This is a genomic window from Rhodococcus sp. ACPA4 (assembly GCF_002300185.1).
Lineage (GTDB): Bacteria > Actinomycetota > Actinomycetes > Mycobacteriales > Mycobacteriaceae > Rhodococcus_F > Rhodococcus_F globerula.
This window is the reverse complement of sequence record NZ_NSDY01000001.1, coordinates 3689689-3745730: the sequence shown is the minus strand read 5'-3', so window position 1 is coordinate 3745730 and position 56042 is coordinate 3689689. Positions and strand designations below refer to the sequence as shown.

The window sequence follows — 56042 nt, the reverse complement described above, 5'->3', positions numbered from 1 at the left end:
TCTGTCGGCCGGGGTGCCGATGGTTCTGCTCGGCGACATGGCGCCGGCCCGGGTGGCTGAAGCCATTGCAACACACCATGTCACCCACGCATTTCTGGTACCGGCGGTAATTCAGACACTGGTCGATCTGCCCACTCTCGAGGGTTTCGATCTGTCCAGCTTGGAGGTGGTTGCGTATGGGGCGTCGCCCATCACGCCGGCGCTCCTCGCTCACGCTATGAATGTTCTGAACTGCAAATTCGTTCAGCGCTACGGGATGACCGAAACAACGGGGTCTGTGTCCGTGCTTCGTGCCTACGACCATCACGTCAGTGGGCCGCGCTCCGGGTTACTGCGGTCGGCGGGAAAGCCGATGATCGGCGTGGAGATCTCCATTCGCGACGTCATGACGGGCGAGGAGTTGCCGCCCAACGAATCCGGAGAAATTGTCGCGCGCAGCAGAAACAACACGCGCGGATACTGGCGACGTGAACGCGAAAGCGCCGAATTGTTCACGCACGACGGCTTTCTTCGAACGGGCGACGCCGGGCACCTGGACGACGAGGGCTACCTGTTTGTCACCGACCGTCTCAAGGACATGATCATCACCGGCGGCGAGAACGTCTATCCGATCGAGGTGGAATCGATTCTGGCCGAGCATCCTTCGGTTGCCGAAGTAGCAGTTGTCGGGGTTCCCGACAAGCGCTGGGGTGAATCCGTCACCGCGGTGATCAAACTGGTCGACGGTGCAGACGTGCCAAGCGTCGACGAGCTGATCGCCTTCAGCGCAGCGAGGTTGGCGTCGTACAAGAAGCCCAGACAGATCCATTTCGTGGACTCCCTACCTCGCAATGCGAGCGGGAAACTGCTCAAGTCGAGCCTGCGAACCACGCTGAGTGCGAGCGGAGAAGCATTGTGATCGTGACCGAAGACGTCGGCGTCGCACAACGCGAGGCCTGGGCGAAGAACATTCTTCCGCCGGTGGAACAGGTACGGGACGGTTTGTGGTCGATTCCGGTTCCTATGCCGGACAACCCTTTGCGTTACGTGCTCGTCTACGCGCTCGCGCTCGACCACGGACTTGCACTCATCGACGTCGGTTGGGATCACGAACAGTCGTGGCAGGCTCTCGTGGACGGCATAGCGTCGATCGGTTACCACGTTTCCGAAGTGCGGTATGCGGCAATCACACACCTGCATCCCGATCACTTCGGTCTGGCGCCGCGTCTTCGGCAAGTCAGCGGCGCAACACTGGCAATGCATGTGGCTGATGCGACGCTACTCGGATACCACGGTCCCGAACAGGCACGCGAGGACATCACCGGCTGGAATGTGCAACTGTCCGAACTCGGAGCGCCGACTGCAGTACTCGACGCGTCTCGGGTCGATCTGGTGCGGTTCGGCGAGCATGAATCAATCGACGTTGTTCTGGGCGACGGAGATCCACTCGATCTGCCGGGATGGAATCTCCGCGCGCAATGGACGCCGGGGCACACACCCGGACACCTCTGCTTCGTGGAAGAGGACAGGGGCTTGTTGTTCAGCGGTGATCACATGCTGCCGCGGATCAGTCCGAACATCTCCACGGTTCCCGGTGAACTCGAGAATCCGCTGCATCGCTACCTGCTCTCACTCGAGGCAACAACAGCCTTGGGTGAATGCGAGGTGCTGCCCGCACACGAGTATCGATTCCGCGGGATCGCCGATCGCGCACGTCAGTTGATGGGACATCACGAGGCGAGGCTGTCGGAAATCGTTGCGGCCGTTGCGGCCGATCCCGAATCGACGGCCTGGGAACTGTCGCGCACGATCTCCTGGTCTCGCCCGTTCGATCAGATGTCGCCGCGACTACTTCGCCTGGCAGTCCGCGAAACCCACGCTCATCTGGTGGTGTTGGCCAAGCGCGAGATGGTGACCGCGTCCGGCCGTTCGCCCGTGCGATGGAGTCTTCGATCGCTGTGACCATTCAAAAATTCTCATCACGGAAGTAGGAACCGAACATGAGCGTTGTGCTCACCGACTTCGCCGACGGCATCGCCGTCATCACACTCAATCGACCCGAGGCCAAGAATGCGGTCAACCTCGAACTTGCACAAGCCTTGGCTGCGGCGATCGACGAGTTCGAGGCGAGGTCAGATCTCACTATCGGCATTCTGACCGGATCTGGTGGAACCTTCTGCGCCGGTATGGATCTCAAGGGATTCGCGCGCGGAGAACGGCCGTCACTCCCCGGTCGTGGATTTGCCGGATTGACCGAGGCCCCGCCGTCGAAGCCGCTGATCGCAGCAGTCGAGGGTTGGGCGCTGGCAGGCGGCTGTGAACTGGCCTTGGCGGCCGACCTGATCGTGGCGTCTACCGATGCGAAATTCGGCTTGCCCGAAGTGAAGCGGGGGCTTGCCGCTGCCGCCGGCGGTCTTCTGCGTCTACCCAAGATCCTGCCGTATCAGCTGGCCATGGAGATCGCAATCACCGGTGACCCGCTCAGCGCCACGTTGGCGCATCATCACGGGCTGGTCAATCGGCTCGCCGAACCTGGACAAGCACTGGCGGTCGCACGTGAACTTGCGGCGCGGGTGGCGGCAAACGGTCCATTGGCAGTTCGAGCAACCAAGCAGGTCCTCGCGATGTCCGCGAAGTACACCGACCCGGATGCTTTTGTCGCGCAGCGCGAATTCATCGATCCGGTCTTTGCTTCCCGTGATGCCAAGGAAGGCGCCACGGCATTTGCCGAGAAGCGTTCTCCCGTGTGGAGTGGCTCGTGAGTGCCGAAACCATCGAGCGTGCGGCCGTCAGTGTCGAGCGCATCGGCGCTGTTGCCACGATCGTGCTCGACCGACCACACCGTCGCAACGCCCTGGACCTCGAGGCCTGGATCGCTCTGCGCGAGGCACTGCACGAACTTCAGGAGGACTCGCAGATTCGCTCCGTGATCCTGACCGGCGCGGGCGGCACCTTCTGTGCGGGCTCCGATCTCGACAAGCGAGGCTCGTCGCACCCGCTCGATCGCATGCGAGTCATCAACGCAACCGCGATCGCACTGGGTGAGTTTTCCAAGCCCCTGGTGGCGAAGGTCGAAGGCTTTGCGGTCGGAGCCGGATGGAACATGGCATTGCTCTGCGACTTCGTGGTGGCGGCACAGGGTACGAAGTTCAGTCAGATCTTTGCCAAACGGGGGTTGTCCGTCGACTTCGGCGGGTCGTGGATCCTGCCGAGGCTGGTCGGCGTCCAGCAAGCCAAACGTTTGGTGATGCTCGCCGAGACGATCGACGCACGGGAAGCCTACGAACTCGGATTGGTGACCTATCTGGTCGAACCGGCCGAACTCGACGAACGCACGGCCGAACTTGCGCAGCGGTTGGCTGACGGTCCGCCTGCCGCATTGAGTCAGTCTGCTGCCATGCTCGAGCAGCACACCTCGCTGACCTTACGAGAGGCGTTGGACAACGAGGCGAGGGCACAGGCCGTCAATTTCGCGACGGACGCTACCGACGCAGTTCGAGCCTTCGTGGAAAAGCGCGAACCGGTCTTCACCGGAGAGTGGGCGGTACCAGGGGCACCTAGAGTGGAATGAGGGATGCATCGCTGGTCGTATGATGGGTGAGTGGATCTGCACTTTGTTACCTACTTCGTCGCTGTTGTCGACCACGGTGGGATAACGAAGGCCGCTCAGTCTCTCTACATTTCGCAACCTTCGCTTTCTCAGGCGATTCGTACGCTTGAACGCCGATTGGGTGCCACTTTGTTCGACCGGACGGGAAGACGTCTGGTCCTCACCGATGCGGGCCGCACATTCGATCTCGCGGCCAGGCGAATCCTTGCCGACGTCGAGCGCGCGAAGGCCAAGGTGACCGCCGTCCGTGAACTCGAGTTCGGTCGTGTCGACGTCGTGTCGTACTCGGCATTCTCGATCGATCCGATGGTCGAGTTGGTTCGGCGATTCCGGGCCAACTTTCCGAAGATTGTCGTGCGGGTTCTCGATACCTTCGGGCCGGCCGGAGTGGATGCTGCCCTGAGGCGTGGATCCGCCGAGGTCGGAGTCACCGATCTGAGTATCGGATACGAAGGTCTGGTCACCGCACCGATAACGACCCAGGAGATGGTGCTCGCCACACATGTGTCGTTGTCCGACAGGCTTGTGAAACCGTTGGTCGATCCGGTTCGGCGCGACGTCCTCCATGCTCTGCCACTGGTGGTAGATCTCGGAGATCAATCGAACCAATTCCGTTCTCTGCTCAGTGCCGGTGCAGAGAACGTCGTGGTGGATTGTGTGCACCCCGTGACCACCTGGGAACTCGTGCGTCGGGGCATCGGAGCCACGGTTGTGCCGAGAAAGGTTGCGCAGCAACAGATGAAGGATGTGCTCGCGTTCTCGTTCGATCCGCCGCTGGCCCGAGACGTCGGTCTTGTCTATCGCGCCGGTGAGCAGTCACCCGCGGCTGCCGCTTTCATCGCAACAGTAGCCGAAATGGCCACCGCTGCTGCAGGATCCACGGCGAGGGAGTGAACTGTGGAATTTCGGCAGATGGAGTACTTTCTCGCGGTTGTCGAGAACAAGGGAATCAGCGGTGCGGCTGCCGCGCTGGGCGTCGCTCAGCCGACAGTGTCTCAGGCACTGCGCGGGCTGGAACGCGAACTGGGAGTAAGGCTCTTCCATCGGATCGGGCGGGGGATGGTGCTCAGTGCGGCCGGACGCAGTCTGGTCGGGCCGAGCCGTCAGGTGCTCCGCGATGTTGCTGCCGCCGAGGGGCAGTTGACTGCTGCTGACGGCGCCGTCGTCGGTCGACTCGACATCATGGCGTTTCCCGCTCTCACGTCCGGGACCATCGTCGATCTGATCGCCGAGTTCTGCATTCGGTATCCCCGGGCGCGAGTGAGGTTTTCGGAGTTGGAGCGTGAAGACAATCTCGATTCTCTGATCCGTGACGGCCATTGCGAATTCGCGGTTGCCCATTTGCCCCTCGAAGCAGCGAAGGGATTCGAGATCATCGAGCTGGGGGAACAGGACTATCGACTGGTCTATCCTGTCGGAACCGAACTTCCGGAGGGGCCGGTGCGCCTTGCCGAGATGCCCGACATTCCCATGGTTTTTGTTCCTCGCGGAGCAGCGATGGGCGACGCTATCGAAGACTCGATTCGCAAGGCTGGGACGAGAACCGAGCTCGCCGTCGTCACTGAGCAGCGGGAATCGAGGCTGCCCATGGTCATTGCCGGGCTCGGCGGGTCGTTGGTCGAGCGTGCCGTGGCGAAGTCGATGCCGGGACAGGTTGTGGAGCGGGCCTGTGAGCCGAGATTCCTGCGGACGTACGGGCTTGTCTTCGACCCGTCCATCCTCTCTCCGGTGGGGCAGGCATTCGTGGACTTGGTCCACGAATGCCTGCCGGGCTAGAGACGGCAGATACGTTCGCGCGCAGCCTCGAACTCGGCGGCGAGACGCTCGACCACTGCGTGTGTCGGAAGGACAGCGTCGATCGGTCCGATTCCCTGACCGGCGCCCCAAATGTCGCGCCACGCCTTGGCATCGGTGTCGGTCGTCGCGAAACTCATTGCGGAAGGATCGGATTCGGCTAGGTTGTCCGGGTCCAATCCCGCGGCCTCGATGCTGCCGCGCAGGTAGTTTCCGTGTACTCCGGTGAACAGGTTGGAGTAGACGATGTCGGAAGCCCCGGAACCCACGATCATCTCCTTGTACGCGGGATCGGCGTTAGCCTCTTCGGTTGCGATGAATGCCGAGCCGACGTAGGCCAAGTCGGCTCCCGCAGCGAGTGCAGCGAGAATCGAATCTCCGTGAGCGATGGCGCCAGACAACAGAACTGGACCGGCGAACCACTCCCGGATCTCGCGAATCAGAGCGAACGGTGATTGCGTACCGGCATGACCACCGGCACCGGCAGCTACCGCAATCAGTCCGTCGGCACCCTTTTCGACGGCCTTGCGCGCAAAGCGGTTGTCGATGACGTCGTGAAGAACGATTCCGCCGTACGCATGGACGGCATCGTTGATGTCGGTGCGAGCGCCGAGCGAGGTGATGACGATGGGAACCTCGAACTCGGCGATGGTTGCCAGGTCCTCTTCCAGTCGGTTGTTGGACCGGTGGACGATGAGGTTGACGGCGAACGGCGCCGACGGGGTTTCCGGGTGCTCACGGTCGTGTTCCTCACGCGCCACCGTGATCAGTTTGAGCCAATCCCGAAGCGCTGATTGTGGGCGAGCATTCAGTGCCGGGAACGACCCGATGATCCCAGCGGTGCACTGTGCGATGACGAGGTCAGGAGTCGAGATGATGAACATCGGTGAGGCGAGAACCGGTACCCGCAACCGAGAGGTCAGATCGGCGAAGGTTGTCATCTAGGAACCACCTGTCTTGTCGACGGATTCGAGAAGCCTCGAGCGAAGGTCGGTCTTGAGGACCTTGCCCGCGGCGGAGGTGGGGAGTAGTTCGACCTCGACAACTTCGCGAATCTTCTTGTACGGCAGCACCTGTTCGGCGACAAACGACTTGATCTGCTCGGCGTCGAATTCAGCTCCGGGAATCATCACGACAAAAGCCACCGGCTCTTGACCGTTGCTTCCCACCTCGCGGCCGACGACCGCAGCCGTCGAGATCGCCGGGTGTGAGACCAGAATCTCCTCGAGTTCACGGGGGTAGACGTTGTACCCCTTGTAGATCAGCATGTCCTTGGCCCGGTCGCAGATGAAGAGGTATCCGTCCGAATCCTCGTACGCGATGTCTCCGGTATCCAGCCACCCGTCGACAAATTGCTGTGCGGTGGTTTCCGGGTGGCCGAGATAGCCGTCGGTGACCTGAGGTCCGCGTACCCATAGTTCGCCGCGTTCGTTCTCGCCGAGAACTGTGTGCCTGTCGATCTGGTCGCGAATCTGGATCTCGGTGTCGAAGATCGGGAACCCGACGCTGCCCTGACGGTATTCCGAACCGTTGATCAGCGGAGCTGCCGTGACAACACACGTCGCCTCGGTCAGCCCGTAACCCTCGACGACAAGAGCTTTGGGAAATGCGCGGCGGAGAGCTGCTAGCGTGACGCTGTCGATCGGGGCGGCGCCCGAGGACACGACGCAGACGCTGTCGGTGTTGCGCACGTTCGCGTCGGGGTGGACCGACAGTGCGTGCCACATGGCTGGTGAGCCGGTGAGATAGGTGGCCCCGTGCTTCTCGATCAATTCGAGCATCCGACCGGGTTCGAACCGGCCGGCAAAAACTTGAGTGAGGCCGGAAATCAACAGGAATGACGTGTTGAGCAACGAATGTGCGTGGAAGAGAGGCGAGACCACGATGGTCGCCCCCGTTCCCGGCGTCGGCCCGAGCACGTCGAGGCCGTCGATGGGCCTCGGCGTGACGAGTCCGTCGGCACCTACGTCCAACTCGTGCCCGGTTCGCCAGCCACACATCTGGGTGACGTTGCCGACTACGTTGCGGTGCAGAACGCGAACGCCTTTGGAGACTCCGGTGGTGCCGCCGGTGAACGCAATGTGCGCGACGTCGTCACTTCGGACGGAGGCAGGGGTGAATTCGGTGGGTAGACCCGCGATGAAGGAGCCGAACGCGACGACGGGCTCCGGTGCGTCAACGGCGACGTCGGGGTCCTGAACCATGACGATCGTGCGGACGGAGGTTCCCGACGCTGCCGCGAGGAGTGTGTGCAGCTGTGCGCTTTGAGTGACAGCAGCGACGGCCGACGTCTCCTCGATCTGCTTGCGCAATCCCGGTTCCGGCTGCAATGGGTTGACCAACGTGACCGTTGCCCCGGCCTGCAGGCAGCCGTAGTAGGCCTGCAGGAACTCGACGGAGTTTCCGAGGTGTAGCAACACGACATCACCGACACCGACCCCGGACTGTCGCAGCGCGCCGGCGAATTGTGCACTGCGCTCGCCGAGTTCGCGGAACGTGCACGCACGCTCACCGTCCACGACGGCGAGGCGGTCACCGTAGAGAGCCGCCATGCTGGGCGCCCAGTACGCCATGGTGGTGTCTGGATACTGCATGTTGTGGCGCAGTTGTGGATTGGCGGTCATGCCCCCGCCCGTCACCTGGGCGCCATTCGGATAGCGCCGTCGAGTCTGATGGTTTCGCCGTTGAGGTAGCCGTTTTCGAGGATGGATACCGCCAGCTGGCCGAACTCGTCGGGGCGACCTAGCCGCGACGGATTGGGAACCGAGGCTTCGAGGCCTGCCCGCACGTCTTCGCGCAGACGTGCCAGCAATGGTGTGTCCATGATGCCTGGCGCGATGGTGTTGACGCGGATACCTCGGCTGGCGAGATCGCGGGCAGCGGTGACGGTCATACCGACGATCCCGGCTTTGGATGCCGTGTAGTTGATCTGGCCGATCTGACCTTCGAAGGCTGCGACCGACGCCGTCATGACGATGGCGCCGCGCTCACCGTCCACGACATCGAGTTCTGCCATCCGCTCGGCGCCGAGACGGAGTGCGTTGAACGAACCGACAAGATTGAGTTTGACGACGAACTCGAAATCCTCGACCGATCCGGCTTTTCCGTCCTTGTCGAGAATGCGCATGCGACGTCCGGCGCCGGCGCAGTGGACAACAGCGCGTAGGCCACCACGCTCGTGTGCCGCGTCGAGTGCTTCCGCGAATTGTTCGCTGTCGGTGATGTCGGCCTCGACGAACTGTGCCGCAGCTCCGAGATCGGCTGCTATTTGCTTACCTTCGGACGAAGGCAGGTCGATCAACGTGACCTGCGCTCCGGCGTCGAGCAGCCGTCGAGCGGTTGCCAGGCCCAAACCTGAAGCGCCGCCGGTGATGGCGGTGGAAAGTCCCTCGAGTTTCATGAATCAGTTCTTCTTTCCTGCTGGATGACGAGTAGACCGGACAATGACGTCGGGTCAGATCAATTCGAGAATTGTCGCGTTGGCCATGCCGCCGGCTTCGCACATCGACTGCAGTCCGTAACGGATTCCGTTATCGCGCATGTGATGCGCGAGCCGAGTCATCAGAATGGCACCCGATCCACCGAGTGGGTGGCCGACTGCGATCGCGCCGCCGAGCGGATTCAACCGATCGATGGCGGCGCCGGTTTCCGCCTGCCAAGCTAGCGGAACGGGCGCGAATGCCTCGTTGATCTCGAAGGCGCCGATGTCGTCGATGGACAACCCTGACCGCTCCAATGCCTTTGCCGTGGCGGCAATCGGACCGGTGAGCATGATGACAGGATCATCGGCCGCGACAACTGCTGTGTGAATACGGACGAGGGGCTTCCAGCCACGTGCTCGGGCGTACTCACTGGTCGTGACGAGTGTGGCGCCCGCTCCGTCGGAAATCTGAGAAGAGTTGCCGGCGTGGATCACTCCGTCAGCGTCGAATGCTGCCGGCAGTTTCGCGAGCGACTCCAGGCTTCCTCCTCGCCGAATTCCTTCGTCCTGAGATAAGTCGGCGATCGGAGCAATCTGTCCGGTAAATGCACCCGCATCGGTGGCGCGCGCCGCGAGTTCGTGTGAGCGGAGGGAGTATTCGTCAAGAGCCGTCCGTGTGAGTGTCCATTTGCGGGCCATCATTTCGGCGCCGGTTCCCTGACTGAATCCGTCGACGCCGAATCGTTCGAGTACCGAAGCGGGGAAATGTTCACCGTTCTTGCTGGCGGTTCCCATCGGCACTCGTGACATCGATTCGACGCCGCCCGCTACGACCACGTCGTTCTGGCCGGAGATGACGGTGGCCGCGGCGAAGGAGACTGCCTGTTGGCTCGATCCGCAGGCGCGGGTCAGCGTGACACCTGGAACGCTGTCGGGCCAACCGGCGGCGAGTGCCGCTGTGCGGGCGATGCTTCCGGCCTGTTCGCCGACCTGACTGACGCATCCCCAGATCACGTCGTCGACCGTTGCCGCGTCGAGTCCGGTCCGTTCGGCGAGTGCACGCAGCACGTGTGCAGACAGATCCGCCGGATGGATCTCCGAGAGGGCGCGGCCGCGTCGGCCGATCGGTGTACGTACTGCGTCGACGATGACGGCATCTCGCATGTGTCTCTCCTGCTGTTCGTGCCCGGTGTTGCGACTGTGCGGTCGGGGCGTGCTTCGAGTCGATCACGCGCAAGGGCGACCCGGCAATGTCTTTCGGTGAATGGCTTTGTTAGCGAATGGCTATGAGTGGAGTTCTCAGCCGCGGATGAGCTTTCGGTCGCGGTCGGGATTGGCGAAGACGAGGACCAGAACCGCTGCAATGACGCCGATGATGCCGATTGCCTGGAAGGACTGGGCATAACCGTCGGCAGCCGTTGCGGCGTTATCCACGATGACTCCCGTTGCGTAAGGCGCAATCAGGCCACCGATCGACATGATGGCGAGGAAGAATCCCATGGTTCCGGCAGTCTGCTGCGGCGGGCACAGTTCGGAGATCGCGGCGTTGATGAGTGGGAAAGTGATTGCCGAGAATCCGTAGCCGATCGACACCATGGCGACCGCGACGGCGGGAGCGGAGATCTGGGGGAGGAACAGGAGAATCGATCCGCAGATCAGAACGCCGACACAGGGAACGATGATGCGAACTGTGCGAGATGTGAAACCGCGGCCGATCAGCTTGTCGGTGACGGAACCGGAGGTGATCATGAGGATCAGGCCCACGATCGACGGCAGTGCAAACATCGAACCGGCTTGCATCGCACTGTAACCGAGGCCGACCTCGAAGTACGACGGCAGCCAGGTGAGGACGACGGTGGTCAGCGCGTAGATGGCGGCGATGAGGAAGCAGCAGCTGACAAACGTGCGGGAGAGCAGGATCTTGCGCCACGGAACGTTCGGTTCGGTGACTGCTTTTGCAGTCGTCTCGACTGCTCCTTCGGTATCTGCTTGCTTGGTCGCCTTGACTGCCTTGCTCGTGTACGGTCCTTCGGACCAACCGGCCAGCCAGCAACCCATCCACACCAGACCGAGAACGGAGAGCGAGAGAACTGCTGCGCGCCAACCGTAATGAACGGCGATGAACGTCAGCACGGGAGCGAGGGCGATCTTTGCGACGGAAGCGGATCCGGCGAGCATCGCGCCGGGAAGGCCGCGCTTGGCCGGTGGGTGCCACGAATATGCGGCGGTGTGCATCAGAGCTGAACTGGGTCCTTCGGCAAGTCCGAGCAGCATCCTCGAGACGATCAGCATTGCGAGACTTGCGCCGAGAACGAGGGGGAGCATGACCACGGACCAGATCGCCGCCAAGATCAGCAGCGCCCAACGAAGGGTCAGGTACTTGTTCAGGGGTCCGGCCATGAAGCCACCGATGCAGAACATCAGGAAGAACAGTGAGCCGACCATGCCGATTTGCGACGACTTCAGTCCGAGCTCACGTGCAAGCGGCTGAGCGATGATTCCGAGGACTGCTTTGTCGGCGTAGTTGACGACGTAGAGGAAGACGACCAGTCCGGTCATCGTCCATGCACGCTTGCGGGTGCCGAAGACCGGGACGACAGACGATTCTGGTTGGACGTCGTTACGATGCTGCGCGATGTTGGTCACGGGCGTCCCTTCGAGGTTGGTAGGCGGTGGCGATCGTGATCGAAGCACGGCCTCGAAGCGATCGATTGTGTGCGTTGCCGGCTGTCCTATTCAACGTGTTCTGGATCACTTTCGGCAATGTCGCGTCGGTGATCGGAACGATAGCGGTTACCTATGTATCGCAGGTCAGGGGGTATTGGAATGCCCTATCGGACACATAGGTGATGGGTGTTGGATCGCACGCAGCAAATTGAGGCAAGGTGAGAAAAAGGATCACCCTCGTTTCCCTTGACCGACTGGAGTTCATACATGCAGCGCACCGTGTTCAACGAGGATCACGAGGCATTCCGGGCAACCGTCCGCGATTTCATCGCGAAGGAAGTGACGCCAGTCCACGAGAAATGGGAAGAAGACGGTCACCCGCCCCGTGATTTCTATCGCCGGTTGGGTGAGCTGGGCGTACTCGGAATTCAGGTTCCGGAGGAATATGGCGGAGGCGGTGAGTCCTCGCTCAAGTTCAATGTCGTCGTAGCTGAGGAAGTTGCCGCGGCCGGGGCGTCGTTCGGCTCGCAGTCGGTCCATACGAACCTGATCCTGCCGTACCTGCTCGAGTACGCAAACGAGGAACAGAAGAATCGGTGGCTGCCCGGGTTTGCATCCGGCGATCTGATGTTCGCGATTGCGATGACCGAACCGGGAACGGGTTCGGATCTGGCGAACATCGCGACGTCGGCCAAGCTGTCCGAGGACGGTACGCACTATGTGCTCAACGGAGCCAAGACGTTCATCACCGGCGGGGTGCTTGCCGATCGCATTCTGGTGGTGTGCCGGACCGCGCCCAGTACCGCGGAGAACCGTCGTAGTGGATTGTCGATTCTGGTGGTCGATACGTCGTCACCGGGTTTCTCGGTGGGGCGCAAGATCAACAAGATCGGGCTCAAGACCTCGGACACCGCGGAGCTGTCGTTTGTCGACGTCCAGGTGCCCGTCGAGGATCGGCTCGGCGAGGAAGGTGACGGCTTCAGCTATCTGACCCACAACCTGGCGCAGGAACGACTGACCATTGCTTTCGGTGCGGCCGCGACGGCCACTGCAGCACTTCGATTTGCCATCGATTACGTCAAGGATCGCAAGGTCTTCGGCAAGCCGGTTGCGGCGTTCCAGAACACCAAATTCGTTCTGGCGGAGTGCGCTACCGAAGTTGATGCAATCCAGTTGGTGTCCGACAACGCACTGGAGTGTCATGACCGTGGCACGCTGACCATCGCCGATGCAGCAAAGGCAAAGCTGTTCTGTACCGAGGCGGCCGGTCGAGTAATCGACAAATGCCTCCAGTTGCACGGTGGGTACGGGTACATCACCGAGTACCCCATCGCTCGCCTCTACGCTGATACACGCGTCACGCGAATCTACGGTGGTACAAGTGAAGTCATGAAAACCATCATTGCAAAAGATCTTGGCCTCTGACAGTTCCCTTGCGCGCATACAACTTCGGCCTCGGAAAGCATCCCGAGGCCGAAGTTGTATGCGGGTGATCAGAGTGAGGCAGTGCCGACTATGCCGTTCTTTGCCAGTTCGGCCGCACGATCTGCAGTCGTGCCGAGGATCTCGGCCAGTACGGTCACGGAATCTTCGCCGACCACCGGGGCGGGTCCGGTCGTGAAGTGAGTTCCGTTGAATGATGCGGGATGACCGGCGGCGAGGTAGGAACCGATACGAGGTTGTTCGAGCGTCGTGAACATCGGGTTCTGCTCGAGTTCGCCGGATTCGACGACCTCCGCGAAACTGCGGTAGCGCTCGGACAGGATCGATGTCTTGTCCAGTGCTGCAGCAACTTCGGCGCCGGTGTGTTCGCGGAACCATCGCGAGAACAGGGCGGTGAGCACCTCGCGGTGGGTGTACCTGTCAGCTTCGGTGGTGAAATCTGCGCCCAGTGCGGCTTCGACGGCTTCGACGGCTTCGGTTGTTCCGGTCACTGCCGTGAGGTCACGGAAATGGCGGGTGGTCAGCGCGACGATCATGAAACGTTCGTTGTCGCTGGTGAGAAAATCGATTCCGTACGTTCCGTACACGGCGTTGCCGCCGGACGTGCGGCTGTGTCCGTTGATCTGGACCTCGGTGAAGTATCCGAGTGTGCCCGCCGTTGCGAGCGCAACGTCTTCGAGGGGGAGGGTGATCTGTGAACCCTCGCCGGTGGTGTCGCGTTTGCGTGCTGCGGATGTAATTGCCAGTGCCGCATGCAACCCGCAGGCCATGTCCCAGGCCGGAAGTACGTGATTGACGACGCCCGCATGGTCCGAAGGTCCGGTCATCATCGGAAACCCCAACCCGGCGTTGACGGTGTAGTCGACTCCGGGGGAGCCGTCGCGGCGGCCCAGGATTTCCAGGGTTATCACGTCTTCTCGCAGAGCAGCGAGGGTGGCGTGGCTCATCCACGCGCGTCCGCCCGCGTTGGTGACCAGGATGCCGTTGCCGGGGCCGGGTGCGGTGACGAGTTGTTGCACCAATGCCTGCCCCTCGTCGGAGCGCATGTTCACGGCGAGTGACTTCTTGCCCTTGTTCAGGCCAGTCCAGTAGATGCTCTCGCCCTGATCGGTTACCGGCCAACGGTTGTAGTCCGAAGCGCCACCGATGGGATCGATTCGGATGACCTCGGCCCCGAGTTGGGAGAGTGTCAGTCCGCAGAGGGGAGCAGCGACGAAGCTGGAAATCTCGATGATACGGAGTCCCGCCAACGGGCCTGTGGAGGTGTTCTGGGTCGTCACGATGGTCCTTAGCTTGTCGGTCATGCCATCAGAGCTGTGAATCGCCAGTCCAGCACCGGAGTGTCGGTGGCAGAGCTGTTGTGGGAGTAAACAAGTGATCGAAGCTCGACGGCTGTGCCGTGTTCGAGTGGAGTGGCGCTCTCGACGCGGAGTTCGCTCGTGAGCGTATCGCCTTCGTGGACGGGTCCGGTGTGATCACACGAATGCCATCCGAGAACGGTGACCAGGTTCGGGAGTGCCCGGGTCGCCTGCGCGAGCGCGATGCCGATGGTGTGGCCACCGTAGACAAGACGGCCATGGGCGCCGACGCGCTCGTCGTGATGCGTCGCCGCGATATTGAGGCTCAACCGGGCGAGCTCGGGTGCGCTGGAGACGACGTCGCCGCTGCTGCGGTGGATCGAACCGACCAGTGCCTGATCGAAGTGCTTGCCGGGAACCTTGTTTCGGTAAGCGTCGAGGTTCCAGTCTTTCGGCGTCACGTACGGGGCGAGCGCGTCAGGGCCGATGGACGACAGATCGTCGTCGTGCCGCGTGCGCCCGTCGTCGGGATTGCCGCTCAGTGGCAGCATTGCACAACGGTAGAAGTCGAGAACGGTGTTGCCGTTCTGATCCGTGGACGTCATCCGCAGTGCCGCAAGGCCGGTGGGGGCGCGGCCGGGCTTGGACGAGTTTTCGCGCAGTCCTACCACCTCGGTACGCGTGTACAGGGTATCGCCGAGAACGGGGAACCTGTGGAATCGCAGTCCGCGGTAGAACAGGTTGGCCTTCACGTGGTGGGTAACCACTGTGGACTGGCCGATCGCGATGTCGGTGACCAAGCCTGGATTGGCAACGGGTGCAGCGCTTCCCGTGACTGCAGTCGAGAGATGGGCGTCGAGGGAAAGTCGCATCCGGTCGCCGAGGATGGCCTGATGGGTGGCGGCAAGGCCACTCGTCAGCGTTACCGCGGGAGCTTCGTCGAAAACCTGCCCGTGGGTGAGCTCGTCGAAATACGGTCCACCTACATAATGCTCGGCGGCGTAATGGTCGCTCCCATTCTGTACGCTCATGCCCTGACTCCTTCTGCTCGGGCGAGTGTGCGACGTGCTGCGACGGCGACGGCTTCGTCGAGCATCTGGCCGTCGAGTTGCGCTGCGCCGGCGCCGGAGGCTTCGGCTTCTTCGAGTGCGCCCAAGACGCGTCGGGCGTCGGTGACATCGGAGTCCGATGGTGTGAATGCCGCAGTAGCGGAATCGATCTGCGCCGGGTGGATAACCCACTTTCCGTCGAATCCGAGCGCGCTGGTCCAGGCCGCGGAGTGGCGGAAGGCGTCGTCGTCGGCAATTCCGAGAAACGGCCCGTCGATGGCAGCGATGCCCGCAGTGCGGCAGGCGATCAGAATTCTGTCCTGCACGGCCAGCCAGTGCTCCGGGAGAGCGGTGCGTGAGCGTCCCAGTGCTGCACCGAGATCGGCGTATCCGATGACGATTGCCTGCAGGCGCGTCGTCGATCGGGTGACGGCGTCGACGTTCGAGACGCCCAACGGTGTCTCGATGAGCGCTTGCAGGGTTATGGAGTGTCCGCCTGCTACGAGAAGTCGCTGCGCTTCGAGGAGTTCCTCGGCAGATTCCACCTTCGGGACTATCACACTGGTCAACGATTCGCCGAGTGCGCCGCACGCGGTCATGTCGGCGACGAACCACGGGGTGGTCGGTCCGTTGACGCGTACGGACACGGTTCGGGTTGCGCCGAACTCGCGAACGAGTTCGGTGACAAGCTCGCGGGCGGTGTGTTTGTTGGCCGTGGTGACGGCGTCTTCGAGATCGAGGATCACCTCGTCCGCGGTCGAGTTCAGTGCTTTGCGTGCTTTGCGCTCGTCGCTGCCGGGCGCAACCAGGGCGGTGCGGCGTCGGACAGTTGGGTACTCGTTGTTTGTCACGTGTGTCGATTACCTCGATCAGGGCCCAAATGTACGGCCAGTTGAAAATGTGGTGAGTTGCCGTGAATCAGTCGAAATTGCGTGGCTATTTCCAGAATTGCACTGGTTTTCCCACGATGCTGGCAGCATTTGCGGGTGACTGTCAAGGCGAAGTGTTGACAAAGGGCCAACAATGGCTAAATATGGCCGTACAAACTTTGAACAATGTCGAGGCGGATTCATGCTCAAGCTCAACGACGAAGAGACCTTCCTGGTCGACACGGTGCGATCGTTCATAGATCGCGAGGTCAAGCCCTCCGTGCAGGAGGTGGAGCACGCGAACGAATATCCCGAAAAGTGGATCGACCAGATGAAGCAGATCGGGATCTACGGCCTCGCCATTCCCGAGGAATACGGTGGATGCCCTGTATCGATGCCTTGCTATGCGCAGGTAACCCAGGAGCTGTCCAGAGGTTGGATGACGCTAGCGGGTGCAATGGGTGGCCATACGGTGGTAGCCAAGCTCATCACCCTGTTCGGCACCGAGGAACAGAAACTGAAGTATCTGCCGCTGATGGCAACCGGTGAAATTCGAGCCACCATGGCTCTTACCGAACCGGGTGGTGGCTCCGATCTGCAGGCGATGACAACCAACGCCAAGAGTGACGGTACCGATCTGGTCATCAACGGAGCCAAGACCTGGATCACCAATGCGCGGCGATCCGGTGTGATCGCACTGTTGTGCAAGACGGATCCTTCGGCAAGTCCGCGGCATGCCGGTATCTCGATCGTCCTGGTCGAACAGGGCGAGGGGCTCAACGTTTCCCGTGATCTCCCCAAGCTCGGCTACAAGGGCGTCGAGAGCTGCGAGTTGTCCTTCGACAACTACCGCATCTCCGAAGACGCGATCCTCGGCGGCGTGCCTGGTAAGGGTTTCGGTCAGATGATGAAGGGCCTCGAAACCGGCCGTATCCAGGTGGCTTGCCGGGCGCTCGGTGTTGCGACCGCTGCACTCGAGGATTCGCTTGCCTACGCGCAGCAGCGTGAAAGCTTCGGCAAACCGATCTGGAAGCATCAGTCGATCGGTAACTACCTCGCGGACATGGCGACGAAGCTGACCGCGGCTCGGCAATTGACCTGGCACGCGGCAGAGAAGTACGACAGCGGCGAGCGGTGCGACATGGAAGCCGGAATGGCCAAGCTGTATGCGTCCGAGGTTGCCATGGAAATTGCGTTGTCCGCGGTTCGCATTCACGGTGGCTACGGTTATTCGACGGAATACGACGTAGAGCGCTACTTCCGGGACGCCCCACTGATGATCGTGGGTGAGGGCACCAACGAGATTCAGCGCAATGTCATCGTCGCGCAGCTGGTTGCGCGCGGTGGTCTGTGACCACTCGGTGAGCCAGTAGAATCTGAATGCTATGAGCGGTAAGGAAAGAGAGACGGAGCCGGCGTATCAACGCCTCTCCCGTGAGCTTCGTCAGCAGATATCCGCCGGAACTTACCGCGACGGTCTTCAGTTACCCACCGAATCCGAACTGGCGACGCAGCACAGTGTGAGCCGCCAGACGGTTCGACGAGCATTCCACGACCTGGTTTCCGAAGGCATCGTGTATCGGGTCCCGGGTCGTGGCACGTTCGTGACGGAGAACACCGGCCAGTATCTGCGGCATCTGGGGTCCATCGAAGACCTGATGAACCTGTCGAAGGACACGACAATGGAAGTCGTCGCGCCACTGGTTCGGCGTGTGGACATCGAAGCGGCAAGCAGGCTCCGGTTGGATACGGATGTGGTGTATACGGTGGTGTTTCGCCGATTTCACGAAGGCATTCCCTTTGTGCAGACTACCGCGCACCTGCCCGAAGCGGTTGCCCGTCACATCGTCGACGCACCCGAAATGTTGGCAGGTGCCGTCAGCTCCTATACCGTGATCGGGTTATTGGAGCCACTGTTGGACAGTCCGATAATCGAAGCAGCGCAGTCGATTACAGTGGCACCGGCTACTGCTGACGTTGCCAGGGACGTGAATTGTGAACCCGGGCATGCGATGTTGCGCGTCGATCGCCTGTATACCAACGCTGCCGGTCTGGCCAACGAATTGTCCGTCAGCTACTTCCTGCCCGAGCAGTACACCTATCGAGTGACGCTACGGCGAGGCGCGCACTAGCGGTTCCCGCGGTCGTATCTCGTTGTCACCCAAAATCTCTCAGGAGAGACCATGCGAGTATTCAACGGAATCGACGACGTCGAGTCGGCAGTAGGCGAGCACCTCGGATACAGCGATTGGTTTCCGGTCACCCAGGAGCGAGTCGACAAGTTTGCCGACGCGACAGAAGATCACCAGTGGATTCACGTGGATCCCGAACGCGCCGCGCAGGGTCCGTACGGCGGCACCATTGCACACGGCTACCTGACCCTGTCGCTGTTGCCTGTGCTCGGTGCGCAGGTGATGCGCGTCGACGGCATTGCCATGACTGTCAACTACGGCAGCAACAAGGTTCGCTTCCCAGAGCCGGTCAAGGTCGGTTCGTCGGTTCGCGCAGGCGCTGAAATTCTGTCGTTCGAGCGCACTGCGAAGGGCGCGACGATTGTCGTGCGCTACACGATCGAGATCGAGGGCGCTACCAAGCCTGCGCTTGTTGCCGAGACGGTTCGCCTGCTTGTCGCCTGAGTCATTCTCACACTTACAGAACAAGCTTCGAGGAAATCATGAAACGAGCAGCGCTGGTTGCGCCGGTTCGGACCGGGGTGGGCCGCTTCGGCGGTGCACTGCGTGACGTACCTGCCGAGACTTTGGCAGCCACAGTGATCAAGGAGACGGTTCGTCGCAGCGGCATCGACCCTGCCCGCATCGACGATGTTGCGATGGGGCAGTCGTACGCCAATTCGGAGGCACCGTGCATCGGCCGGTGGGCAGCGCTCGAGGCCGGGCTTCCCATCTCGGTTGCCGGTTTCCAGACGGATCGCCGATGCGGAACGGGCCTGCAGGCCATCATCACCGCGGCGATGATGGTTCAAACAGGCGCTGCTGACGTTGTTGTTGCGGGCGGCGTCGAATCGATGAGTGGCATCGAGCACTACACCACCGGAGCGCGATGGGGCACCAAAGCCGGTGGGCTGCAACTGTTCGACAGGCTCGATCGTGGGCGCGAGCGGTCACAGCCGGAGTGGCGATTCGGCAAGATCAGCGGCATGATCGAAACCGCCGAGAATGTTGCGCAACGCTGCGACATCAGTCGCGAGCAGTCTGATCAGTTTGCGGTTGACAGTCATCGCAAGGCAACGGCAGCGCGAGATTCCGGCCGTTTCGACACCGAGATCGTCTCCGTGGAACTGACCGATCGTAAGGGCAACGTCACGGAGTTCCGCAGCGACGAGGGAATTCGCGACGACACGTCGATGGACACACTCGGTCGGTTGCGGACCGTCACGAAGGGTGGCGTCGTCACGGCCGGAAATGCCAGTCAGCAGAATGACGCTGCGGCTGCGATGTTGGTGGTTGCCGAAGATCGACTGGACGAGTTGGGTCTCGAACCGATCGGCTTTCTGGACAGTTGGGCTGCCGCCGGCTGTGAACCCGCGCTGATGGGACTCGGACCCGTCGCAGCAGTATCGAAGCTCTTTGCCCGGACCGGTGGCAGCTTCTCCGATTTCGAGTTGGTGGAGCTGAACGAGGCATTTGCGTGCCAGGTTCTCGGCGTCGTGAAGGAATGGGGCTTCGAGGACCTCGATCGGCTCAACGTCAACGGGTCCGGAATTTCACTCGGACATCCCGTCGGTGCGACGGGTGCCCGAATGACGACTACAGCCCTGCATGAACTCAGTCGCCGCGGTAGCGGAAAAGCGCTGCTGACCATGTGTATCGGCGGCGGGCAGGGCCTGGCCGCTGTGGTGGAATCCGCCTGAGCGTCCCCTGGGTACACTCCGTATGAGGGATAACAGCACTACGGAGGCGGTCGGGCATGGAGTCAAGCGGCGCTTTGAACATCGCCGATGTCCGGCGCGGGCAGGCGGCGCTCGAGGGCCTGGACGTGACTGTGTGGTCCAACCGGTTTGAACTGCTGTCCGATGCCAATCGCCTTCGGCTTCTCCTGTGTCTGCATCACGCGCCGGGGATCTGCGTCACGGACCTGTCCGTGGCATTGGGAATGAGCGGGACGGCTGTCTCGCATGCACTTCGGCTGCTTCGGAGCCAGGGGTGGGTGACAGCCACGCGAGACGGCCGTTCGATGCGTTACCAATTGGCTGACGACACCGTGCACCAGCTACTTCACTCGATCGGTGCCACGCACTTCGGCGACGATCCCACACATGGTCACTCGCACGACTGAACTGCCACGACTGAACTACGGAGTGGCGAAGAATTTCTCCACTGCCGGTGCGGCATTCGGGTTTCCGTTCATGATGCCGTTGCCCAGACCGATACCCGTTCCGATGGCTCCGCCGACGATGCATCCGGCGATGAAGTTGGGGAAGATCGACAAGCACCCAATCCCGATACCTGTGGCCGCACCGCCGAGCGTCGACTGCAAGCCGCCGTTGTTCCACCCGATATTGATTTCGTTCGTCATGGTGTCGAACGCAGCTTGTTTGGCATCGTTACCGGGGAAAAGCGTCGCTGCAGTCGGACTGTTCGTGCTTACCGGTTGGTTGAACGGATCGAAGCCGGTGTTCGGAGCTGCAACAGCCGTTCCGGCGCCTGCGCCGACGGCAGCAACGACAATCGCGGTCATGGTCAGAGTTCGGGACAGTTTCATGGGGAAAGCCAATCTGTCTGTGTGGAACTTTCGGGCACAAGCGGACCCGTCGACTTCCTCGCGACGGGTCGTGACAAGTGGCTACCCGGCTCCGATACCTCTGAAACCGCCCAGTCTCATTCGTTATTCGACACTCGAGCGCGGAGCGCTTCGTTCTCGGCGGCGAGCCTGGCAACGTCTGCCTGGAGTGAGTCGATCTGTTCCTGTAGTGGCCTGCGGGCAAGCGCCAGAGATTCGTCCATTCGTTCCTTGTCGTAGCGCGGAGTGATGTTTCGCGCGCAGTTCCAATCGAATGCTTCCACGTCGATGACTATCGAGCGCTGCGCCTTGGCCGACATGATGCCGCCGGGAACCTCCAGAAGTTGTTGCAGCAGCGTGGGGTCGGCATCGGCGTCGACTACGTGAGCGCGGCCGTAGATTTTCAGACGGGTTCGTGTCGGATAGTCGACGACAAAGAGCGAGACGCGGTTGTTGGTCTCGAGGTTGCCGAGTGTCACGAATTGTTGATTTCCGGGCAGGTCGGCAAAGCCGATTCGGTTCGGACCCAACACGTGGAGAAACCCGCGGGGACCACCACGATGCTGGATGTACGGCCAACCGTCGGAAGTGACCGTGGACAGAAAGAACGAATCGACAGATGTAACGAAACCCTGAGCGCGAGAGTCGAATTCCATGGGGCCGGTATCGGGATGATCGAGTTTGGATCCGTAGATCGTGAAACTGCCCGACTCGCGCTGGCGCTCGACAGCAGCGGGTGAGAACGCGATGTGTGCGTATCGACTCGACATGATTACTCTCCTTGCGCTCAGTGCCAACGATGATCGGCGATTGCGGTGCGCGGCCCGAACTTCGGTTTGACGGCCTGGCCGCTGACCTGCAGGAGCCGGACCGCCCGATACCGATGCGGTTGCAGGGGAGCGAGGTACTCGACCATACGAGCGTCGTCGATCGGTTCCCCGAGGAGGGACCAGCCGACTACTGCGGCGAGATGGTAGTCGCCCACTGACAGAGCGTCGGAATCACCGAATGCACGCTGGGCAACTTCGGCGGCGGTCCAGATTCCGACGCCGGGCACGGCTCGCAATCGCCTCGTCGCCTCCGCCCTCGAGAAGGTCGACGCTTGCTCGAGCCGATCGGCGACCCGAGCGCACTGCACGATCGTCTTGGATCTTGCCGGGTCCACGTTCGCGCGACGAAACTCCCACGACGGCATCCGTCGCCACTGATCCGCGGTGAGTGGAACTCGCATTCCGTCGGGCGCCGGTCCGGGAGCTCGTTCTCCGAACTTGGTCAGCAGACGTCGCCACGCTGCAAAGGCGTCGACGCCGTGGACACGTTGTTCGAGGATGGCGGGGACGAGAGCCTCCATGACGCGTCCGGTGCGTCCGATCCGCAGATGCGGGAAGCGTCGATGAGCTTCGGCCAGCTTGGGATGTTCGGGAGCAAAATCGTCGGCTTCGTCGTCGAGACCGAGCAATGCTTCGGCTCCGCCCAGGAACTCCGTAGCGCAGACGCCCCACGACTGCACGCGGACGGTGTGGCGATCCGACTGTGTAATGCGGTAGGTCACAGGACCCGAAAGTTGGCGGGAAACTCGCCAGATCGCGCCGTCCGGGGTACGCCTGTGAGCGGGGTCGCCAGGTCCGCGCTGATGCGGGCTGAGCGTCAGCGCGGCATCGAGTGGTCGCTGAGAAGTCACCGTGACTTCGGCAGCCTCGAGTTTCGGCGTCATCGTCGGCCAGCGTATCTGCAACGGTCGCCCCGCGTTCAGACACATGTCGGTGGGGCAACGTAAGGTCCGAGCCATGATCATCGTGAGCACCGACGGATCCTGTCTGCGCAACCCCGGCGGAGCTATCGGCTGGGCTTGGGTAAATCACGAGGGTCCGTCGATGTCGGGCGGCGAATCATCCGGAACCAACCAGATCGCCGAGTTGAGGGCGCTCTTCGAGGCCGTTGTCGCTCACCCCGGAGACGAGCCTTTGCTCATCGAATCGGACTCCCAGTACGCCATCAAATGTGCATCCGAGTGGCTGCCGAGTTGGAAGCGCAAGGGCTGGAAAACCGCGGGCGGCGGCGCTGTCAAGAACCTGGAACTGGTGCAGAGCATCGACCGTGCCATCACCGATCGTGTCGGGCCGGTGCGTTTCCGTTGGGTCCGCGGGCACGTGGGCAACCACTACAACGAGATGGCCGACAAGCTGGCAGGCGAAGCCGCCCGTGCGATTGTCTCCGGGGACATCGAGTCGGTACCACTTGCTGCGCAGACACCGGTGCCGGTGAAAAAAGAAGTAACCGTCGTGAACTCCTCGTACAAGGAGAAGTCCACGACGGCTGTCGAACCGGAAGATCTGTTCACACTGTTCTAAAAGGCGTAGCCCCTAGATCAAGCTGCCCTCATGCACCGCTCGATCGAATGCCGGCAAGGGACCGCCGGCACGCAGGGTGGTGGCGAGTGCCGGATCAGCCAAGTGCAAGCGGCCGATCGCGATCAGATCGAACTCTCCGCTACCGATGCGCTCCTCGAGCTGGGGGATGTTGTCCACGACGGGTGCAACGCCTTCGATGCGGCTGTCGCGCAACGACTTTCCCAGGCCGACGCTGCCCACGGCCATGGTGACGGCGCCGGTCAGCTTCTTGGCCCAGCCGGCGAGCGAGAGGTCGCTGCCTTCGAAGGCGGGAACGTCGAAGCGTCGGATGCTGGCGTCCAGCACATCGACCCCGGCATCGACCAAAGCGCCCAGGATCACGCCCAGCTCTTCCGGGGTTTCCGCGATCTTCGCGGTGAAATCCTGCTGCTTGTGCTGGGAGAAGCGGTAGATAATCGGCAGATCGGGGCCGATGGCTTCGCGGATCGCCGCAACGACGGCTGCGGGGAATTTGGTACGACGCTCCAAGTCGCCGCCCCACGCGTCGTCGCGCCGGTTGGTGCCTTCCCAGAAGAAGGAATCCAGTAGGTAGCCGTGGCCGCCGTGGATGGCGATGCCGTCGAAGCCGAGCTCGACAGCGTGCTTCGCACTGCGGACGTAGGCGGCGATCACGTCTTCGATGTCCTGCTCGGTCATCGCGTCGGTTGTTGCCTGAGCGCGCTCGACGTAGGCGGCAGAGTACGAGGTGACACCGAGCGGGCCCCACTCACCGGACGGGCGCATCGGTTTGAGCGAAGGATCCATCTGCGTCATCGCGCCCCACAACGGGCCGACGTGCCAGAGCTGCGGCACGATCTTGCCGCCGGCGCCGTGAACGTCGTCGATGACCTTGCGCCAGCCGGCCTGAGCGGCGGGCGTATGCAGGTTGGGGACGTTGGCATGGTCGACCGCAGTTACGTGGTCGATCGCAACGCCTTCGGTGACGATCAGGCCGGTGCCGCCCTCAGCGCGTCGACGGTAGTAGTCGGCGACATCCTGACCGGGGACGCCCTCGATGGAGTAGGTCCGCGTCATCGGGGACATGACGATGCGGTTGGGCAATTCGAGCGAACGAATGCGCAAAGGCTGGAAAAGGGGACTGGTCATGTCAATCACAGTGCTTTCATGAATCGGAAGAATCCGGGGTCCTGATCGACGCGCAACCTCGTGAGAGTGCGGTAGCTGATCAGCCACTTACCGTTCTCTTTGCGGTATTCCTCGTGGTAGTGGCCGTATCCGTGCAGGTGCAATTCCTTCTCACCGTCGTTCCACCACAGCATGTCCTCCATCGCCCAGATTCCCGTGGCGGTGGTGGGGGAGGTCAGCACGATTTCAGGTGTGTGTGCGTGGTGCGCCGTGGTGAGAGGAATCTCGCCGTCGAGCATGTTCCGGATGGCGTTGGTGAGTTTCTCGATACCGACCACCTGATTGGAGGTGTCACCGGTCTTGGGTTGCTTGTCCGTGGGGAGGCCGCCCCAGGTTTCGCTGACGACGTCCTCGGTGTGCAGTGTCGGGTAGATATGCCACTGCTTGGTGTCCATGCAACGCAGGCGAGCCGAGAAGACCTTCTTGATTTCCTCGATTGCGAGTAGTTCCTCGACAGGACTGAGTGACGCGACTTCGGACTCGGTCAAAGACATGCAACCTCCAGCAGTAATCGGCAAGATGCCTTCAGATTCGAGTGCGTACGGCCTTGCCGTCAATCACCTGTCTCAGTGAGCGCGACAACACTCGGTATGGTCGAGCAAACGGAAGGAGCGCTCGCTATGTGCGTAGATACGGATTCGGTCCCCGGGGCCGAGGAGATCGCCGCGGTTCGGGACTTTTGGGATGAGCTGGGTGTTCCGGGTTTGATCGACGTTCACACCCACTTCATGCCCAAGAGTGTCATGGACAAAGTGTGGGGGTACTTCGACTCGGCGGGTCCGATGATCGGTCGACCATGGCCGATCACGTATCGCCTGGTGGAAGAGGAACGCGTACAGCGGCTGCGTGAATTCGGAGTCCGCGCCTTTACCTCGATGATCTACCCGCACAAGAACGCGATGGCTGAGTGGCTCAATCAGTGGGCCGTCGAGTTTGCCGCCCAAACGCCGGATTGCCTACATACGGCCACGTTCTATCCCGAAGAGACGGCCGCGTCGTACGTCGGGAAAGCGTTGGAGTCGGGCGCGCGAATCTTCAAGTCCCACATCCAGGTCGGCAATTACGACCCTAACGATCCGCTGCTCGACAACGTGTGGGGCCAACTCGAGGACGCCGAGACACCCATCGTCATTCACTGTGGCTCAGGGCCGGCGCCGGGTACGTTCACCGGGCCGGATCGAATCGCGTCGTTGCTGGCACGCTACCCGAGGTTGCCGCTGATCATCGCGCACATGGGTATGCCGGAGTACAGCGAATTCCTTGATCTTGCAGAGGCGTACGGGAATGTGCGCCTGGACACCACCATGGCGTTCACCGACTTCACGGAAGAGCAGTGTGCCTTTCCGAAGTCGGATATCTCTCGCCTGATCGACATGCAGGACCGGATACTCTTCGGGAGCGATTTCCCGAACATTCCGTACCCGTATCTCAAATCGTTGCAAGCACTTACGCGGTTCGATCTCGGAGACGAGTGGTTGCGCGCCGTAGTACACGACAACGCGGCCAAGCTCTTCTCGGTGAGCTGAGCTCACCGAGAAGACTTCAGCTCAGCGCAGTTTGATACTGCCGCCGTCGGCCATCAACGTCTGACCGGTCATGTACTGCGAGTCGTCGCTCGCGAGGAACACGACGACGGGAGCGATGTCGGTTTCGGGATCACCGATACGTCCGAGAGGAACCTTGGCAACCGACGCGGCTGCACGCTCGGGGAAGGCTTCCTGCCACTTGACGACGCCTTCGGTTGCGGCGAACGGGCAGACCACGTTGACGCGGATGCCTTCCGGCGCCCACTCGTTGGCAACGACGCGGGTCAGACCGCGCACAGCTTCCTTGGCCGCTGCGTACGACGTCTGGGTGGGCATACCGTCCAAGCCTGAACCGGAGGCGAAGTTGATGACCGAACCCTTGGTCTTCGCCAGTTCGTCGTGGCACGCCTGCATCAGGTGGACAACCGGGTAGAAGCCGGTGTTGAAGGACAGGTCGAACATGTCCTGCGTGGTTTCCAGCAGCGGGGCCTGACGAGACGCGTGAGCGTTGTTGACCAGGATGTCGAGCTTGCCGAACGCCTCGAGTGCGGCGTCGCGGATCTGCTCTGCCGAACCTGCGGCGGCAAGGTCGACGTTGAGGAACTTGCCGGCGCCGGCCAGTTCCTGCTCGAGGGCCTGGCCCTGCTCGTCGTTGATGTCGACGAACAGGACCTTCGCGCCTTCACGGGCAAAGACTCGGGTGATTGCGCGACCGATTCCGCCGGCGCCGCCGGTGACAATCGCTACCTTGCCGTTCAACCTCATGAAAACGCTCCTTCTGTGTTTGATGCTGTTTAGACGGTTGCGGTCTCGTCGACTGCGAGTGCGATCTTCTCGAGGCCGGCGATGCTGTAAGCAGCGTAGGTCTCGTAGGGGCCACGGCCCGAGAAGTACGACGAGAGCTGACCACCGAGCTCCTCGACGGTGAACGCGGATCCGGCTGCGTCGAAACGGTTCTCGACCTTCGGTGCTTCCATCAGCGCCACCATCTTGCCGTAGACGACAAAGACCTGTCCGTTGATCTCGTCCGAGGCGGGCGAAGCCAGGTAGCTGACCAGAGTTGCAACACGCTCGGGTGCAAGCGGATCGAGACCGGTGACGCCGGTGTTGTTCTCGCCGAACGCATCTGCTGTCATTGCGGTCCGCGCGCGCGGGCAGATTGCGTTGCTGCGGACGCCGTAACGGGAGAGGCCGGCTGCGCTCGAGAGCGTCAGAGCCGTGATGCCGGCCTTGGCTGCCGAGTAGTTGGGCTGTCCGGCGCTGCCGAAGAGGAAGGCTTCGGAGGAGGTGTTGATGATGCGTCCGTAGACGGGAGCATCGGCTGCCTTGCTTGCGGCGCGCCAGTGCACTGCAGCTGCATGGGAGGTTGCGGCGTGGCCCTTGAGGTGCACGCGAATGACGTCGTCCCAGTCGGATTCGGTCAGGTTGAAGATCATCTTGTCGCGCAGGATGCCCGCGTTGTTGACGAGGATGTCGAAGGAGCCGAAGTTCTTGACGCCTTCCTCGACGAAGCGCGCACCGAGAGACCAGTCGGAGACGTCGCCCGTGATGGCGATGGCCTGTCCGCCTGCAGCCTTGATCTCGTCGACCACGTCATTGGCTGCGGGGCCCATGTCGTTGACGATGACGGCTGCGCCGGCTGCTGCGAGGCCGAGTGCCTCCGCGCGGCCGAGTCCGGCGCCGGCACCGGTGACTGCGGCTACTTTGCCTTCCAAGCTCAGTGATTGCGTCATGTCGTGCTCCTTCGATCCGGGTCAGAAATTAGTATTCATTCTAATTTGTTCAATCTATTTTGGCGTAAATTCGGCAAAACTAGCAGAGTCAAAATCAGAATTAGTTCTAGTTTTGATCAGAAATGCGAGCCAGAACACTACAGTCCCGGTCAGTGGGAGCGGTGATGTAGGTCACGAGCTGGACATGCCACCTTGTGGCTACGCGCCGACCGGGCGCGCACGCACTTGCGTCACCGCCGACACTGCCCGGAGCAACCCATGTTCAACGACTCGCCTGCTCGGAAGCATCTACGCCCCAGCCAATCGTCGGAGATCCTCACAGCAGGATCCGCTCTGGCTGCATCGGGTGGAACAACGGGAGGATCTGCGCAGCTCCTGGCATCGTTGTTGGGACGTCGGATCGGCGGATGACGCACTCGAAGTACCACTAGATGCGGCCGGGCCGGACCTGCCGCACCTGAAATAACGGAAGGCACCAACAGTGTCACTGAATTTGGCAGATCTGTACGAGGGCGTAACGGACTTGATCTCGGACCGCACGGCAATCGTGTGCGACGGGCGTCGACGGACATACGCGGAACTCGACGAAGGCTCGAACCGCATCGCCCATCACCTCGCGAGTGTTGGCGTCGGACCGGGAGATCACGTCGCCTTGCACATGCGCAACAGCATCGAATACGTCGAAAGCCTGTTGGGCTGCCTCAAGATTCGCGCAGTGCCGATCAATGTCAACTACCGCTACGTCGATGCCGAGCTGACGTACCTCTACAACGACTCCATGGCGGTCGCACTCATCGTCGACGAGGAGTTTGCCGACACCGTCGCGTCGATCCTTCCCACAACGCCCGGCGTCAAGCATGTTGTCGTCGTCGGCGAAGCCGAGCTTGCCGGCGTCGACAGCATCAGTTACGACGTTGCAACGCAGGCGCAGTCGGCCAAGCGAGACTTCGGGCCGCGCAGCGAAGACGACCTCTTTGTCATCTACACCGGCGGCACGACGGGTATGCCCAAGGGCGTCATGTGGCGTCACGAGGATTTCTACTTCGCAGCGCTCACAGGTGGAAACCCTTTCGGCCCTCCGCATGTCAAGGCCGAAGATCTGTACGCCGCTGTGCCGCACGTCCCCGCCATGAACATGCTCAGCACTGCACCGCTGATGCACGGCGCGGCGTCCTACTCGTTGTTCACCGGATTCTTCATGGGCGCCAACGCAATCCTGATGGCGCGTTTCGACGCGAAGAAGACGCTCCAGCTTGCCGGGAGTGAAAAGGCCGTCTCCATCACCGTTGTCGGCGACGCGATGGCACGCCCGCTCGCCGACGAATTGGCTGCGAACGCCGCCGAATACGACCTCAGCACGGTGGGCATGGTCTCGTCCGGCGGAGCGTTGTTCTCGCTCTCCCTGCGTGAGCAGTTGAAGTCGATTCTTCCGAACCTGATCATCCGCGACGGTTTCGGTTCGTCCGAGTCCGGCGTCGACGGTAACCTCGAGATCGGCGCGGACGGCTTGATGCGGATCGCCGCTCGCGACGAGACTCGTGTCGTGGACGATCGGATGCGTCCGCTCGAGCCCGGTTCACCCGAGACCGGGTACATCGCTCGTTCCGGTCACGTTCCGGTCGGATACTTCAACGATCCCGTGAAGACGGCAGCGACGTTCCCCGTCGTCGACGGCGTCCGCATGTCGGTTCTCGGCGACATCGGACGGGTCGAGGCCGACGGCTCGATCGTTCTGCTGGGGCGCGGTTCTCAGTGCATCAACACCGGTGGCGAGAAGGTGTACCCCGAAGAGGTCGAGCAGGCACTCAAGAGTCATCCGGCTGTTCTCGACGCCTTGGTTGCCGGAGTGCCGGACGACAAGTTCGGCGAGCGCGTGGCTGCGGTCATCACCACTCGTGACGGTTTCGCTGTCCCGGACCTCGCCGAGATCGGTGAGCATTGCGCGTCTCAGGTCGCGCGGTACAAGGTGCCTCGTACCGTCGTGAGCGTGTCGGAGATCCGTCGTTCTCCCAGTGGCAAGGCCGACTACCGCTGGGCCAAGGCAACTTTGACGGAAGCTAACTAGTTCGACGTCATCCAGCGCGTTTTGTGAGGGACGCGCTGGATGACGCTCGGGCAGAGCGCAGAACTAGTTCGTTACTCCTGCGGCCAAGAGGGCGCGGGCTTCGGGGCGGCCGTCGAGGAGCGCGTTCGTACGCAATTCGACCTTCCAGACGCCGTCGTTCTTGACCAGTTCCCACCGGTTCGCGGTGATGCGGAGAACCTTGAATCCGGACGGGTTCTCGGGATCCTTGATCACGAGCTGCGAGTGGCAGGTTGCGACGGCTTTGTTGCCGTCGATGCGGATGTGTGCCGGCGTCATCATGTGCGCTGCGCCGTTCATGATCCAGTTCTGATGAGCGGCACTGCGCACCATGGCGCGGAGTTCGCCACGGCCGTGCATTGCTCCCGTGTCGACGTCGTAGACACCGTCCTCGAGCCACAGGTTTGCGACCTCGTCGGCAGATCCACTGTCGACGGCCGGGCTGTACGCGGTGAGCAGTTCGGTGATGGCCAGCTTGTCTTCGAGCAATTCGACTCGGGCAATCAGTGATTCGACCAGGGCAAGTGAGTTGCTCAGTGCGGTGGCGTCGGTCATCGGCATTCCTTACGTAGACGAAGTGGATCAATCAGGTGAAATCGATGCCCTCGGCGAGGGCGATGCGGTGAAGTTCCTCGAGTTGTTCCGCGAAGTGCTCAGCGCTCGACGCGCTGATCGACGTGCTGGCGATCGTGGCACCGGCGTCGCGGACTCGGGTCAGTGAGCGGACGACGCGTTCCGGGTCGCCGAGCGGATCGAAGGCTGCGCCAGTGGACAAGATGACGTCGAAGTTTTCGGGGAGCGGCGCTGCCGCGAGCATGTCCGCGAGCTCCGAGAGGCGCAGTCCGAAGGGAACCCAGCCGTCGCCATGGGTGAGTGCGCGGCGCAGTGAACGCTTGGTGCGGCCACCGATCCAGAGAGGCACTCGCGGTTGGACGGCGTGCGGCTCGACAACAAATCCCGAGTAGTCGTAGAACTCGCCGTGGTACTCCGGGAGCGGAGTGGAGAGCGAGGTGCGCAGCGCTGCGAGGGCGTCGTCGGCGCGAGCTCCACGATCGGTGAACGGAGCGTTTATGAGATCGAATTCTTCTTTTAGCGTCCCGACTCCGAGGCCGAGGACAAGTCGCCCGTTGCTGACCCGATCCAGCGTTCCGTAGCGCTTCGCGATCTCCAGTGGGTGGTGGTATCCCAGCACGAGCACTTGAGTTGCGAGCCGAATAGTGCGTGTTCGAGCCGCAAGATATCCGAGTGTTGCGAGCGGATCCCAGTAGGTTCCGCCGCGTTCTCCGGCTATTTCTGTGGGAACTGCGATATGTTCACTGCAGGTCAGGTGGTGAAAACCGAGGCGATCAGCAGTTTCGGCGATCTGTGCGACCTCGTCGATCTCAGCCGTCGCTTCCCAGTCTGATCGGGTGCTGGGGTGCTGGATCAGTACCGGTGTGACGAGTCCGAGGTGCATCGAGCGTTTATAGCTGCGACGAGCAGTTCTGGCACAGAAATTTCCGGTGATCGGGATGAGATTGTCGGATTGGCTTTCCAGATACTGTGACCTGGGTTATAGTCACTAGAATCAATTCCAGTTTCCGGGAGGCGTCAATGACCATCGTTGAAATCAACGACACCATGACCACTGCTCAGCCGACCAGCGCTCAGGCTAAAAAGGATCTTCCGCCGTCGATGGTCGAGCGGATGACGCTGATTCTCGACGCCTTCGACGGACGCGCAGCACGGCTCACCCTGGAAGAGGTGGCGTGCCGCACGCAGTTGCCGCGCTCCACCGTCCACCGCATTCTCGATCAGCTCGTCAAGCTCGACTGGGTAGATCACGCATCGTTCGGCTACTGCCTCGGACGGCGTGCACTCGGCCTCGGTGGCGGCGACGGTGGCCACAGCCAGATTCGTGAAGCTGCTGCACCCCTGCTGCACGAACTGCACCTTCAGACCGGAATGGTTGTGCACCTCTCGGTGCTCGACGGCCGTGAAACTGTTTATCTCGACAAGGTCGGCGGCCGGTTTGCCGCTGCACTCCCGTCGCGCGTCGGTGGCCGGGTTCTTGCGCACTCCACCGCGGGCGGCAAGGCGATGCTCGCGTGGATCGATCCGGAGCGCGTCGACGCCTTGTTCGGCGCGACCCTTCCGCGCTGTACGGAGAACACCATCGCGGAGATCGGCATCTTGCATCAGGAACTCAACCGCATTCGTCAGCGTCGGGGCTTGGCCTTCGAGCGCGGTGAATCCGCTCGCGGACTGGCATGTGTGGCGGCCGCGATTCGTGGGCATGAAGGCCCCGTCGGCAGCATTGCGTTGTGCGGCGACATGCGGACGGCTCAGCTCGAGCGAGTCGCCCCGTTGGTAGTCGACGCGGCCCGTGAGGTCTCGCGCTCGCTGTACCCCGAGCTGGGTGCGCCTCGCCGTGGCCGCAAGGCTCCTCCGATCCCGACAAACACCTTCTCGGCAGACACGATGGACCGACTTCTGGCGGCGTCCACCGAGCAGTGGATCTGAGTTTTCTTGCCCTTTCTGTCTCGCTGATCGGGACGGTTCGTAGCAGCTCAGCGGCGGTGATGGCACCGTTCCGGGTATGACGACTGAACTGAGCTACGAGGACACTCTGAAAGAGCTGCAGACCGATCTCGGTGTGCTCCGGTATCACGAGGCCGGCGACGGTCCGCCGCTGGTGTTGCTGCACGGATCAGGTCCCGGAGTCACCGGGTGGCGCAACTACCGCGGCGTTCTCGCGGACTTCGCCGAGCACTTCCACTGCTACGTTCTCGAGTTCCCCGGCTTCGGCGTCAGCGACCCGGGCGACGGCCACCCGATGATGATGGCTCAGGCTTCGGTCAGCGCGTTCCTCGACGGACTCGGTCTCGGTCCGGTCCACCTGATCGGCAACTCCATGGGCGGCATCGTCGCCACCAAGGTCGCGATCGACGAACCGCACCGCGTCAGCAAGCTCGTCACCATCGGCGGCATGGGCAAGAACACCTTCTCGCCCGGCCCCGGTGAAGGCATCAAGCTCCTCATGGAATTCACCGACAACCCCACCCGCGAAGCCCTGATCCGTTGGCTGCAGTCGATGGTCTTCGACCCGGCCGTTGTCACCGAGCAGCTCATCGAAGAGCGTTGGGCGCTCGCCACCGAGCCGACGACCCTCGAGATCGCACGCCGGATGTACAGCAGCAAGGCCATGGCCGCTATGGGCGCCGCCGCTGCTGCGTCGACGGATGTTCCGTACTGGGCGCAGTTGAACAAGATCAAGGCCCCGACCCTGCTCACCTGGGGTCGCGATGACCGCGTCAGCCCCGTCGACATGGCGATTCTGCCGATGCGCGACATTCCCAACGGTGAAGTGCACATCTTCCCCAGGTGCGGTCACTGGACGATGATCGAGGCCCGCGACGCCTGGGTCTCGGCAGTTCTGGCATTCCTTACCCGCCCGTAAGGGCCTTCGGCCCCCGTGCGCCTTTCCGGCAGTTCCCACTACCAAAAAGGCGCACAGGGGCTGCTCCCACTCACCGGGAAGCATTTCTGCACTACCGATCCGCACCTGCCACGGTTTCACCAACAGATTTTCACCTCGCCAGATCTTCCAGGAGGACGCGATGCTCAGTGATACGCAGCGAGTTTTCCGCCGCAAGGTAGTTGGTGGGCAGGAAGACCAGTTGATCGACATCGCGCTTGGACTCGCCGCGAAGAAGTCTGCCTAGGCATTCGCCGGGTACCGAAACCAGAAAGCCGAGAAAACCATGGGACAGGTTCTAGACAACATCTCTCAGTTCGCCGACGAGATCCGCGCAGGCGGCGTCGAGGGCGACAAGATCATGCAGCTGTCGGACGGCAACGCGAAGCGTCTTCGCGATTCCGGCGTCATCCGCATGTTCCAGCCCAAGGAATTCGGTGGGCTCGAATCGCACCCGCGTGAGTTCGCCGAGACGGCAATGGCTATCGGCGCGATGGACGGCGCAACCGGCTGGGTCAGCGGCATCGTTGGCGTCCACCCGTGGGAGCTTGCATTCTTCGACAAGAAGGCGCAGGAAGAGGTCTGGGGCGAGAACCCGGACACCTGGATGGCTTCCCCGTACGCACCGATGGGTGTTGCTCGTCCCGTCGACGGTGGCTACATCCTCAACGGTCGCTGGTCATTCTCCTCGGGAACGGATCACTGTGACTGGGTCATGATCGGCGCGATGGTCGGCGACGCCGAGGGCAAGCCCCTCATGCCGCCGAAGCACCTGCACGTCCTGCTGCCGCGTAGCGATTACGAAATCGACCAGGACAGCTGGAACGTCGTGGGCCTGCGAGGCACCGGTTCCAAGGACCTCATCATCAAGGATGCTTTTCTCCCCGCCTACCGCACCATCGACGCGTCCAAGGTGTACGACGGCAGCGCGTGGAAGGAAGCCGGCCGCACGGAGACCCTGTACAAGTTCCCGTTCTCCTGCATCTTCCCGCTCGGCATCACCTCCTCGTTGATCGGTATCGCCGAAGGCGCATTGGCCTGCAACATTGCAGCCCAGCGTGAGCGCGTCACAGTCAGTGGTGTCCCGATCAAGGAAGATCCGTACGTACTCTTCGCCATCGGCGAGGCTGCTGCGGAGATCGCGGCTTCGCGCGCGGCGATCCTCGAGACGGTCGACCGTTTCTGGGACATGACCGAAAAGGGCCAGGAAGTTTCGTTCGAACTTCGTTCCATCGGCCGACGCACTCAGACGGCTGCCGCGTGGCGTGCAGTGCGCGCAGTGGACGAGATCTTCGCTCGCTCCGGCGGCGGCGCCCTCCAGCTCAGCACTCCGATGCAGCGATTCTGGCGTGACGCGCACGCGGGTCTCTCGCATGCCATCCACGTGCCCGGATCGATCTTCCACGCGTCGACCCTGACGCAGCTCGGTGGCGAGCCGCAGGGCATCCACCGCTCGATGATCTAGTCCCACAAATACTTTCGAAGCAAGGACGGTTAGGCATGACTGAAATTCGGGGCCTGGGGTATCTCAGGATCCAAACGCAGGACGTGGCTCGCTGGCGCGAGCTCGTGGTTGACGGACTCGGTCTCGCGGTCGGCAGCGGCCCGGAACCCGACGGCCTCTACCTCCGTCTGGACGAGCGTCGCTCGCGACTGATCGTCCTTCCGGGTGAGTCGGACAAGGCGCTGGCAGTGGGCTGGGAAGTGCGAGATCAGTTCGCGCTCCAGCGTGTTCGCGAAGCCGTCGAGAAGGCCGGGGTCGAGGTCGAGGTTCTCTCCGAGACCGATGCCAGCTACCGCGACGCCGAGCAGGTCATCGCGTTCAACGATCCCAACGGCAACCGTGTCGAGGTCTTCTTCGGGCCGGTTCTCGACCACAGCCCGTTGGTCACCCCGCACGGTGGACGCTTTGTCACCGGCGATCAGGGACTCGGCCACGTCGTGCTCCCCGTCACGGCCTTCGACGAAGCACACGCCTTCTACACCGAGGTTCTCGGCTTCCTGCCGCGCGGCTCCATTCGCCTCGGCGGTATCGACGCGCCGCCGCCGGCTCGCCGTGTCCGCTTCATGGGTGTCAACCAGCGTCACCACAGCCTGGCTCTGTGCCCGGCCCCGCCGGTCGACGAGCCTGGTCTGGTGCACCTGATGATGGAAGCCGAGACCCTCGACTCTGTCGGTCAGGCACTCGATCGTGTCGCCAAGCTCGGCTTCACGATCTCCTCGACCTTGGGCCGTCACACGAACGACAAGATGGTGTCGTTCTACGTGCGCGCTCCCGGTGGTTGGGACCTCGAATTCGGTTGCGAGGGAATGCTGGTCGACGAAGCGTTCTACACCGCTGAGGAAATCACAGCGGACAGCTACTGGGGCCACGACTGGTCAGCAAGCGAACCGCTTGCGGCCTTCACGCCCAAGAGCTAGTTTCACCCGGCAAAAGGCTCGGCCCCGACTTTCGCGTCGGGGCCGAGCCTTTTGTTGTCGGCGATCAGGAAGCTGCTGCAGCCAAACCGATTTCGAGGTCGGCGAGGATATCGTCGATTCCTTCGATTCCGACTGCCAGGCGGACGAGTCCCGGGGTAACGCCCGACGCGAGCTGCTCCTCGGGAGTGAGCTGCGAGTGCGTCGTCGACGCGGGATGGATGACCAGCGAGCGGACGTCACCGATGTTGGCGACGTGGCTGTGCAGAGTCAGGGCGTTGACGAACTTCTTACCCGCATCGACCCCACCGGCCAGCTCGAACGCCACGATTGCGCCGGTGCCCTTGGGTGCCAGCTGCTTTCCGCGCTCGTGCCACGGAGATGACGGCAGTCCGGCGTAGGCCACCGACGTAACCTCGGCGCGGCTGTCGAGGAACTCGGCCACCTTCTGCGCATTGGACACGTGGCGCTCGATACGCAGGCTCAACGTTTCGATGCCTTGCGAAATCAGGAACGCGTTGAACGGTGCGATTGCCGAACCGAGGTCGCGCAGAAGCTGAACGCGGGCCTTGAGAGCGTAAGCGGGCGCACCGAGGTCGGCAAAGGTGACGCCGTGGTAGCTGGGATCCGGGGTGGTGAAATTGGTGTGGCGACCCTGGGTCCAGTCGAAAGTTCCGCCGTCGATAATGACGCCGGCAATCGCGGTGCCATGTCCGCCAAGGTATTTGGTGGCGGAGTGTACGACGATGTCCGCGCCGTGCTTCAGCGGCTGAATGAGATACGGAGTTGCGACCGTGTTGTCCACGATCAGCGGGATGCCGTTCTCATGGGCAATCGCACTGATGCCGGGGATGTCGAACACGTCGTTCTTCGGGTTGGAGATGGTTTCGCCGTAGAACGCCTTGGTGTTCGGACGGATTGCCTCGCGCCAGTGATCGAGGTTGTCCGGGTCTTCGACGAAGTCGACGGTGATACCGAGCTTGGGCAGCGTGTAGTGGAAAAGGTTGTACGTGCCGCCGTACAGACGCGGGCTCGAGACGATGTGGTCACCGGCTTCGGCGAGGTTGAGGATCGCGAACGTCTCCGCAGCCTGACCGGACGCGACCAGTAGCGCCGCAACTCCGCCTTCGAGGGCAGCGATGCGCTGTTCGACTGCGTCCTGCGTCGGGTTCATGATGCGGGTGTAGATGTTGCCGGGTTCGGCGAGGCCGAACAGCGCGGCGGCGTGGTCGGTGCTGTCGAAGACGTAGCTGGTGGTCTGGTAGATCGGCAGTGCCCGAGCATTGGTGGCGCTGTCGGGGCCCTGCCCGGCGTGGACCTGCTTGGTTTCGAACGACCAGTTGGCGGTCGGATCAATTTCGGCTGGGGTGTTCTCGCTCATGAATTCATACTCCGTAGTGAAGGTGATTGATGCGGGTCAGGCGGTTTCGACGACTGTATGCACTGGAACAGGATTGCGGGTGAGATCAAGCACGGGGCAATGGGCGTCGACCGTCTCCTGCAACTCCAGGTAGCGCTCACGCGATTCCGGGCCGGTCAGTGTGACAACCACACGAACCTCGGAAAAACCGGGGCGGACAGCGTCGTCGAATCCGAAGAAGCCGCGCACGTCGAGGTCGCCCTCGGCGCGTGCCGAGATGTCGTCGAGTCGGATGCCGAGCTTGTCCGCCCATACTCGATACGTCACCACCTGGCAGGACAGGAGTGAAGCGAGGTAGTACTCGACCGGATTGGCGGCAGTGTTCTCGCCGCCGAGGGCCGGCGGTTCGTCGACCTCGACGCTGTATTTGCCGAGCGTGACTGTGCTGGCAACGGCATCGTGAGCTTGCGCCGACGCCTTGAAGACGACATGAGCCTTGCCGGCGTCCTTGCCGATCGCGTCAGCGTTTGCGGCAACAACGGAACTCAAGTGTGAAACGGATGCGGTGGTCATGACAGAAAGATCCCCTGATCTGGGTGAGCATACGAATACCTTCCGCGGGCGGTGACCGCGGAAGTAGGTCCGATCAGAAGATCGGACACCCAGAGGTACAGACGTGCGCAAAATCGACATGGCGACGCCGCGTCAGCAGCGTGCGTGTCGTGTATGCGCCGAATCCCGTCACGCCAGTGACTGTAACCGGCTGGCAACCTTTCCCACCAGCCCTATAGGGAATCTGTCCCGAATGCTGGTTGCTCATGCGGTCGGGACGTTGTTCCAACGTGGCACTCGGCGGTTGGCAAATGCGTCGAGTCCCTCGGCGATGTCCGGCGATTGCAGGATGTGATCGCGCGCCGTGTCGGTGACATTCCAGCCATGCGAATCATCTTCGGTGTACAGGGCATTCACCGACTTCAAAGTCAGGCTCACCGAGGTGGGGGAGGATTCGCAGATTTCCGACGCTATAGCCAGTGCTTCGTCGAGCGCCTTGCCCGATTCGGTTACCGCATTGACGACGCCCAAATTCAGCGCGCGTTCGGGATCGAGTGTGCGGCCGGTAATCAAGAGTTCACGGGCAACGTTGAGAGGTAGTGCGCGTGGTGCCCGGAACAGGGCGCCCGACGTGGCGACCAATCCGCGGCGGGTCTCGGGAAGGCCGAATTGTGCTGTGCGAGAGGCAACAATCAAGTCGCAGGCCAGGGCGATTTCGAATCCGCCGCCCAATGCGTATCCCTCGACTGCTGCGATCAACGGCGTGTTGCGCTGTCGCCGGATGATGCCGTATTCGCCACCGCGCGGCATGCGAAGGTCGGCCCGCTCACGGATGTCGGTGCCGGCGCAGAAGACGGAGGTTGTGCCGGTGATGATGCCGACCCACAGCTCGGGATCGTCGTCGAGGAGGTCGAGTGCGGATTCGATGCCCTCGGCGGTTTCGCGGTTGATGGCGTTGCGACGTTCTTCGCGTTCGATCCGAACGATAAGTACCTTGCCCTGGCGTTCAGTGGTTACAGTCGACATAATTGGACTGTAGTCCATCTATATTCTTACGTACGCTGATTGCAAGGCCAAGGGCTGAGGAGGCGAGTCCGCGTGGTTTCGAAAGACGTGGTTTCCAAAGGCATGGTTTCCAAACGCGAGCAGAACAAGCGCGACACCAACGATCGGTTGTTGTCCGCGTCCCGTGTTCTCTTCTCGGCGCAAGGATTTGCCAGCACTACCGTCGACGATATCGCCGAAAGGGCAGAAGTTTCGCGGGCTACTTTCTTCAATTATTTTCAGGGCAAGGATGCGGTTCTCGAAGCGCTGCACAGCGACCATCTGGATCGGCTGGCGTCAATGGTGGACAAGCTCATGGGTACGCCGATGTCCACGACGGATCGAATTGTCAAACTCTTCGAGGATTTTGCACTGCAAGCGGTGAAGCATCCACGCTATTTGCGTATGGTGACAACGGAATTGGAACGCGACTTTGCCGCATCCGGTGCGGGAGCCGCCCACGACAAGCGGTTTCACGTGGAACTGTTGCGCATCGTCACGGCAGGTCTCGAGACTGGTGAAGTTCGAGCCGACTATCCACCGTTGTTCTTGGCGCAGATGATCGGTGGCGTCTACAGCACGCTGGTCAGGTTCTGGCGTCAGGATGCCGGCTACGATGTGGTGGCCGAATTCGATCGTGGCGCAAGGTTTGTCACGGATAGTATCGCTGCCCGCTAGGCGTGTGGTGTGGGCACCACCTGTGAGAGAATCGACTGTACGGTGTCGGACAGATACGTGGCTGCGCTCGCGTCGCCGGAGAAATGGCGAAGCAGACTCTGTTGGAACAGGCCGTCGAAAACTCCGTACATAGCGGCGGGCGTAATGGTGGGTTCGGTGTCGAGGAGCTCTGCGTAGCGGCTGACGATGCGCCAGATCATGTTTTCGAGGCTTTCGTCGATCGCGGCCACATCCGCGCGGAAAGAATCCTCGAACAGAGACTGTGCTCGCAGGTCGTACCAGAGCCGGTGCATGGTCGCCTCGTTGATCATGGTCTCGGCCAAGATAGCCCCGAAGCCCGCTCGCAGCTCGTCGGGTGTCTGCGCAGTGGAGACTATGCCGTCGTAGCGGGTGACGCAACGCGCCTTGTAGTGGCGCACGCAGTGCGTGATGAGGTCGACTTTGTCGCTGAAGTAGTAGTGCAGGACGCCGTGCGAAAACTCGGAGTTCTGAGCGATTTCGCGCAGGCTGGTCCGCGCATATCCGAGTTCGGCGAGCGTTTGCAACGCTGCTTCGGCCAGCTCGTCGCGGCGATCCGAGAACTTGTCGACCTGCCGACGTGAGACCTTGTCGGCATTGCTCGGGGAGGACTTTTTACTTGTCCCACTTGCATTCTCGACGGTAGTAGTCACGGCGTTACGTCCTGTTCGTGCGATGTGTGCCATCAGTATGACCGGCTGCTGGAAACAGTGTAGTCCCTGCTCTTTGACGATCGTGTAACAAAATCTTGACAGTCGTCAAGATTTCTCTTGACACTCGTCCAAAGTTGAATACTCTGTGACACACGCCACTTGGCAGCGTCGCTGTGAACGGTGGCATCGCGAGATTCATTTCAGTCATGGAGGCAGTGAAAAATGAGCGTGTTTGATCTCGAGGGACGAAAAGCACTGGTCACAGGCGGCGCCAAGGGTCTCGGTGCAGGAATGGCAGAGGCGTTGGCAAAGGCGGGAGCGTCGGTGATGATCGGCGACGTTCTCGAGGACGAGGGCCGGGCAACCGCGGAGGCCGTCGGTTCGGGCGGAGCCAAGACCGGCTTCGTGAAGCTGGACGTCACCGACGACGCCAACTGGGCTGACGCGGTCGCTGCCACGACGGAGGCCCTGGGCGGTTTCGACATCCTCGTCAACAATGCGGGCATTGAAATCTCTTCGCTCGTGGTGGACCTGGACGCGGATGACATCCGCCGGATGTGTGAGGTGAACATCCTCGGCACCGCGCTCGGCACCAAACACGGTTTGCGCAGCATGCGGCCTGGTGGGATTGCCGGCGGCGGCGGTTCCATCATCAACATCTCGTCGGTTGCGGCCACTATTCCGTTTCCCGGAATCAGTGGGTACTCGGCCACCAAGTCCGCCGTCGACCGTTTTACCCGCGTTGCTGCGACGGAGTCCGGCAAACTCGGCTACGGAGTACGCGTGAACTGCGTCTATCCGGGACTTGTCGCGACGGAGATGGGGCTGGGTCTTGCGTCGGACATGGAGAAACTCGGTCTGTGGCCCAGTGCGGAGGCGGCCGTTGGCGACGTCATCGGTCTCACCCCGCTGGGGCGTCTCGGTGAAGTGAACGACATGGCGGACGCGGTCGTCTTCCTGTCCTCGGATGCTGCCCGCTTCATTACCGGTATCGGCCTGCCCGTCGACGGCGGCATGGGTATGTAACCCACACAGTCTTTTTCGGCTCGACCCCAACTTCGAAAGGTTCAACCAACATGTCTGACAAGAAGCCAGTCGTCGTCTACGGCGTTTCCGGGTACACCGGACGCCTCGTGTGTGAATACCTGCGTGAGTTCAACATTCCGTTCATCGCCGCCGGCCGAGATGCCGCACGCATCCAGGAAGTGCTCGACAAGATCCCCGGCCTCGACACTGTTGATCACGAAGTGGTCGAGGTGGAGCACACGGTAGAAGCATTGACCGAGTTGTTCACCGGCGCACAGGTAGTCAGCAACATGGTTGGCCCGTTCATCAAGTTGGGTGGCACCGTGGTCGAGGCAGCGCTCAATGCCGGCTGCCACTACATGGACACCACCGGTGAGCAGGACTGGGTTCTCGACGTCCAAGAGGAATTCGGCGACAAGTACCAGGAGAAGGGCTTGTTGCTCTCACCCGGTATTGCGCAGATGTACACGACAGGTGAGATCGCTGCCAACATCGCGCTGGAGAATCCGGGCCTCGACACGCTCGATATTCTGGTGTTGTGGAAGGGCTTTCCCACGTACGCGTCCACCCAGACCATCTTCACGATCCTCAAAGCCGACTGGTACTACCTCGAGCAGAACAAGTACGTGCAGTGGGCGCCCGGTTCGACCTTCGACGTTGTTGTTCCGGGTCAGCACGAAACCGCTCTCGCTTTGCCGTGGGGCGGAACCTGTCATCCTGTGTGGTTCAAGAACGACCCGCGCGTGTCCAACGTCAAGGCTGCGGGTGGCGTGTTCGATCGGTCGGTGATGGAAGGTGTTGTTGCCACCCAGAAGATGGTGGAAGAGCAGATCAAGACGTTGCCCGCCGATCAGCAGGAGGCAGCGCTGGCGGAAATCGCCGGTTCGGTGCAGGCAGGCATGCCGCCACGGGAAAACCCGCGCATCAACACGTCGATGGACTCGGTGTACGCATCCGGTCCGCTCGGACGTGCTCACGTCGTCATCCACGGCAACTGCAACTACAAGCAGACGGGCCTGCTGCAGGCGTACGCGGCTCACTCGCTGCTGCAGCAGCCGCCCAAGCGTGCCGGGTTGGCGTCGGCGTGCCAGGCCTTCGGACACCGTGAATTGCTCGGTGCGCTAAGGAGTTTCGGTTTGGTGCTGGAGCCGGAAATCACCGTCAACACCTAGACCACCATTCGATTCTGCCTGAGAGGCTCCCGCTATGCGTTTGACCGACTATCTCGACAAGGGAGCCTCTCTCGGTTCCACCGCGCCATGTTTGACGATGGGGGAGCGCACGCTCACCTACGGTGACGTTCAACAGTTCAGTCGCCGGTTTGCCTCATCCCTTGCAGCCTCCGGGATTGCCCCGGGAGACAAAGTGGCCATCCTGTCCGGCAATGATCCGATCTCGTTTTCGTGCGTTTTCGGTATCAGCCGGGCGGGTGCGGTGTGGTGTCCGATCAATCCACGTAACGAGGCTGCGGAAAACCGTGACCTGTTGGATCTGTTCGATACTCGGGCCCTGTTCTTTCAGAAGTCGTATGCGCCTCTTGTCGATTCGATCCGGCAGGCGCTGCCGAAATTGGCGACGCTGGTCTGCATCGACGGTGAGACCGACTGGGCGCCGTCACTCGGGAAATGGCTCGGGGAGCAAGATTCGGAGGCGTCGCCGCCCGACGACGTGACCATGCTCGTCGGAACCGGCGGCACCACCGGGCGCCCCAAGGGTGTGATGCTGACCGGCCACAATATCGAGACGATGACAGCGATCACGTTGATGAGCTACCCGTTCGAGGGTCGTCCCGTGTATCTCGCGTTGGCGCCGTTGACACACGCGGCCGGGGTTCTCTGCTTCCCGATTATGGCGTTGGGCGGGGAGGTTGTCATCATGCCGAAACCCGATCTCGGTGCCTTCTTGGAGAACGTACAGAGGCATCGGGTCACGCACACGTTCCTGCCGCCGACGCTGATCTATATGCTGCTCGAGCATCCCGATCTGGCGGACACGGATCTTGGCTCGCTGCAATGCTTCTGGTACGGCGCAGCGCCCATCTCGCCGACCAGGCTGGGGGAGGCGATCACCAAGATCGGGCCGGTCATGGCGCAACTGTTCGGCCAAAGCGAAGCGCCGATGATGATTTCCACGATGGCACCGAAGGACCATTTCGGCCCGGACGGTGCCATTGCAACCGAGCGGCTGTCCTCCGCCGGACGCCCGTCGCCTTTGGTCACCGTCGCAATCATGAACGAAAAGGGGCAACTGCTCGGGCGCGGAGAACGCGGTGAGGTCGTGATTCGCAGTTCGCTGGTGATGGCGGGGTACTTCAAGAACCCCGAAGCCAGTGCGGAGGCATCGGCACACGGATGGCATCACACTGGTGATATCGGATATCTGGACGAGGACAACTTCCTGTTCATCGTCGACCGGGCGAAGGACATGATCATCACCGGGGGATTCAACGTCTATTCGGTGGAGGTCGAGCAGGCCCTCATGGCCTATCCGGGAATTCAGGACTGTGGGGTGATCGGCCTCCCTGACGACAAGTGGGGCGAGCGCGTTGTGGCTGTAGTGCAGCCGCATCAGGGAGCTGTCATCGACGGAGCCGAAGTCATGGCCTTTGTGAAGGCTCGCATCGGAAGCGTGAAGACACCGAAAGAGGTTGTCGTCTGGGAAGATCTGCCGCGGTCGAAAGTGGGGAAGGTGCTCAAGAACGAGATCAAGGGGGTGTTGCTGGGATAAGTCCGGGATGAGTCATTGACAGGTTAAGGGCGTCTCCTTAAAGTTGAAGTGATCTGGTTCACTGTCGCTGTACTCGAGGGAGTCTGAAGATGGCCGTCCTGTTTCCCACCATGATCTTTCCGATTCCGACGGACCCATTGGCTGCGTATGGCCCGCTAGTGGCAAAACGGAATCCGGAAACGGTTGCACCAGAGCCGTATATCCATTTTGCGGTCAAGCCGCACACACCCACCATCGGTGCGGAAATCTCGGGGCTGCGGCTGGGTGGCGACCTGTCCGACGAGGTCATGGCCGAACTACGCCGCGCCTTGCTCGAGTGGAAGGTGCTGTTCTTTCGGGACCAGGACATCGACCGCGCGGAGCATCGTGCCTTCGCGGAACGATGGGGTTCACTGGAGCAGCATCCGTTCTTCAAATACACCCAGCCTGGTCAGACCGACATCGACGTCACGACGCTGGCCAAGGACGCAATGGTTGGGGGCGTCGAGAACAACTGGCACAACGATGTGACGTGGCACGAGCATCCGTCCTTTGCGGCAGTTCTTCGAGCCGTCGAAGTGCCGGAAGTTGGAGGCGACACGTTGTGGGCTGACACTGCTGCGGCGTACGACCTCTTGCCGCAGGACATCAAAGAACGCATCGAACACCTTGAAGCCGAGCATGATTGGATCAACGCGTTCGGAAAGTCGATGCCGGCCGAAGCGGTAGACATGCTGCGCCCCAAATTTCCGCCGGTTCGCCATCCGGTTGTGCGCGTTATTCCCGAGAGCGGCCGACGGGTCCTGTTCGTGAACATGACTTTCACGCAGCGGATCGTCGGGGTTTCGCAAGAGGAGTCGAACGAACTTCTCACCCTGCTGTACCGGCACGTCAACCGTCCGGAGTTCCAGGTCCGGTTGAAATGGGAGCCGAATACCGTTGCCTTCTGGGATAATCGGACGTGTCAGCACTATGCGTCGAGTGATTATTTTCCCGCGCGGCGCGTGATGGATCGGATCTCGATCGTCGGTGACCGGCCGGTTGGGATCGTGTAGCCGCCCGCCGAATTTCGGGTGTAGCAGGGGCAAGGTCACTCGTCACGTACTTGTGAGTTCATTCAAGAAAGTTGGACTGAGCCGTTCGTCAGGCGTTCACTGGGATCAATTGGGTATTTCCCGCCCTACGGGAGATCCGGAGCTCGGTGATACGCCGAAAGGAACGAAGATGAACAGGCTCGAAGGTAAGAATGTTGTGATCACGGGGGCGGCCAGCGGGATCGGGCGCGCTGCGGCAGGGTTGATGGCTGCAGAAGGTGCGAAGGTTCTGGTTGCCGATCTTGATGCGTCTCACGCGGAGGAGGCTGCTGCTTCGATTCGTGAATCAGGCGGTATTGCAGTAGGTTTCGGCGTCGATGTGATGGACGAAGATGCCGTCGCTGCGATGATCGACCGAGCAGTAGCCGAATTCGGTGGCATCGACGTGCTGTGTAATCACGTCGGTGGAAGCAATCCACGCAAGGATCTTGATCTGCTTCGGATGGACTTGGACGAGTGGGATCGCGTCATGGCGCTCAATGCTCGCAGCACTGTTGTAGCGTCGCGACTGGCGATTCCGCACATGACCAAGGCCGGCGGTGGGTCGATCGTGAACACCGCGTCGGTTGGCGGATTGATCGGTGACTCTTTGCAGTCGGCCTACGGCGCGGCCAAGGCTGCGGTGATCCGGCTGACTCAGTACATCGCTGTTCAGTACGGGCCGGAGAACATTCGGTGCAACGCCGTGGCACCGGGTGCGATTATGACACCCGCACTCGTGGACAACATCCCGGCTGACGTCATCGAAGGAATGAAGCAGGCAAACGCGCTTCCCTACCTCGGCGAACCTGAAGACATCGCACACGCCATGGTCTACCTGGCCTCGGACGAGTCTCGCTACATGACGGGGCAGACCTTGGTGGTCGACGGCGGACTCACCAGCAAGAGTCCCCTCGCAACCGGTCGTTCGTCGATGTTGGGCTGATATCTAGCGACGCCACCCGCTGGGGCCCGCGCCGAGAACCTCGATGGACCCACGGACTCCGTGGGAATGCTTGGTGCGGTGTGTCATTCGCCAAGTTCCATCGATCAGTGCCCACGAATCGTGGTAGTCACCCAGCGTCGAAAAACTCAGGTGCGCCTTGCTGCCCGTACCCAGATGCATGTCGCTGACATAGGCGCGGCTAGTGGCAATATCGCCGACCACCTCGACGAGTACGTTGCCGATCAGATGTTGGGTGGGGCCGCAGTCGTCGAGGAACGAGCGGATGGAAGCCACTACCTCGGCGGGTCCGCGCAGCGTTCCGGTACCCAGTTCTGCCGTAGCGTCCGGCGTCATGATCCGGTGGAGTTCGTCCCAATCGCGAGCGTCCATGGCTCGGGCGAACTCGACGATGGAGCGGGTGATCTCGCGTTCGGCGAGAAGAATCGTGATGTCGACGCTCATGCTGTGCGCCTTTCTTAACGTCGGGGGGTTAATAAAGGCGCACAGCAGAAGTCAGCGGTTGAGCAGCTTGCGCATCGCTTCGGCAGCGCCCTTGACCATCTTGTCGCGGGGGAAGCCGCTGCGCTTCTGAGCGCCCTCGTAGTTTCCTGCGGCAACCCAGATCGGGCCGTCGGCAAGGTGCTCGAGGCCTTCGCGTGCAACATCTTCGGGCTCGGCGACGTTCATGCCGGGGATGTCGAAGTTGAGACCGGCGCGAATCATAGCCGGTGTGCGCGTCACCCCGAGAATGAACTCGACGACGTGAACGCCGTACGGCTGGAGTTCGAGCCACAGGCTCTCGGCAAAGATGCGTCCGAATGCCTTGGACGCTGCGTAGATGCTCTGGTGCTCGGAGCCCATGAATCCGGCCAGCGAACCGAGCAGCATGATGCCGCCGCGTCCGCGATCCTTCATCAATCCGCCGAAGTGGTGCGAGAGTTCGAGCTGCTTGTTGATATTCAGCTCGATGACTCCGGCAAATCCCGTCAGATCACCGGTGACGAACTCGTGGCCGTAGCTGTTGGCGCCGGCGTTGAAGATGAGCAGGCCCACCTCGACGTCGTCGGTGACAGCCTTGATCTGATCGAGCGCGTCGGGAACCAGCAGATCCAGTGCCAGAGTGCGTACTTCGACGCCGTTGGCGCGTGCCTTGGCTGCGGTCTCCTCGAGCGGGCCCGGCTTGCGGGCGATGAGCACGAGGTTGATACCGATCTTGCTGAGCTCGTCGGCGAACCCCGCGCCGACACCTTCGGAACCGCCGGCGATGACTGCCCACGGGCCGTAGTACTGAGGATCGATCATTACTACCTTCTTCGAAAGATGTTGGCTTGACTAATGAAACGGGGCGGGAACGGGTTCGCTGTCGTCGACGATCGGCTTGGGCACCGGCTCGTCGTTGAGGATCTCGAGCTCGCCTGCCGTTGCAGCGTTCACGATGGACGCGATCAAGGCGCCGCACTCCTTGCGAGGAGCGCCTGGGCGTCCCTCACGTTGCCCGAATTCACGTTCGTCGGCGATCTCGAGGCACTTGGCGCGGGCCTGGTCACTCCACTGAACGGTGGTGTGTTCCCAACTGTTCTTCTGGACCAGGACCTGCGCCTTGCACTCAGCGCACTGAAGAGGCTGCATCTTCGTCTGCCTTCTTCGCAGCGAGGTTGTCTTCGACTTCCTTCTGCCAGGCGGCGACGGGGCGCGCGGTGTCGAGTTCGAATTCGAAGCGTTCGGTCATCTCGGGAGCGATGTCCGCGACGTCGACGTAGAACTGCTCGTACCAGCGACGGAGCTGGTAGACCGGGCCGTCCTCTTCGCACAGGAGCGGGTTCTCGATGCGAGTCTTGTTCTTCCAGATCTCGACGTCCTGCTCGAAGCCCTTGGCGATGAACGTGCCGAAGTTCGCTGCCATCGCGTCGGCGGCTTCACCCTGGAAACGATCCGACTTCTTGACGATGATGCCGTACTGGAGGACGAACTTGTCTGCGCTGACCGGGTAGTGGCAGTTGATGAGTACGGAGTCGACGTTGTAGTCCTCGTACTCGTAGGTCAGGTCGTCGACCATGAAGGAGGGGCCGAAGTACGTGGCGACGGAGTTGCTGCCGACCATCTTCGGGGTGCCTGCTGCGTGCGGACGCATGTCCGAGCGAGCGACGCCGCGCATGTACTGCGTTGCGGCGTGGCCTTCGAAGACGTTCTTGAAGTACGTCGGGAAGGAGTAGTGCACGTAGAAGAAGTGCGCCATGTCGACGATGTTGTCGACGATTTCGCGGCAGTTGGTGTCGACGGTCGTGGTGTACCAGACCCAGTCGCTCCACTCGTCGCTGAGCGCGCCTTCGATGCGGGGGATGGCTACGTCGTCCGTCGGCGGGTTGCCCTCGGGGTCGTGCCAGACGAAGAGCATGCCGTCCTGGTCGAGGGTCTGCCATGCACGCGTCTTTGCGAGCGGGGGAACGCGGCGTGCGTACGGAATCTTCTGGCACTTGCCGTTGCCGCCCCAGCGCCAATCGTGGAACGGACAGGCAATGGCGTCGCCCTTGATGGTGCCCTGGCTCAGGTCGCCACCCATGTGACGGCAGTACGCGTCGAGAATCTTGACGTTGCCTTCACTGTCGGCGAAGACGACGAGCTTGGTGCCGAACGCCTCGATGGAGTGCGGTTCGCCGTCCTTGAAGGACTCCGTGAGTCCAATGCAGTGCCATCCACGTGCAAAGCGAGTAGGTGCGGTTCCAGCTTGGATCTCGCGAACCTCGTCGTTGTCGGACTGATTGATCGTCACGATGAGTCCCGTCCTTTCCAGGGTCAATGTCAGACTGACGCTAGGTGAGCCGTGATGGGCGCTCTGGCCGTCGTCTCACTAGGCGGGACCAGTGTGTGACCGAGTCGAAGACGGCATCAGTCCCGGCCTCCGGGACTTCCGGTCAGCGGAATCGCGGAAGAAGATATCGTGACGGGGCATCCGCTATGTCTATTTGCCGATCCAGTTTCCGTTGATCGGTGCAAGGAGTGTCTTCCCATGGTCAACAAGGTTCTGAGCGCCGTTCGCGATCTGCTTCCCAAGATTGCCGAGCGAGCTCAGAAGGTGGACGACTCCAGGAAGATACCGGATCGAACCATTCGTGAGCTTGGCGATGCGGGTGTCTTCGCGATGCTGCAGCCCAAGCGCTACGGCGGCGCCGAGAGTGATCCCGTCCAGTTCTACGAAGTGGTTCGTGCGATTTCTGCAGCCTGCGGGTCGACCGGGTGGGTCGCCTCCGTCGTCGGCGTACATCCGTGGCATCTGGCCCTCTTCGACGACCGTGCCCAGGCAGATGTCTGGGGCGAGGACCAGTCGACGCTCATCTCGTCCGCCTATGCGCCGGTCGGTCGTCTGACGGCGGTGGAAGGCGGATACGAGCTGTCCGGCAACTGGGGATTTTCCTCCGGGTGTGAGCACGCAACCTGGGCTTTGCTTGGAGCGATGGTCGTGGGCATGGACGGGCGTCCGGTCGACTTCATGACTGTGTTGGTACCGCGCACCGATTACGAGATCCGTGACGTCTGGGACGTGGTGGGCATGCGCGGGACGGCGAGCAACGAAATAGTTGTGAAGAAGGCCTTTGTCCCCGAGCACCGGTTGAAGCGCAATTACGAGACGGCCCACTTGCAGGGACCCGGCCAGGCGGTCAATCCCGGTCCGCTGTACAAATTGCCCTTCGGAACTATCTTCACGTCGACGGTGGCAGCACCTTGCGTGGGAATTGTCGCCGGTTGCTACGAGGGTTACCTCGAAGTCATGCGCGAGCGTGTTCGGCTCAGCCTGGGCGGTGGACGGTTCAGCGAGGACCAGTTCGCTCAGGTGGCCGTGGCGCGGGCGTCGTCGGAGATCGATGCGGCGATTCTGCAGATGGATCGCAACGTCCGCGAGATGTACGAACTCGCCGCGGCCGGTAAGGAGCTGCCGCTCTCGATGCGGCTGCGTGCTCGGCGTGACCAGGTTCGCGCTACGGAGCGTTCGGTGGAAGCGATCGACATGCTGTTCAAGACGGCCGGCGGAAACTCGCTGTCGCGCGGCAACCCGATCGAGCGGGCGTGGCGCGACGTTCACGCGGGCAGCGTGCATGTGGCAAACGAACCGGAGCGGGCGCTGGCGCTGTACGGACGGGCAGCATTCGGTTTGCCGGTCGAAGACAATCTGATCTGACTGTCCCGGGTTCACAATGTGAGGTTGCGGGGTAACCTCCGCCCTGTGAGGTACACCTCCGAACTGATCATCGGGTCGATTGTCGATCTGGCTGGTGTTTCGCGGGCGAAAATGGTGCCCGCGAACAGGGTTGACGTTTTTGTCACCAGCGGGATGGGTGCGTCGCCGAGCTGGAATGTGTTCTGCGCCGACGACGCCCTCGCCTTCACCGAGGAGCTTTCCGCGGTGGGTGATCTTCGGTTGAGGATCGCGGAATCAGACCTGCGTGCCGTGGGGGACGATGTGTCCTGGGCGCCTGCGACCCTGCACGAGTTGGACGGATCGATATCGGCTGTGTGCAGTCGAACGGCACTACGCCGCACAGTCCAGACGCTTGCGCACGACAATCTCGAAGCTCGGGTGGGTCACGAAATCGAGTTCACACTCTTCGGCGGGGTTGTGGCCGAACAATGGTCCGCCTACGGACTCGGAGCTGCACTTGCGCAGGAGAGCTTTGTCAGGGATCTGTTGGTGAATGCCGAACGCGCCCAACTGAATATCGAACAGTTTCACGCGGAGTACGGCCTCGGACAGTTCGAGATCTCGCTGGCGCCGGCGTCACCGCTCGAAGCGGCGGACAGCGTGATCACAGCCCGAATTCTGATCTGCCGCACCGCCCGATCGCACGGAATGGCTGCATCGTTCTCGCCGATGCCCATCGTGGGTGGCTCGGGAAACGGTGCACATCAGCATATTTCGTTGACTCGATCCGGCAAGCCGATCTTCTCCGCTGGAAAACAGGATTACGGGATGACCGAAGACGGTGCCGGTGCGGTGGGTGGCCTACTTGCTCACCTCGCAGACCTGGGCGCGGTGTTGGCGTCGTCGCCGCTTTCGGGACTGAGGTTGCAGCCCGACACCTGGTCAGGTGCCTTCATCTGTTGGGGTCATGAAAACCGCGAGGCCGCAGTCCGATTCTGCGCCGAATCCATCGGAAATCCTCACGGTGCCAACGTCGAAGTGAAAGTGGTGGATGCCTCCGCGAATCCGTATCTTGCTACTGCCGTCATTCTCGGCGCCATGCATGCGGGTATTGCCGGTGCGCTGACGCTGCCGCCGGAAGTGAGCGTCAATCCGTCAGGTCTGGCTGATGCACAGCGGGCGGTACTTTCGATTACGCGCATGCCGACCGAGATGGGCGAGATGCTGCAACGACTGCGTTTGTCGGAAGTTGCGAAGAGTGTCCTCGGAGACGCGATCATCGATGCAATGGTCGCCGTGAAAGCACTCGAAAGGTCACGGTGCTCGGAGTTGGACGAGTCGGTGCTCGTCGAGCGATTGCGATACGCCTGGAGTGCTTGACGGGGACCGATGGGCGTTCTAAATTTAAGTTGTTCCTTAATTAAGGAGTTGCTTAAATGAGCAATGAGCTCGACGCGGTATTCGGGGCGTTGGCAGATCCCACTCGGCGTGCGATGCTGACGCGCTTGACCAGCGGTTCCATGACCGTGGGGGAATTGGCCGAGCCGTTCGAGATGAGTCGGCCGGCGATATCGCAGCATCTGAAGGTGCTCGAAAAGGCCGGATTGATCGAACGCACGGCCTCTGCGCAATGGCGCACCTGCACGCTGCGAGCCGAAGGTCTCAACGATGCAGCCGTCTGGGTCGAGGAACACCGTCGCGGTTGGAACGAGCGTTTCGATCTTCTCGACGAGCGACTCCGTGAACTGAAGAATCCCGAATTGAAGAAGGAGAAGGGCAATGAGTGAGCACAATGTCGATCAGACCGCAGAATTCACCATCATCCGAATCTTCGACGCACCACGTGAACTTCTCTGGCGCGCGTGGACCGACCCGGACGAGGCGGCGCGCTGGTGGCACCCGCGTGGTGTGAGGAGCCCCCGCGAGCACGTCGCCATCGACCCGCGCGTTGGTGGGACATACAGCTATTTGATGATCAACGACGAGGACGGCGCCGAATACCCGACAGGCGGAACGTATCTCGAAGTCGAAGAGCCGAAGCGGCTGGTCTTCACCTGGGGTAACCCGGAGGAGTCGGTCGAGAGTGCACCCCGCATCACTGTCACGTTGGTGGAGCAAGGGGACAAGACGGAAATGACGTTCCACCTGGTTGGTATCCCCGGATTCAAGGGCGATGGGAATGTGTACGACGGTTGGAACGAGGCCTTCGACATCTTCGAGGAGTTGATGACTGAATAGTCGCAATCGGGCCCTGTGTCCGGGTGCCGGTGATTGAATGGCGGAAAGCTCGCACTTCACCGATTTAAGGGGAGTCCAAGGCCATGGCGCGTGAGACGACCGTCGTACTCGACGGCTACACCTATTTCGAATGCCCACGTTGGCACGACGACCGCATCTGGGTATCGGATTTCTATAGCCACCAGGTGGTTTCGGCTCGCGAAGACGGAACGGATGTTCGCGTCGAGGCCGAAGTTCCCGGGCAGCCGTCGGGTCTCGGCTGGTTGCCGGACGGCAGGTTGCTTGTGGTGTCGATGCGCGATCAGAAGGTCCTTCGTCGCGAACCGGACGGGCAACTGGTCGTTCATGCGGACCTGTCGACGTATGTGAGCGGCAACGTCAACGACATGCTCGTCGACGCTCACGGCCGTGCGTACGTCGGCAACTTCGGGTTCGATCTGATGAATCTGGCGGCGGTGGAGACTGCGGATCTGCTGCGGGTCGATCCGGATGGCAGCGTGCATGTTGTGGCGCGGGATCTGCACTTTCCCAACGGCATGGCACTGACTTCCAGTGGGGAACTGCTGGTGGACGAGACCTTGGGCAATCGCATCAGTGTTTTCTCCGTCGCGGACGACGGTTCCCTGGGGGAGCGTCGTGATTGGGCGACGTTCGGCGGCGTGCCTGATGGTTCGACGATGGAGTCCACCATTTCCCAGATGGTGATCGCGCCCGACGGGTGCTGCATCGATGCGGACGATTCGATGTGGGTAGCCGACGCAATCGGTAGTCGGATACTTCATGTGGCGGCGGGATCTGGAGTGATCGACGAGATTCCCTTCGAAACCGGGGTGTTTGCCTGCGGGTTGGGTGGGGCAGACGGACGAACACTGTTTGTCTGTGCGGCACCGGATTTCAACGAGCACGCACGTAAGGTGGCAACGGAAGGAAAGTTGTTGTCGATACGTCTGGAGTAGTTGGATTCACATGGAATTAGTGACGTCGCTGCCTGCCGATACCCCGCTCCGGCACGTTGCGGAACGGGTGCGCCGCATCGAGGAACTCGGTTTCGACACCGTGCACATTTCGGAGACCGTTCGAGATCCGTTTGCCGTTGCGGCTCTGGCCATTGAGCACAGTTCCAGGCTCACCGTGCGGACGTCCATGGTGGTGGCGTTTGCGCGTAGTCCGATGCTGACGGCATTGGCGGCCTGGGATCTGGCGGACTTCTCCGGCGGCCGATTCCAGTTGGGTTTGGCAACTCAGGTGCGCGGAAACATCGTCGGACGGTATTCGATGCCGTGGACGGACCCTGTTGCGCAACTGCGCGATTACGTCGGCGCTGTTCGGGCGATATTCGAGGCTTTCCGATCCGGTAGTGCTCTCGACTACGAGGGCATACACTACACATTCAATCGGTTGCAGCCGTATTTCAATCCGGGGCCGATCGACGTCCCCGCACCCGAGATCTGGACGGGCGGGGTGAACGCGCGGATGTGCGCCCTGGCAGGCGAGGTTGCCGACGGTTTTGTTGCACATCCGACGAGTTCACATCCGAAAGTGCTCAGGGAGAAGATAATTCCGGCGCTCGAGTCCGGTGGCCGGAAACCTCGGATTGTCGCAGTTCCGAAGGTGATCACCGGGCGTGATGGCGCCGCAGTAGCTGCGGCCCGTGAGCCGGTACGCAAAGAGCTTGCGTTCCTTTACTCCACACCGGCCTACCGAATTGCGTTGGATGTACTGGGATTCCCTGAGGTCGGTGAGAAGTTGACGTCGATGGCGCGCTCGGGCGGCTGGGCCGATCTGGCCGGCGTACTTACCGACGACGTTCTCGACGGGTTGATCACACAATGCACGTATTCAGAGTTGCCGGAAGTGCTGACTACGAAGTACGGAAGCATCTGTGACGGCGTTGCCTTGGCGATCCCGACGGATCCGGCCGACGATGAAGATTTCCGAAGTATGTGCGCGGAGTTTCGAGCCGCGGAGTAATACTGCTGCGGTTTGATCTCATCTCTTACGGGTGATGCGCCGACGGTGTCGGCAGGCCAGATTGACTCCTGAGGGTTCTGAGACGAAGTCGGAGGAGACGTCATGTTCCGGGCAGGAAAAACCAGCAACAGCATTCACCGCTGAGATCAACCGCGCGGCGGTGGCTAATTATCCGATGTCGGATCGGGAAGATTTTGGTGACGCGGACCGGGGGTTCATCACCGGGTGGGAAAACGACCAGGTCTTCAACGACAAGGGCGAGCTGATCCACGACGGTCGACCACTCGAGTACATCGCTGACGACAAACCTGCGCCAGAGTCCGTCAACCCCAGCCTGTGGCGCCAGTCGCAGGTAGTGAAGCGGTCCGGTCTGTACAAGGTTGTCGACGGTCTGTACCAAGTCAGATTCGCGGTTAACCTGACCATCGTCGACGCCCCCGACGGGCTCGTCATCATCGACACCACCACCAGCGCCGACCTTGCCAAAGCAGGACTCGAACTGTTCCGGCGTGAGCTGAACAATGACAAACCTATCGCCGCGATCATCTACACCCACACACACTTCGACCATTACGCCGGAGTCAAAGGCCTGGTCGACGAAGCAGACGTGGCATCGGGAAAAGTCCCGATCGTCGCGCCCGGAACCATCGAGTCTTTCAACAAGTTCGCGATCGGCGAGAATGTCATCACCGGTAATGCGATGTCGCGGCGGATGGGATACACCTTCGGTTTGATTCTGCCGCAATGTGATTGCGGGCTGGTGACCGTTGGCCTGGGCTCTGGCGCTGACGGAATGAACATCCACATGACCTACATTCCGCCGACCGACGGCATCACCAAGACCGGTGAGGTACGCAATCTCGGCGGGTGGGATTTCGAGTTCCTCTACGCTCCTGACACCGAAGCACCGGAGGAGATGCACATCTGGATCCCGGCCATCAAAGCACTCACCTGTGCCGAGAACGCCAATCACTCGATGCACAACATCCAGACGATCCGAGGCGCACGTACCCGAGATGCGCGCAACTTCGCCAGGTATCTGGATGAGACCTTGGTGCGATGGGGTGCCGACGTCGAAGTGCATCACGGTCCACACACGTGGCCGGTATGGGGGAACGCCACGGTGGTGGAATTCCTTGAATCGCAACGGGACATGTACAAGTTCATTCACGATCAGGCGCTACGATTCGCGAACCAGGGCTACACGCCGCTCGAAGCTGCGGAGGTCGTCCGGCTACCGGAGGCAATCGGTCAGAAGTGGTACAACCGCTACTACCACGGCGGATTGCATCACAACGTTCGCGCTGTCTTCCACAAGGAGCTCGGCTTCTGGGACGGTGACCCTGCGACGATTTTGCCGTTGTTGCCGGTAGATCATGCCAAGCGCCACGTCGACCTGATCGGACGTGAAAAGTTGCTTGCCGAAGGGCGCAACGCTTTCGAGTCCGGTGACTACCGGTGGGCAGTGCAACTGCTGCACCACCTCGTTTTTGCCGACCCTGACGACGTCGAGGCGAAGAACCTGCAGGCCGACGCCTACGAGCAGCTCGGATACCAGCAGGAAGTGCCGCAGTATCGTTCGATCTTTCTCGCCACAGCGATGGAACTGCGGAACGGGGTGACCGGTGCAGGCCAGATCAACACCGACACAACCGACACAATTCTTGCGATGCCGATCGATCTGCTTTTCGACTATGCGGGTGTACATCTCATCGCCGAAAAGGCGGACGACGTCGACATTTCCATCAACTTCAGTTTTGCTGACACAAAACAGGATTGGAACATGTGGGTGCGACGGGCGGTGTTGAACGCTCGGGCAGGGCACGTCCCGGATGCGCAACTGACGCTCAGCGGTCCCAAGCCTCTACTTGCGGGAATCCTGCTGAAACCGGGTGACGCATCAGCGATTCTCGACGGTGGGAAAGTAAGTGCAACAGGTGATCTGTCGGTTTTGAAGACGCTGGCCGAGGTGATGGATACCTTCGATCCGAATTTCGATATCGCCACGCCGTGAAACAA

59 protein-coding genes (1 of these 59 running past the window's edge) are annotated in these 56042 nt (G+C 61.5%); 34 read left to right on the top strand and 25 right to left on the bottom strand.

Annotated features, from left to right (window positions below; translation table 11 throughout):
• The 6 genes in view from CJ178_RS16980 to CJ178_RS16955 are tightly spaced (at most 38 nt apart) and all read left to right on the top strand, a layout consistent with a single transcriptional unit that may run on beyond the window.
• Positions 1-898: the 3' portion of an AMP-binding protein gene (locus CJ178_RS16980; RefSeq protein ID WP_095888015.1), read on the top strand. Its footprint begins 662 nt before the window's first position; 898 of the gene's 1560 nt are visible here — the last part of the coding sequence; its start codon lies beyond the left edge, outside the window; it ends in the stop codon at positions 896-898.
• A complete protein-coding gene (locus tag CJ178_RS16975) occupies positions 895-1941 on the top strand; it encodes an MBL fold metallo-hydrolase (protein ID WP_095887171.1) in 1047 nt (348 codons plus the stop codon). The genes CJ178_RS16980 and CJ178_RS16975 overlap by 4 nt, the downstream gene beginning before the upstream one ends.
• Before the next feature lie 38 nt (positions 1942-1979).
• On the top strand, positions 1980-2741 hold the full coding sequence (locus CJ178_RS16970) for a crotonase/enoyl-CoA hydratase family protein (RefSeq protein WP_033233296.1): 762 nt from the start codon (positions 1980-1982) through the stop codon (positions 2739-2741).
• On the top strand, positions 2738-3550 hold the full coding sequence (locus CJ178_RS16965; RefSeq protein ID WP_045066717.1) for an enoyl-CoA hydratase/isomerase family protein: 813 nt from the start codon (positions 2738-2740) through the stop codon (positions 3548-3550). The genes CJ178_RS16970 and CJ178_RS16965 overlap by 4 nt, the downstream gene beginning before the upstream one ends.
• Positions 3551-3580: 30 nt before the next feature.
• On the top strand, positions 3581-4483 hold the full coding sequence (locus CJ178_RS16960) for a LysR family transcriptional regulator (RefSeq protein ID WP_045065019.1): 903 nt from the start codon (positions 3581-3583) through the stop codon (positions 4481-4483).
• 3 nt (positions 4484-4486) lie between these two features.
• On the top strand, positions 4487-5365 hold the full coding sequence (locus tag CJ178_RS16955) for a LysR family transcriptional regulator (protein WP_033233289.1): 879 nt from the start codon (positions 4487-4489) through the stop codon (positions 5363-5365).
• Here the strand turns inward: CJ178_RS16955 and CJ178_RS16950 are convergent.
• The 5 genes from CJ178_RS16950 to CJ178_RS16930 form a co-directional block, all read right to left on the bottom strand.
• On the bottom strand, positions 5362-6324 hold the full coding sequence (locus CJ178_RS16950; RefSeq protein WP_045065017.1) for an NAD(P)H-dependent flavin oxidoreductase: 963 nt from the start codon (positions 6322-6324) through the stop codon (positions 5362-5364). The genes CJ178_RS16955 and CJ178_RS16950 overlap by 4 nt on opposite strands.
• On the bottom strand, positions 6325-8007 hold the full coding sequence (locus tag CJ178_RS16945; protein WP_045065014.1) for a class I adenylate-forming enzyme family protein: 1683 nt from the start codon (positions 8005-8007) through the stop codon (positions 6325-6327). It abuts the gene before it with no gap.
• Between the two features lie 11 nt (positions 8008-8018).
• Entirely contained in the window at positions 8019-8783 is a 765-nt protein-coding gene (locus tag CJ178_RS16940) for an SDR family NAD(P)-dependent oxidoreductase (protein WP_095887169.1), read from the bottom strand.
• 54 nt (positions 8784-8837) lie between these two features.
• On the bottom strand, positions 8838-9968 hold the full coding sequence (locus tag CJ178_RS16935) for a thiolase family protein (protein ID WP_095887168.1): 1131 nt from the start codon (positions 9966-9968) through the stop codon (positions 8838-8840).
• A 135-nt stretch (positions 9969-10103) separates the two neighbouring features.
• Positions 10104-11441, bottom strand: a complete 1338-nt coding sequence (locus tag CJ178_RS16930; protein WP_373557481.1) for an MFS transporter — start codon at positions 11439-11441, stop codon at positions 10104-10106.
• A gap of 297 nt (positions 11442-11738) precedes the next feature.
• On the opposite strand from CJ178_RS16930, the gene CJ178_RS16925 reads away from it, so the two are divergent.
• The gene (locus CJ178_RS16925; protein WP_045065007.1) at positions 11739-12896 is read left to right on the top strand and encodes an acyl-CoA dehydrogenase family protein; all 1158 of its coding nucleotides are present in this window, start codon (positions 11739-11741) and stop codon (positions 12894-12896) included.
• Positions 12897-12964: 68 nt separating this feature from the next.
• On the opposite strand, the gene CJ178_RS16920 is transcribed toward CJ178_RS16925, so the two are convergent.
• Genes CJ178_RS16920 through CJ178_RS16910 form a run of 3 tightly spaced genes read right to left on the bottom strand, consistent with a single transcriptional unit; the run spans position 12965 to position 16112 of the window.
• Positions 12965-14194 carry a CoA transferase gene (locus tag CJ178_RS16920; protein ID WP_257013241.1) on the bottom strand — a complete coding sequence of 410 codons (1230 nt, stop codon included), beginning with the start codon at positions 14192-14194 and terminating at the stop codon, positions 12965-12967.
• Between the two features lie 20 nt (positions 14195-14214).
• Entirely contained in the window at positions 14215-15243 is a 1029-nt protein-coding gene (locus CJ178_RS16915) for a MaoC family dehydratase (protein WP_045065003.1), read from the bottom strand.
• Positions 15240-16112: an HpcH/HpaI aldolase/citrate lyase family protein gene (locus tag CJ178_RS16910; protein ID WP_095887166.1), complete on the bottom strand. Its 873-nt coding sequence runs from the start codon at positions 16110-16112 to the stop codon at positions 15240-15242. The genes CJ178_RS16915 and CJ178_RS16910 overlap by 4 nt, the downstream gene beginning before the upstream one ends.
• Before the next feature lie 220 nt (positions 16113-16332).
• Here CJ178_RS16910 and CJ178_RS16905 point away from each other — a divergent pair, with 220 nt between their 5' ends.
• Genes CJ178_RS16905 through CJ178_RS16885 form a run of 5 tightly spaced genes read left to right on the top strand, consistent with a single transcriptional unit; the run spans position 16333 to position 20426 of the window.
• Positions 16333-17484 (top strand): acyl-CoA dehydrogenase family protein, encoded by a 1152-nt coding sequence (locus tag CJ178_RS16905; RefSeq protein WP_033233268.1) that lies wholly within the window; start codon positions 16333-16335, stop codon positions 17482-17484.
• A 31-nt stretch (positions 17485-17515) separates the two neighbouring features.
• Entirely contained in the window at positions 17516-18262 is a 747-nt protein-coding gene (locus tag CJ178_RS16900) for a GntR family transcriptional regulator (protein ID WP_095887165.1), read from the top strand.
• Positions 18263-18313: 51 nt separating this feature from the next.
• Positions 18314-18766: a MaoC family dehydratase gene (locus CJ178_RS16895; protein ID WP_095887164.1), complete on the top strand. Its 453-nt coding sequence runs from the start codon at positions 18314-18316 to the stop codon at positions 18764-18766.
• Between the two features lie 38 nt (positions 18767-18804).
• The gene (locus tag CJ178_RS16890; RefSeq protein WP_092804087.1) at positions 18805-20001 is read left to right on the top strand and encodes an acetyl-CoA C-acetyltransferase; all 1197 of its coding nucleotides are present in this window, start codon (positions 18805-18807) and stop codon (positions 19999-20001) included.
• Between the two features lie 56 nt (positions 20002-20057).
• Entirely contained in the window at positions 20058-20426 is a 369-nt protein-coding gene (locus CJ178_RS16885) for an ArsR/SmtB family transcription factor (RefSeq protein ID WP_033233260.1), read from the top strand.
• A 15-nt stretch (positions 20427-20441) separates the two neighbouring features.
• Here CJ178_RS16885 and CJ178_RS16880 read toward each other — a convergent pair whose 3' ends face one another.
• The 3 genes from CJ178_RS16880 to CJ178_RS16870 form a co-directional block, all read right to left on the bottom strand.
• Positions 20442-20852: a hypothetical protein gene (locus CJ178_RS16880; RefSeq protein WP_033233259.1), complete on the bottom strand. Its 411-nt coding sequence runs from the start codon at positions 20850-20852 to the stop codon at positions 20442-20444.
• Between the two features lie 116 nt (positions 20853-20968).
• The gene (locus CJ178_RS16875; RefSeq protein WP_095887163.1) at positions 20969-21640 is read right to left on the bottom strand and encodes a pyridoxamine 5'-phosphate oxidase family protein; all 672 of its coding nucleotides are present in this window, start codon (positions 21638-21640) and stop codon (positions 20969-20971) included.
• Between the two features lie 17 nt (positions 21641-21657).
• Positions 21658-22584: a DNA-3-methyladenine glycosylase family protein gene (locus CJ178_RS16870; protein WP_095887162.1), complete on the bottom strand. Its 927-nt coding sequence runs from the start codon at positions 22582-22584 to the stop codon at positions 21658-21660.
• A gap of 73 nt (positions 22585-22657) precedes the next feature.
• Here CJ178_RS16870 and CJ178_RS16865 point away from each other — a divergent pair, with 73 nt between their 5' ends.
• Positions 22658-23221 carry a ribonuclease H family protein gene (locus CJ178_RS16865; RefSeq protein WP_095888013.1) on the top strand — a complete coding sequence of 188 codons (564 nt, stop codon included), beginning with the start codon at positions 22658-22660 and terminating at the stop codon, positions 23219-23221.
• A gap of 12 nt (positions 23222-23233) precedes the next feature.
• On the opposite strand, the gene CJ178_RS16860 is transcribed toward CJ178_RS16865, so the two are convergent.
• Entirely contained in the window at positions 23234-24367 is a 1134-nt protein-coding gene (locus CJ178_RS16860; protein ID WP_033233811.1) for an NADH:flavin oxidoreductase, read from the bottom strand.
• Between the two features lie 5 nt (positions 24368-24372).
• Positions 24373-24900, bottom strand: a complete 528-nt coding sequence (locus tag CJ178_RS16855; RefSeq protein WP_033233253.1) for a nuclear transport factor 2 family protein — start codon at positions 24898-24900, stop codon at positions 24373-24375.
• A gap of 126 nt (positions 24901-25026) precedes the next feature.
• Between CJ178_RS16855 and CJ178_RS16850 the strand changes: the two genes are divergently transcribed.
• Positions 25027-25932: an amidohydrolase family protein gene (locus tag CJ178_RS16850; RefSeq protein ID WP_051730442.1), complete on the top strand. Its 906-nt coding sequence runs from the start codon at positions 25027-25029 to the stop codon at positions 25930-25932.
• A gap of 21 nt (positions 25933-25953) precedes the next feature.
• On the opposite strand, the gene CJ178_RS16845 is transcribed toward CJ178_RS16850, so the two are convergent.
• The gene (locus CJ178_RS16845; RefSeq protein WP_033233251.1) at positions 25954-26697 is read right to left on the bottom strand and encodes an SDR family NAD(P)-dependent oxidoreductase; all 744 of its coding nucleotides are present in this window, start codon (positions 26695-26697) and stop codon (positions 25954-25956) included.
• Between the two features lie 29 nt (positions 26698-26726).
• The gene (locus CJ178_RS16840) at positions 26727-27665 is read right to left on the bottom strand and encodes a 3-oxoacyl-ACP reductase (RefSeq protein ID WP_033233249.1); all 939 of its coding nucleotides are present in this window, start codon (positions 27663-27665) and stop codon (positions 26727-26729) included.
• A gap of 258 nt (positions 27666-27923) precedes the next feature.
• Between CJ178_RS16840 and CJ178_RS32810 the strand changes: the two genes are divergently transcribed.
• Together CJ178_RS32810 and CJ178_RS16835 are read left to right on the top strand one after the other, a co-directional pair.
• A complete protein-coding gene (locus CJ178_RS32810) occupies positions 27924-28076 on the top strand; it encodes a hypothetical protein (protein WP_162487725.1) in 153 nt (50 codons plus the stop codon).
• 70 nt (positions 28077-28146) lie between these two features.
• Positions 28147-29730 (top strand): acyl-CoA synthetase, encoded by a 1584-nt coding sequence (locus tag CJ178_RS16835; RefSeq protein ID WP_033233247.1) that lies wholly within the window; start codon positions 28147-28149, stop codon positions 29728-29730.
• 63 nt (positions 29731-29793) lie between these two features.
• On the opposite strand, the gene CJ178_RS16830 is transcribed toward CJ178_RS16835, so the two are convergent.
• A complete protein-coding gene (locus tag CJ178_RS16830) occupies positions 29794-30303 on the bottom strand; it encodes a nuclear transport factor 2 family protein (protein WP_033233245.1) in 510 nt (169 codons plus the stop codon).
• A 31-nt stretch (positions 30304-30334) separates the two neighbouring features.
• Positions 30335-31204, bottom strand: a complete 870-nt coding sequence (locus CJ178_RS16825; RefSeq protein WP_033233243.1) for a TIGR03619 family F420-dependent LLM class oxidoreductase — start codon at positions 31202-31204, stop codon at positions 30335-30337.
• A 137-nt stretch (positions 31205-31341) separates the two neighbouring features.
• Between CJ178_RS16825 and CJ178_RS16820 the strand changes: the two genes are divergently transcribed.
• From CJ178_RS16820 to bphC, 5 genes are all read left to right on the top strand, one after another.
• Complete coding sequence (locus CJ178_RS16820; protein WP_033233241.1) at positions 31342-32250, top strand: IclR family transcriptional regulator; 909 nt, start codon at positions 31342-31344, stop codon at positions 32248-32250.
• A 76-nt stretch (positions 32251-32326) separates the two neighbouring features.
• Positions 32327-33187, top strand: a complete 861-nt coding sequence (locus CJ178_RS16815) for an alpha/beta fold hydrolase (RefSeq protein ID WP_033233239.1) — start codon at positions 32327-32329, stop codon at positions 33185-33187.
• A gap of 160 nt (positions 33188-33347) precedes the next feature.
• Positions 33348-33452 carry a hypothetical protein gene (locus tag CJ178_RS33720; RefSeq protein ID WP_072782658.1) on the top strand — a complete coding sequence of 35 codons (105 nt, stop codon included), beginning with the start codon at positions 33348-33350 and terminating at the stop codon, positions 33450-33452.
• A gap of 39 nt (positions 33453-33491) precedes the next feature.
• On the top strand, positions 33492-34670 hold the full coding sequence (locus CJ178_RS16805) for an acyl-CoA dehydrogenase family protein (protein ID WP_033233236.1): 1179 nt from the start codon (positions 33492-33494) through the stop codon (positions 34668-34670).
• Between the two features lie 35 nt (positions 34671-34705).
• A complete protein-coding gene (bphC, locus tag CJ178_RS16800) occupies positions 34706-35626 on the top strand; it encodes a biphenyl-2,3-diol 1,2-dioxygenase (protein ID WP_045064991.1) in 921 nt (306 codons plus the stop codon).
• A gap of 64 nt (positions 35627-35690) precedes the next feature.
• Here the strand turns inward: bphC and CJ178_RS16795 are convergent, their stop codons facing one another.
• From CJ178_RS16795 to CJ178_RS16785, 3 genes are all read right to left on the bottom strand, one after another.
• Positions 35691-37004: a bifunctional o-acetylhomoserine/o-acetylserine sulfhydrylase gene (locus CJ178_RS16795; RefSeq protein ID WP_045064988.1), complete on the bottom strand. Its 1314-nt coding sequence runs from the start codon at positions 37002-37004 to the stop codon at positions 35691-35693.
• A 36-nt stretch (positions 37005-37040) separates the two neighbouring features.
• Positions 37041-37556 (bottom strand): OsmC family protein, encoded by a 516-nt coding sequence (locus CJ178_RS16790; RefSeq protein WP_045064985.1) that lies wholly within the window; start codon positions 37554-37556, stop codon positions 37041-37043.
• Between the two features lie 243 nt (positions 37557-37799).
• Entirely contained in the window at positions 37800-38561 is a 762-nt protein-coding gene (locus tag CJ178_RS16785) for an enoyl-CoA hydratase-related protein (protein ID WP_179300765.1), read from the bottom strand.
• A 72-nt stretch (positions 38562-38633) separates the two neighbouring features.
• Between CJ178_RS16785 and CJ178_RS16780 the strand changes: the two genes are divergently transcribed.
• Positions 38634-39257: a TetR/AcrR family transcriptional regulator gene (locus CJ178_RS16780; RefSeq protein WP_245005833.1), complete on the top strand. Its 624-nt coding sequence runs from the start codon at positions 38634-38636 to the stop codon at positions 39255-39257.
• Here CJ178_RS16780 and CJ178_RS16775 read toward each other — a convergent pair.
• The gene (locus CJ178_RS16775) at positions 39254-39961 is read right to left on the bottom strand and encodes a TetR/AcrR family transcriptional regulator (RefSeq protein ID WP_095887160.1); all 708 of its coding nucleotides are present in this window, start codon (positions 39959-39961) and stop codon (positions 39254-39256) included. The two genes, CJ178_RS16780 and CJ178_RS16775, sit on opposite strands and share 4 nt — an antisense overlap.
• A 189-nt stretch (positions 39962-40150) precedes the next feature.
• Between CJ178_RS16775 and CJ178_RS16770 the strand changes: the two genes are divergently transcribed.
• The 5 genes from CJ178_RS16770 to CJ178_RS16750 all read left to right on the top strand — a co-directional run bounded on the left by CJ178_RS16770 (position 40151) and on the right by CJ178_RS16750 (position 45679).
• The gene (locus CJ178_RS16770; protein ID WP_092804048.1) at positions 40151-40954 is read left to right on the top strand and encodes an SDR family NAD(P)-dependent oxidoreductase; all 804 of its coding nucleotides are present in this window, start codon (positions 40151-40153) and stop codon (positions 40952-40954) included.
• 50 nt (positions 40955-41004) lie between these two features.
• Positions 41005-42126, top strand: coding sequence for a DUF5938 domain-containing protein (locus CJ178_RS16765; protein WP_033233226.1), 1122 nt, complete (start codon positions 41005-41007; stop codon positions 42124-42126).
• Positions 42127-42160: 34 nt separating this feature from the next.
• Positions 42161-43681 carry an AMP-binding protein gene (locus CJ178_RS16760; RefSeq protein WP_095887159.1) on the top strand — a complete coding sequence of 507 codons (1521 nt, stop codon included), beginning with the start codon at positions 42161-42163 and terminating at the stop codon, positions 43679-43681.
• An 89-nt stretch (positions 43682-43770) separates the two neighbouring features.
• Complete coding sequence (locus CJ178_RS16755) at positions 43771-44715, top strand: TauD/TfdA dioxygenase family protein (protein WP_045064974.1); 945 nt, start codon at positions 43771-43773, stop codon at positions 44713-44715.
• A 169-nt stretch (positions 44716-44884) separates the two neighbouring features.
• Positions 44885-45679 carry an SDR family NAD(P)-dependent oxidoreductase gene (locus CJ178_RS16750; RefSeq protein WP_095887158.1) on the top strand — a complete coding sequence of 265 codons (795 nt, stop codon included), beginning with the start codon at positions 44885-44887 and terminating at the stop codon, positions 45677-45679.
• A gap of 3 nt (positions 45680-45682) precedes the next feature.
• Here CJ178_RS16750 and CJ178_RS16745 read toward each other — a convergent pair whose 3' ends face one another.
• From CJ178_RS16745 to CJ178_RS16730, 4 genes are read right to left on the bottom strand one after another with little or no spacing between them, the layout of a single operon-like run.
• Complete coding sequence (locus CJ178_RS16745; protein ID WP_095887157.1) at positions 45683-46141, bottom strand: nuclear transport factor 2 family protein; 459 nt, start codon at positions 46139-46141, stop codon at positions 45683-45685.
• Between the two features lie 51 nt (positions 46142-46192).
• A complete protein-coding gene (locus tag CJ178_RS16740; protein ID WP_033233221.1) occupies positions 46193-46981 on the bottom strand; it encodes an SDR family NAD(P)-dependent oxidoreductase in 789 nt (262 codons plus the stop codon).
• 30 nt (positions 46982-47011) lie between these two features.
• On the bottom strand, positions 47012-47308 hold the full coding sequence (locus CJ178_RS16735; protein ID WP_033233220.1) for a hypothetical protein: 297 nt from the start codon (positions 47306-47308) through the stop codon (positions 47012-47014).
• Entirely contained in the window at positions 47286-48449 is a 1164-nt protein-coding gene (locus CJ178_RS16730; RefSeq protein ID WP_033233219.1) for a Rieske 2Fe-2S domain-containing protein, read from the bottom strand. Before CJ178_RS16730 ends, CJ178_RS16735 begins: the two co-directional genes overlap by 23 nt.
• A 237-nt stretch (positions 48450-48686) precedes the next feature.
• Here CJ178_RS16730 and hsaA point away from each other — a divergent pair, with 237 nt between their 5' ends.
• From hsaA to CJ178_RS16695, 7 genes are all read left to right on the top strand, one after another.
• A complete protein-coding gene (gene hsaA / locus CJ178_RS16725) occupies positions 48687-49853 on the top strand; it encodes a 3-hydroxy-9,10-secoandrosta-1,3,5(10)-triene-9,17-dione monooxygenase oxygenase subunit (protein WP_033233218.1) in 1167 nt (388 codons plus the stop codon).
• A gap of 45 nt (positions 49854-49898) precedes the next feature.
• The gene (locus CJ178_RS16720; protein WP_257013231.1) at positions 49899-51194 is read left to right on the top strand and encodes a glutamine synthetase family protein; all 1296 of its coding nucleotides are present in this window, start codon (positions 49899-49901) and stop codon (positions 51192-51194) included.
• Between the two features lie 56 nt (positions 51195-51250).
• Positions 51251-51601: an ArsR/SmtB family transcription factor gene (locus CJ178_RS16715; RefSeq protein WP_045064961.1), complete on the top strand. Its 351-nt coding sequence runs from the start codon at positions 51251-51253 to the stop codon at positions 51599-51601.
• On the top strand, positions 51594-52052 hold the full coding sequence (locus CJ178_RS16710; RefSeq protein ID WP_045064958.1) for an SRPBCC family protein: 459 nt from the start codon (positions 51594-51596) through the stop codon (positions 52050-52052). The genes CJ178_RS16715 and CJ178_RS16710 overlap by 8 nt, the downstream gene beginning before the upstream one ends.
• An 83-nt stretch (positions 52053-52135) precedes the next feature.
• Complete coding sequence (locus CJ178_RS16705; RefSeq protein ID WP_095887156.1) at positions 52136-53008, top strand: SMP-30/gluconolactonase/LRE family protein; 873 nt, start codon at positions 52136-52138, stop codon at positions 53006-53008.
• Between the two features lie 10 nt (positions 53009-53018).
• Complete coding sequence (locus CJ178_RS16700; RefSeq protein ID WP_095887155.1) at positions 53019-54023, top strand: TIGR03617 family F420-dependent LLM class oxidoreductase; 1005 nt, start codon at positions 53019-53021, stop codon at positions 54021-54023.
• 175 nt (positions 54024-54198) lie between these two features.
• A complete protein-coding gene (locus CJ178_RS16695; RefSeq protein WP_230590073.1) occupies positions 54199-56037 on the top strand; it encodes an alkyl/aryl-sulfatase in 1839 nt (612 codons plus the stop codon).
• Positions 56038-56042 lie beyond the last annotated feature (5 nt).

Coding starts and splice junctions, on each gene's coding strand:
- CJ178_RS16870 (WP_095887162.1), bottom strand. CDS start 22,584: ATGACGCCGAAACTCGAGGCTGCCGAAGTCACGGTGACTTCTCAGCGA.
- CJ178_RS16925 (WP_045065007.1), top strand. CDS start 11,739: ATGCAGCGCACCGTGTTCAACGAGGATCACGAGGCATTCCGGGCAACC.
- CJ178_RS33720 (WP_072782658.1), top strand. CDS start 33,348: ATGCTCAGTGATACGCAGCGAGTTTTCCGCCGCAAGGTAGTTGGTGGG.
- CJ178_RS16970 (WP_033233296.1), top strand. CDS start 1,980: ATGAGCGTTGTGCTCACCGACTTCGCCGACGGCATCGCCGTCATCACA.
- CJ178_RS16815 (WP_033233239.1), top strand. CDS start 32,327: ATGACGACTGAACTGAGCTACGAGGACACTCTGAAAGAGCTGCAGACC.
- CJ178_RS16885 (WP_033233260.1), top strand. CDS start 20,058: ATGGAGTCAAGCGGCGCTTTGAACATCGCCGATGTCCGGCGCGGGCAG.
- CJ178_RS16760 (WP_095887159.1), top strand. CDS start 42,161: ATGCGTTTGACCGACTATCTCGACAAGGGAGCCTCTCTCGGTTCCACC.
- CJ178_RS16905 (WP_033233268.1), top strand. CDS start 16,333: ATGCTCAAGCTCAACGACGAAGAGACCTTCCTGGTCGACACGGTGCGA.
- CJ178_RS16805 (WP_033233236.1), top strand. CDS start 33,492: ATGGGACAGGTTCTAGACAACATCTCTCAGTTCGCCGACGAGATCCGC.
- CJ178_RS16735 (WP_033233220.1), bottom strand. CDS start 47,308: ATGCAGCCTCTTCAGTGCGCTGAGTGCAAGGCGCAGGTCCTGGTCCAG.
- CJ178_RS16900 (WP_095887165.1), top strand. CDS start 17,516: ATGAGCGGTAAGGAAAGAGAGACGGAGCCGGCGTATCAACGCCTCTCC.
- CJ178_RS16895 (WP_095887164.1), top strand. CDS start 18,314: ATGCGAGTATTCAACGGAATCGACGACGTCGAGTCGGCAGTAGGCGAG.
- CJ178_RS16710 (WP_045064958.1), top strand. CDS start 51,594: ATGAGTGAGCACAATGTCGATCAGACCGCAGAATTCACCATCATCCGA.
- CJ178_RS16890 (WP_092804087.1), top strand. CDS start 18,805: ATGAAACGAGCAGCGCTGGTTGCGCCGGTTCGGACCGGGGTGGGCCGC.
- CJ178_RS16915 (WP_045065003.1), bottom strand. CDS start 15,243: ATGAGCGTACAGAATGGGAGCGACCATTACGCCGCCGAGCATTATGTA.
- CJ178_RS16940 (WP_095887169.1), bottom strand. CDS start 8,783: ATGAAACTCGAGGGACTTTCCACCGCCATCACCGGCGGCGCTTCAGGT.
- CJ178_RS16795 (WP_045064988.1), bottom strand. CDS start 37,004: ATGAGCGAGAACACCCCAGCCGAAATTGATCCGACCGCCAACTGGTCG.
- CJ178_RS16770 (WP_092804048.1), top strand. CDS start 40,151: ATGAGCGTGTTTGATCTCGAGGGACGAAAAGCACTGGTCACAGGCGGC.
- CJ178_RS16875 (WP_095887163.1), bottom strand. CDS start 21,640: ATGTCGAGTCGATACGCACACATCGCGTTCTCACCCGCTGCTGTCGAG.
- CJ178_RS16935 (WP_095887168.1), bottom strand. CDS start 9,968: ATGCGAGATGCCGTCATCGTCGACGCAGTACGTACACCGATCGGCCGA.
- CJ178_RS16695 (WP_230590073.1), top strand. CDS start 54,199: ATGTCGGATCGGGAAGATTTTGGTGACGCGGACCGGGGGTTCATCACC.
- CJ178_RS16855 (WP_033233253.1), bottom strand. CDS start 24,900: ATGTCTTTGACCGAGTCCGAAGTCGCGTCACTCAGTCCTGTCGAGGAA.
- CJ178_RS16820 (WP_033233241.1), top strand. CDS start 31,342: ATGACCATCGTTGAAATCAACGACACCATGACCACTGCTCAGCCGACC.
- bphC (WP_045064991.1), top strand. CDS start 34,706: ATGACTGAAATTCGGGGCCTGGGGTATCTCAGGATCCAAACGCAGGAC.
- CJ178_RS16865 (WP_095888013.1), top strand. CDS start 22,658: ATGATCATCGTGAGCACCGACGGATCCTGTCTGCGCAACCCCGGCGGA.
- CJ178_RS16845 (WP_033233251.1), bottom strand. CDS start 26,697: ATGAGGTTGAACGGCAAGGTAGCGATTGTCACCGGCGGCGCCGGCGGA.
- CJ178_RS16740 (WP_033233221.1), bottom strand. CDS start 46,981: ATGATCGATCCTCAGTACTACGGCCCGTGGGCAGTCATCGCCGGCGGT.
- CJ178_RS16775 (WP_095887160.1), bottom strand. CDS start 39,961: ATGGCACACATCGCACGAACAGGACGTAACGCCGTGACTACTACCGTC.
- CJ178_RS16745 (WP_095887157.1), bottom strand. CDS start 46,141: ATGAGCGTCGACATCACGATTCTTCTCGCCGAACGCGAGATCACCCGC.
- CJ178_RS16950 (WP_045065017.1), bottom strand. CDS start 6,324: ATGACAACCTTCGCCGATCTGACCTCTCGGTTGCGGGTACCGGTTCTC.
- CJ178_RS16785 (WP_179300765.1), bottom strand. CDS start 38,561: ATGTCGACTGTAACCACTGAACGCCAGGGCAAGGTACTTATCGTTCGG.
- CJ178_RS16830 (WP_033233245.1), bottom strand. CDS start 30,303: ATGACCGACGCCACCGCACTGAGCAACTCACTTGCCCTGGTCGAATCA.
- CJ178_RS16700 (WP_095887155.1), top strand. CDS start 53,019: ATGGAATTAGTGACGTCGCTGCCTGCCGATACCCCGCTCCGGCACGTT.
- CJ178_RS16765 (WP_033233226.1), top strand. CDS start 41,005: ATGTCTGACAAGAAGCCAGTCGTCGTCTACGGCGTTTCCGGGTACACC.
- CJ178_RS16750 (WP_095887158.1), top strand. CDS start 44,885: ATGAACAGGCTCGAAGGTAAGAATGTTGTGATCACGGGGGCGGCCAGC.
- CJ178_RS16945 (WP_045065014.1), bottom strand. CDS start 8,007: ATGACCGCCAATCCACAACTGCGCCACAACATGCAGTATCCAGACACC.
- CJ178_RS16825 (WP_033233243.1), bottom strand. CDS start 31,204: ATGCACCTCGGACTCGTCACACCGGTACTGATCCAGCACCCCAGCACC.
- CJ178_RS16840 (WP_033233249.1), bottom strand. CDS start 27,665: ATGACGCAATCACTGAGCTTGGAAGGCAAAGTAGCCGCAGTCACCGGT.
- CJ178_RS16790 (WP_045064985.1), bottom strand. CDS start 37,556: ATGACCACCGCATCCGTTTCACACTTGAGTTCCGTTGTTGCCGCAAAC.
- hsaA (WP_033233218.1), top strand. CDS start 48,687: ATGGTCAACAAGGTTCTGAGCGCCGTTCGCGATCTGCTTCCCAAGATT.
- CJ178_RS16715 (WP_045064961.1), top strand. CDS start 51,251: ATGAGCAATGAGCTCGACGCGGTATTCGGGGCGTTGGCAGATCCCACT.
- CJ178_RS16755 (WP_045064974.1), top strand. CDS start 43,771: ATGGCCGTCCTGTTTCCCACCATGATCTTTCCGATTCCGACGGACCCA.
- CJ178_RS16860 (WP_033233811.1), bottom strand. CDS start 24,367: ATGACCAGTCCCCTTTTCCAGCCTTTGCGCATTCGTTCGCTCGAATTG.
- CJ178_RS16705 (WP_095887156.1), top strand. CDS start 52,136: ATGGCGCGTGAGACGACCGTCGTACTCGACGGCTACACCTATTTCGAA.
- CJ178_RS16850 (WP_051730442.1), top strand. CDS start 25,027: ATGTGCGTAGATACGGATTCGGTCCCCGGGGCCGAGGAGATCGCCGCG.
- CJ178_RS32810 (WP_162487725.1), top strand. CDS start 27,924: ATGTTCAACGACTCGCCTGCTCGGAAGCATCTACGCCCCAGCCAATCG.
- CJ178_RS16880 (WP_033233259.1), bottom strand. CDS start 20,852: ATGAAACTGTCCCGAACTCTGACCATGACCGCGATTGTCGTTGCTGCC.